Source organism: Algoriphagus ornithinivorans (assembly GCF_900115305.1).
In the GTDB taxonomy this organism is placed as follows: Bacteria; Bacteroidota; Bacteroidia; order Cytophagales; family Cyclobacteriaceae; genus Algoriphagus; species Algoriphagus ornithinivorans.
Genome location: NZ_FOVW01000007.1, coordinates 1 through 57,671 on the forward strand (window position 1 = coordinate 1; position 57,671 = coordinate 57,671).

A 57,671-nucleotide genomic window follows, 5' to 3' on the forward strand; every position below is an offset into this window, starting at 1 on the left:
AAGGAAAGAAAAACTACTCGGGGGCATCGAGCCCCCAAGTAGTTTGCCCAAGAGAAGAACCTCTGGCTCATATATGCCCGATGGAATTTATAAATGAATGTTGAACCAAACGGTCAACGTTATTTAGGGATGTACACTTTCCAGCTTTCTCACTTCAGATTTCAGACTTCTCAAAATATCTTCCAGACTTTCTTTGTAAAAGATTAATGAAAACCAAATCGCTTCTCCGAAGCTCTTGTTTACTCCCTATTTTAATCTATTCTACAACCAAAACGCCTCTCTGAGGCTGTTTGCAACCCATCCTGTAAATAGCACCAGAGGTGTGATTTGGTAAATACTTTAAAAAATTCTTTGCTTCTTTTCTTCTTTGCGGGAGAATATATCGCTGCGACACTGCGAGCTTTTTTTTACAAAACCTGCTAAAAGACTTTGAGATTGCTTCGTCGTCGCACCTCCTCCTCGCAAAGACGGTACGATTTCAGCTTTCTCAATTTTGCTTTCATACTTTATGAGGCTGCTTCCTTCCTCGCAGTGACGACACTATTGAACCCACAAGCATCCCAAACTGCAAACTGCCTACTGACTACTGCCTACTTTCAGCCTTTCCAGCTTTCACACTTCAGATTTCAGACTTTCCAGCTTTTTCACTTAAGCCTTCATACTTCCTCCCCTGCTCCAAACCATCTTCCATTTCCAGCCTTTCTCTTCCAATAAAATAGGATGATAAGCTAAGGCTGCTTTGGCCGTGGGTGAATTATAAAAGCGTTGATCATCAGTTAAAATAGCAACCTGATCACCAGAAGGGTCAGCTCGAAGCAAATCCATAACCGCCGAAGGTATATGACTGGAATAAGTTGAATCGCTTTCCATCAACTTCTTTTTCAAACTCCAATCAATTTCAAATTTTTCAGCTTCAACTTCCGGAGCAGGAACGGCTCTCTGCTTGCTTTGCTTCTGAACCCAAATCAAATAGGATCTTAAAAGGGATAAACCAGGATTTTGCAATTGACCGGAACGAAAGTCTTCTGGATCTATAGAAGATATCAGGTGTAATTGCTTTCTGGCTCTACTGATAGCCACATTGAGACGGTTTTCCGCTCCCGATTTACTCAATAAGCCAAAATTCGTTACTAATTTCCCTTCCCGATTGGGAGCATAACCCAAAGATAAGATCACCTGATCAAACTCATCCCCCTGTACATTTTCTATATTTCGAACTTTGATTCCTGCCTGCCCAAGCCCTTCTTTCCAAAGCCTCTCCCGAATCAACTCCATTTGAAAATAGTTGCCTGTCACTATTCCAATACTATCTTCTGAAGAATCTTTTTGAATTTGCCTAACTCTAGTCAAAACTGCATCAGCCTCCACTTGATTGACCTGATTTTCCCAAATCCCCTCTACCTTTTCCCAGGAAAAAGAAGTTTTTCCGGCTTGAATGGTTGCATAGTCCGGAAGGGTTTCCAATTGACCTTCATAAAAATGGGTATTGGAAAAATGAATCAAGGCAGGGTCAGCAGACCGATAGTGTCCCTTTAGCCTAGCACTTTGGAAGAAATTCCCAGCTAACTCCAACAATGACTCTGCCTCAAACTCTAAACCATCCTCCTCACTTTCCCATTTGACCTGATAGAAATCTGAAGGCCGCAACTGTTTATTATCACCTGCAATAACCACCTGCTTTCCGCGAAGCATGGCCGGTAAACCCAATTCAACAGGACATTGGGAAGCTTCATCGAAGATCACCAAATCAAATTGGTTCCTTAGAGGGAAAAGAGCAGATACAGTCTCCGGACTGGCTAACCAGCAGGGCAAAAGTTTAAATACCTCTTCACCCAATTCCTGAACCAATTTTCGAATAGCCCAACGCTGCCTTTTTTTACTAACCTGATGCAAAAGCTCTCTATAAGTCACCCTGTTTCCAAGTCGGTTGTATTCCAAATGCTGACTCATTTGCTCCCGTAATCTCAAAAGAGCCATATATTGAGACAAGCTTCTTTTTTCCAAAATAGACTTTCGAAGCTCCTCCAGCTCTGACTCCATTTTCAGGGAACCTGCCTCTGCCAATACAGGAAATCTCCTTTCCAACTCTGCAATCCAGGCCAAAAACCAGCCATTCCAAAAAACCTGAACTTTGTTAGCAATACTTTCTTTGGAAAACTCTTGCCAAAGTTCTAATCCTAAACTTTGATTATCCCATCCTAGTAAAAAGCGATCAAAAGCCACTAATTCGGTATAAACCACATTCCAGTTCAATTCATTTTCCGGTATACAAGAAGAAAGCCCTTGTTCTAAAAGTGATTGAATCTGAGATTCGCTCAACCACGTTTTCCAAAAAGTCCAAGAAGCACATCCCTTCTCTAATACCTCCATCCATATTTCTAATTGTCTGAAAAGATCATTCGTTGGGTTCAAAAGAGAATGCCAATCACCCAATTCCTGCCAAGCGTTTATCCAATCTAAGGCAAGATTTAAGCGATGAATATCGAGTTCAGCATCTTCCGAAAAAGGAATAGCCAAGCTTTGAGGTATAGCTTGTTTTTCTTCCTGAAGTTGGATTCTGATTTGAAGTTCCTCTTGAATATCCCGAAGAATGCTAGGACCTAATTTCAGCTCATTGCCCTTCAAGAGTCCAAATACCAAAGGGTACTTTGATTGGTTCAAATTGACCCAAAGCTTTCCGAAAAATGATTGGGATTTAGAAAGCAAAACTTCTAATTCTACTTGATATGCCTGGGGATCAGCTTTCAATTCAAATTTCAATTGAGCCAATTGTTTTTTCTCTTCAATCAAGAAAAGTTGTTGTTTTCTAAGCTTTTTAACTTGCTCTTTCTCTAAAATCAGATGAGAATCCAATTTTTCAGAACTCAACTGCTGCAAGGAATTATAGGCTCTGTGAAACTTCTGGAGTTGATTTTGAATTTGAAGCTCGGTGCTCACTTCTTTTTTCGCTAAACCAGAAGAATCTAACTCAAAAAGCTGTTTTCTAAAGCCCTCCACTTCCCAAATTGCCTGAGAAATACGGGGAAAATCAGCAGCTTGAACTTGGGCAAATGACTTTCTTTCATTCCAAAAACTAGGCTCAAACCTTTCCTGGTAGCGCGCATAGATTTTAAAATCTTGTTCAAAAGTCTTTGCCTGTTCCTGATTGAGTTTTAAAAGGCTGCTAGATTTTAGGGCAGGTTTCTCCAAATCCGCATGGAGGTACATCGCCTTAATTGGCATACCTGCAATACTATTATCAAAAAGAGCCTGACGAAAATCCTCCAATTTATCAGAAAGTCTGGCTATGCTTCTTGAGTTTCTAGAGATTTCTCGTTCCAAATGAATGGCATCTATTCCTCTATTTTGCTCTTGATAGGCTTCGATGGATTCGATCTGCTTTTTAATTTTTTCAAAAAGTAGATTTCGATCCCCCTGAAAATCATGTACCAAAGCCAAAAATTGGCCAAACCCAACTTTTGCCATACGCTCAAAAACCACATCCAGAGCAGCTCTCTTTTGAGACACTACCAAAACCTTCTTTCCCCGAGCAATAAAATCTGATACCAGATTGGAAATTAACTGGGATTTGCCAGTTCCGGGAGGACCCTCTACTACCATACTTTTACCCTGTCGAACTTTCAGGAACACATTTTCCTGTGATGCATCCAAAGGAAAAATAGGAAACATCGCATCTTCTCTGGGAAAGGGGCGGTTTTCTGGTGCTTCAAAATGGGCTGAGAACAAATCTTCAAGACTCATATCCTGGCCTTCAGCATTAAGCTCCTCATAATCAGAAAAAAGGAAGCTCCCTTTTTGGGCAAAAGGACCCAACACAGCATAGGGTTTTAAAGTAAGCTTTCCTTCCTGATACTGATTCTGATCCACTTGAATCTGAGAATTAGGAAAAGTCTGAATCCGATCTTCAAACAAATTGGATTGAACTTGAATAGAGAAATTACTTTGTACTATCTGATTGAGAGCAGTTCTAAATTCAGTAGGATCAGCAGGTAAATTTTCCAATTGCTCATCAGAAAAATTATCCGGTAATCGCTGTTTGGTGGCATGCCTCCAGGCCAACAAAAAGGCCGGATTCCATCTCCAAGGTTCCGAGGAATTCAATTTCCATTGAGAATCAATCCGCTCTAACCCGACTGGCTTGAGTATCAATGGAGCTCTCATTAATTGTCCATTGATCAACTTCCCCTCCACAAATAGCCAAGCCAGATAAAGACTTTGCTCTCCGGTTTCTTCCTGAATTAATTGATCTCTAAAAGCCAAGCGGGAAAGACTTTTTGAAAGCTGATTGGAGCTGGCTGATCTCGGATCCAATTCTGGAATTAAAGAAACCTGCCTTTTGCCTTGTATTAGCTTTCGAATCAGTTCAAATGCTGGCGCTCCGGTCAAAAAATCAAAATCCTGCAAATCAATCATCCCAAATCCACTCAATCTTGGCATATACAGGGATCTGTTTTTAGTCGACAAATCCGTGAGCCGATTGAGATAAGTTTGAAAGATGGATTCGGGCATTTATTTAAAAGGCGAGTCTTTTTCTTTGGCCATTTGATTATACACAATTCCATCCAGAATTCCCGGCATCCATTTATTCAGAAACACGGCCAATTTTCCCTGAAAAGTTAAAACCATATCCCTCTTTCTTTTCAATGTTGCCTTCAAAATATGTTGTGCCACTTCCTCTGAAGTCATCATTTTGGCTTCGTCACGGGGGGATTCTCCTTGAGAGGAACCATCAGCTGTCAAGGCAGTATTTCGGATATTGGAGGCTGTAAAGCCTGGAGCGACAACGAGAACATGTACTCCTTTTTTCATCACCTCTGTACGGAGGGATTCAAAAAATCCATTCATCGCATATTTACTCGCAGTGTAGGCTGTTCGGGCAGGAGTGCCTCGGTAACCATTGATGGAAGAAATCCCGATGATCGAGCCTTTGGATTTTAAGATTGAAGGAAGGCAATATTTGGTAGCATAGACAGTCCCATAAAAGTTGGTATCCATCACTTTTCTAAAAACCTCCATATCCAAGTCTTCAAACAAAGCTCTCATGGAAATCCCCGCATTATTGATCAAGATATCAATCCGTCCAAAATGTTTGATTGTTTGTTCGGCCATGTGACGGTTATCCTCCTCCTTAGCAGCATCTGCCAAAATCGAATAAACCTGAATACCAGATTCCTTTAATTTTTGCTCAGTATTTTTCAGTTTCTCAGGATTACGGCCAGTGATAGCAATTTTCGCCCCTTGCTTTCCAAAAATTTCGGCACATGCTTCACCGATTCCTGAGGTAGCTCCAGTAATGAGAACGACTTGATCTTTGAATTTCATGAATACGGTTTAATGGGTTAAAGATAGGGAATGAGAAGCCTTTTGAAAATCAGAATATAAAATCATTCAATCTGATTACCTCAATCTTGCCACTTACCATAGTTTCTTAACTTAACCTACTGGAAGACCGATGACTGAAGACCGAAGCTTCCGTTACCTTGCCTGATTTTGGTTGTCGCAATTCTGTCTACTTACTGGTAAGAAAGCGGAAATTCATATCATTCAATAATCAAAAGCAGATGTCTTTGATCTGTCGTTAAACAAATCAATCTTTTACTCTATAATTATTCTCTGAAAAACCTTCTCATCTTCCACATCCTCGGGTGTGACAGAAATATATGGACCATCTTTTAAAATAATGAAATCAAAGCCTCCAAATTTGGGAATTGAATCCAAACCAAACTCACCAATTCGGTTTAAATTTTTATCATAAACAATCATGTATTTTTTATTGGCTTTTCCAGCTCCTTTACGATTGACTATTCTATTTAGCGACTCATCGTCATATTTTTTATAAACAACCCTCCAATAAAGCATTCGAAAAGGGTCATAATTAAAAGAAAAATAATAATCAGTACCATATTGATACTGAATCATTCTATCTGACTGAATATCCTTGAAGTCTATGAAAACCGGTGGATCAAGCTGATCACTCCTCATCAGAAAATATGGCTCCATTTCCTCAGTCTTCAGGTTTAACTTGTAGATAGAATCTGCCAAAGGAAAGCTGACAAGCATGAAATCGGGGTCATCTGAGTGGGATATACTAGGAAGTATATGATCGGGATTACCCCAAAAATCACCGGTTTGATATAATTCAGGATACCCTAGCAAAGTCGTGTAATCACCCGATTTCAAATCCAATTTGATTAAAAGGTTATTTCTTTTGTATTGGCTTTTAAATGGATCTTGATCAGGAATGCACGGGATGTATAAATACCTCCCACGTTTAAAAATCCTAGATTTAGATGTTACCCAGGGAAGAACTGAATCTTCCCCTGGCATATTACTATCATTTTCTTTTAGTCTATATCTTTTCAAAACTTCACCTGAAGAGTCAGCCAAGCTTACCTGATAGCGATACCTATCAATCAAAAATATAGAATCGTAATCATGAAAATAAAAGTCAGTCACTCCACCAACTTCATTGGGCCCTCTTCCATCAAATTTTAATACTAAATCCATCTCAGGGTCATCCAATGAATTGACAAATAAGTAATTGGGGTCAGAATCAAAGTAATTCAAATGAATAAACAGAACCTCTCCATCTTCCCGAAAACTTAGCTGAGAGAGAATCGAAAATTCAGTGGATAAATTATTGATCGGAATTACCTTCTGACTATAAGAGTCAAGCTTAATGAGATTTACTTTTTTATATTTTTCGGAACAAGAAAAAATCAAAAGTGAGATGCAAAAAACAAACAATGACTTCATTCTACTATTTTTTAATAATAGGCCTAAATATATAATATTTTCGTTTACAGTTCCGTTTCTCACAGCCATCTTTTTTCCCTAATTTTGCGGCCATGTCGAGAAAAATGAAAAATAAGGTCATCACCAACCTATTGATCGAGCGGATTGCTTCCGAAGGGAAGTGCGTAGGGCATCATGAAGGAAAAGTGGTTTTTGTCAATCAGGTTGCTCCCGGAGATGTAGTGGATGTTCGAATTACCAGAGGAAAAAGCTCCTTCATGGAGGGTGAAGCAATTCACTTTCACGAGTATTCCAAGGACCGAATCGAGCCATTTTGCTCGCACTTTGGCACCTGCGGAGGTTGCAAATGGCAACATATCAATTACGATCTTCAGAAAAACTACAAAAGACAGCAGGTAGTTGACCAATTTCAACGAATCGCCAAAGTCCCTATTCCTGAAGTACTTCCGATCTTAGGATCAGAAAAAACCAGGTACTACAGAAATAAGTTGGACTTTACTTTTTCCAACAAAAAATGGCTAACCCTAGAGCAGATCAGATCGGGAGAGGATTTTGACCGAAATGCCTTGGGCTTTCATATCCCCAAAATGTTTGATAAAATCATCGATATCGAACATTGCTACCTTCAGGGAAACATTTCCAATGATGTCAGAAATGAGTTAAGAGCTTTCGCTTTGGCCAACAAACTCAGCTTCTATGATATTCGTGAGCAAGTGGGCCTATTGAGAAATCTCATCATCCGTACCACCTCTACTGATCAATCCATGGTCATTGTGCAGTTTGGTGAAAATGATCCTGCCGGAATCGAGTTGGTGATGGAGTTTTTGAAGAATAAATTCCCGGAAATCACGTCTTTGCTTTATGTGATTAACACCAAAGGCAATGAAACTTTCCATGATCTGGATTTAGTAACCTATGCTGGTTTGCCGTATATCGAAGAGGAAATGGAAGGCTTAAATTTCCGAATCGGACCTAAGTCTTTTTATCAAACCAACTCAGAACAAGCTTACGAATTGTATAAAGTCGCACGGGAGTTTGCCCAATTAAAAGGTGATGAAGTGGTGTTTGATCTTTATACGGGTACTGGCACAATCGCCAATTTTGTTGCTAAGCAAGCCAAGCAGGTAATCGGCGTTGAGTATGTAGCTGCGGCAATTGAGGATGCCAAGTTGAACTCAAAGATTAATGAGATAGAAAACACTCTTTTTTATGCCGGTGACATGAAGGATGTATTAAACGAAGAGTTTATCCAAAACCACGCTGCACCGGATGTCATTATTACCGATCCACCAAGAGCAGGCATGCATGAGGATGTAGTGAATATGCTTTTGAGATTAGAGGCTCCAAAAGTTGTCTATGTATCCTGCAATCCTGCCACTCAAGCCAGGGATATTGCTATGATGGGAGAAAAATACCAAGTGGAACGAATTCAACCTGTTGATATGTTCCCTCAAACCTATCACGTAGAAAATGTCGTACTCTTAACGCTCAAATCATGATATCTGATTTCAACGATCCAGAATTAAGCGGGAAATATCTAGGAACAATTACCTCGGATTTTGTCAAAATCTCTGATTTACTAAAAGAAGCCTCCTACCAGGTAAGGTCCAGAGGCTTTTCGGACTTCCCGATTTTTCCAATTTCTAAAGAGATGCAACCCATCGGTAAAATATTCTTGGGGAAAGCGGAGAAAAATCTAGACTGGAATTACTTCATCACCTATGTAGATGAATTTGTCCAACGAAAACTGATCGCTGAGGATGCTCTGGAAGAATTTAAAAAGGCCTACAAAGATCCAGATGAGTTTTGTTGCCTATTTGTCATTGATGGAGCCTTTACCAGCTTCGTCTATGTGCCTTATCCGGAAGAGTAGGTAGACAATTCAATTCTAATCCTCCAAGCCTATCAAAATGCTTGGAGGGTTTTATTTTATTATAAAATTTCCCGCAGATTATCGCAGATTAAATTTTCCTAATTCTAAAAATGCTTCCAGCCTTGAGCCTTTAGCTGAACTGCGGTTCCACTTTTGGTAACCAAGAACTTCCCTTCTTCAGGTTTGGAAATATGTCCGATGAAATGGATATCCGGATGCTTTTCCAACTTTTTGAAATCCTTCTGATCTATTGTGAAAAGCAACTCATAATCCTCTCCTCCATTCAGTACGCAAGTAATTGGATCCAGATTTAGTTCAACAGCTGTATCGAAGGTTTGCTTATCGATTGGCAGTTTATCCTCATAGATGGTGGCTCCCACATTCGAAGCTTTGCAAATATGAAATATCTCTGAGGCCAAACCATCCGAAATATCCATCATAGATGTAGGTACCACATCCAATTCCCTCAACTCATGAATAATATCCATTCGTGCATCAGGCTTCAACTGTCGGCCTGTCACAATCGTGTATTTTTCCAAATCCGGTTTCATATCTGGGTTGGCCAAGTATACTTGTTTTTCCCTCTCCAGAATCTGAAGCCCAACCAATGCTGCACCCAGATCTCCAGTCGCGCAAAGGATATCATTTACTTTTGCACCGTTTCTATAGCTAATTTGCTCCTTTTTAGACTCTCCTATAGCTGTCACAGATATAACCAAGCCACTTCTTGAAGCAGTAGTATCTCCACCTATCAAATCCACCCCATAATGCTCACATGCTGCATGTATTCCAGAATACAGTGCATCCACAGCCTCCACAGAGAATCGATTGGAAAGAGCGATGGATACTGTGACTTGCTTGGGGATTGCATTCATCGCCGCCACATCAGAAATATTCACTGCTATAGCTTTGAACCCTACATGAGGTAGTGGAGCATAAGCTAGGTCAAAGTGAACACCCTCCAAAAGCAAATCAGTAGTGATTACTTTGACATGATCTCCAGCTTCAATCACTGCAGCATCATCTCCGATTCCTTTGAGTGAAGATGAGTTTTTGATGGCTACTTTTTCATTCAAATGATCAATGAGTCCAAACTCACCAATTTCGCTTATTTCTGTTCTCTTTTCTGACATTTCTTGGTATGTGATTCGTTGTTGAGTTATTAGTTATTGGGTTATCGGTTAATGAGATATTAGGTATTGAGTTATTGGTTATTAGAATTTAGGGCCATGTTTAAAGCTCCAAATTGATACAACAGCCAGGAAAACCTCGGGCTGGCAATACTACCTACTGCTTCTGCCTACTGCCTACTTTTCAGCTTTCTCACTTCAGACTTCTGACTTTCTTTTTCAGCTTTCTCACTTCAGCTTTCTGATTTTCCTAATAGCCTTCGACTCCCTGTCTGACGACCAGGCAGGCGCTCAGGCTGACATTACTGCCTACTGCTACTGCCTACCGCCTACTTTTCAGCTTTCTCACTTCAGACTTCTGACTTTCTTTTTCAGCTTTCAGACTTTCTTTTTCAGCTTTCTCACTTCAGCTTTCAGACTTTCCACTACTGCCTACTTTTTTTCTTGGCACAATTCCACCAACACCCCATTCGTGCTTCTGGGATGCAAAAATACAACTAATTTATTGTCGGCTCCCTCTTTGGGCGTTTCATTCAATATTTCGAACCCTTCTCCTTTTAATCTAGCTACTTCTGCATGGATATCTTCTACATCAAAAGCAATATGATGGACTCCAGGAGATTTTTTTTCCAAATATTTGGCGATGGCACTTTCTGGCCGGGTCGCCTGTAACAATTCCACTTTGGTTTCTCCCACTTGGAAAAAGGAAGTTTCTACGGCCTCTCCCTCCACTACTTCTGTTTTAAAATGCTTTTTACCTAGGAGTTTTTCAAAAAGTAAATTGGATTCCTGAAGATCTGCAACAGCAATTCCTATATGTTCGATTTTCCTCATTTATAGTTTTATTTCGTTCAAATGTCTAGTCTAATGAATCTATCTAAAAGCTGAATTATTGTCAAATCCGTCTTCGGTCTTCGAGCTTCCCGCCCGCAATCAAAGCGAAAATGAACAATAGTACGATTCCTGCTATTTAGATTTTGTATATTTGTATTTGAATCTTTTCAGCATGCAGCATGTTCTGCATCTGAGTTAATTTGAAGACGTAAAGTTATAAATATATGATCATCGTTTCTGACAAGGCCAAAGAGCGTATTTTGGAGTTGAAAAAAGAAGAAGGCCGAACTGAAAATGAAAACATCCGAGTTTCCGTCAAAGGCGGAGGCTGTTCAGGTCTTATGTATGATTTAGGCTTTGATGCAAAAACCGTGGATACAGACCATGTATTTGAGGATAAAGGCATCAAAATAATCGTAGATCGCAAAAGTTTATTGTACCTAGCTGGTACTACATTGGAATTTACAGATGGACTGAATGGAAAAGGATTTCAATTCATCAATCCCAATGCAAGCAGAACTTGTGGCTGCGGAGAAAGTTTCTCTGTCTGATTCTCCACTTCTGGAATTTATCGACCAATAAAAACATGTTAGGCAACCTCATCAGGTTGCCTTTCTTTTTGGGCTTAAACCTAGCCCATTTTAGACTTCATTCCTTACCTTTGCCCTCGTTAAAAAAAGAACCCAAATAATGGAAGATCAAATTAAAAAAATCCAACTGAATGACTTGCACATTGCCTTAGGAGGCAAAATGGTGCCTTTTGCTGGTTACAATATGCCTGTAAGATACAGTTCTGATAACGAAGAACACCTTTGTGTCAGAAATGGAGTTGGGGTATTTGACGTTTCCCATATGGGTGAATTTATGGTCGAAGGACCAGAAGCTTTGAATTTGATCCAAAAAGTCACTTCAAACGATGCTTCAAAATTAGTAGATGGGCAGGCTCAATATTCTTGCTTCCCGAACGAAACCGGAGGAATTGTAGATGATTTGATCGTGTACAAGTTTGCTGAAGAAAAATATATGCTTGTAGTCAATGCATCCAATATTGATAAAGATTGGGCCTGGGTGAATAAGCACAATACCATGCGAGCTCGATTGACTAATATTTCTGATCAAATCTCACTTTTTGCTGTTCAAGGCCCTAAAGCAATCGAAGCAGTTCAGTCTTTGACCCCCGTGAATCTTTCAGAGGTAAAATTTTACCATTTTACCGTAGGTGAATTTGCAGGAGTTCAAGATGTGATTATCTCTGGCACAGGATACACTGGAGCTGGTGGATTTGAAATTTATGTGAAAAACGAGGATGCTGAAAAAGTCTGGAATGCCATTTTTGAGGCGGGAAAAGATTTTGACATCAAGCCGATCGGTTTGGGCGCAAGAGATACCCTGAGAATGGAAATGGGCTATTGCCTGTATGGAAACGACATCAATGATGAGACTTCCCCTCTCGAAGCGGGATTGGGTTGGATCACCAAGTTCACAAAAGATTTCATCAACTCAGAAGCGCTAAAAGCTCAGAAAGAAGCTGGTGTAGACAAAAAGCTAGTAGGGTTTATCATGCAGGAAAGAGGAATTCCAAGAGGACATTATCCTATTGTAGATGAAGCCGGAATCACTATCGGTGAAGTAACCTCCGGAACTCAGTCTCCATCAATGGGTGTGGGAATTGGTTTAGGCTATGTGAAAACAGAATTCAGCAAACCTGGAACAGAAATCTTCATACAGGTTAGAAATAAAAATCTGAAAGCTCAGGTTGAAAAACTACCCTTGCTGAAAGGATGAGAAACATTGAAGTCTGCTTCAGCCCAGAATTAATTCATTTGCATGATTTGCAAGGGAAAATCGTGGTGGTAGTCGATATTTTTCGGGCTACCTCCACGATGATCGCTGCTTTGGCAAATGGAATTGATGAAATCATGACTTTCGCTGATTTAGAAGCCTGCCGAGAAATGAGAGGCAAAGGTTATTTGATTGCAGCTGAAAGAAATGGGTTGAAAATTGATGGTTTTGATTTAGGGAACTCCCCGGTAGCTTTTTTGAAGGATGATTATTCCGGGCAAAAGTTGGCAATGACTACGACCAACGGAACTTTGGCCATATCAAAATCCAGTCAGGCTGATGAGATATTGATCGGAGCTTTTCCCAACCTATCTGCTACGGTAGCTTATATTCAGCAGCAGGAAAAGGATGTTTTGGTTCATTGTGCGGGATGGAAAGGCAGATTTAATCTGGAAGATTCTTTATATGCGGGAGCATTAGTCAAATCCTTGGAAAGCACTCATGCTGCTGAAGAAGATGGTGCATTAGCGATGAAATCACTTTTTGAAAAGGAAGGACATCAACTTTCAGCTTATTTAAGCAAGGCATCTCATGCCAAAAGACTTCAAAATCAAGGAATAGAAGCAGATATTGATTTTTGTCTAACCTTGGATCTGTATGATTTGGTGGCGAAGGTAGAGAATGAGAAGGTGAAACCAATTTCCTTTTAAAACTTCAAGTTCTTTTATTTCAGATAAGTAAAGGCTATTTTCAAAAATTGACGTAGCATCCTCTTTACAATTCTAGAAAATGAAAACCTTCAACTACAAAAAGAGAAATTTTTTTTCAGGCCCTCACCTATTGGGATTGATTTTGCTATTGGTGGGAATTTTTGTTTTGGTCAGCCCGACTTTTTTAGAAAGTGGAAGTTCCTTGGAAAAAGTCATCACAGTGGGAGTGGTAACTCTTACCATTGGACTCATCATTTTTTCATCCTACAGTGGAGTCTTGCTTGATTTTTCAAAAAACAGGTATAAAAACTACTTTTCCATTGTGGGCTTTCGATTTGGAGAATGGAGCCTATTGCCTCAAATATCCAAGATTGAAGTACTTCCCTACAGCTTTAAAAGTCAAAATGTGCCCAATGGAATTAGTCCTACGCTTTCCGGAACAGTAAATTCTTTTAAGGTAATTTTATATTCTAAATCCTCTCAGAGTGTATTTTCTTTTGATTATTCTAATTTGAATAAGGCTATCAAAAAAGCGAATCAAATTGCAAATGATTCTAACTCTGACTTAATTATTCCGTCAATTCAATGAATTGGTTTTTTTGAGAGAGGAATGGAGACTATATCTTTGGAATAAGTGTCTTTTCCCCAAACAAAGATTTTCCCAATCATCCCCTTTCCTTCAGAACTTTCCAAAATTGCTGGTATTTTCAGGATTCCATTTAAACCAGCAAATGATGAAGAACCTATTGGCCTTTGCACTGATCATTTTACTTTTTTCCTGTCAGCAAGAGAAAAAACTTCCAAGGATTGCTATAGCAGGTTTAGCTATAGAGTCCAGTACGTTTTCACCAGCCAGATCCACTGCAGAATCATTCAAGGCCCGAATGGACGATGACATTTTCAATTACTACCCTTTTTTAGCTGATAGTTCTACCAATCGAAGCAGAGCCGAATGGTTTCCAACCTTAAGAGGACATGCGATTCCAGGCGGTATGGTTACCCGCGAGGCTTATGATTCTTTGGTGAGTTTGACTTTGGACATGCTGAGAGAAAATCTACCCTACGACGGCTTGTTTTTTGATATTCATGGTGCCATGAGTGTAGAAGGGATAGATGATCCGGAAGGGGATTTTATTCTGAAAGTTAGAGAGGTGGTTGGGTACGAGACACTCATCTCCACTTCCATGGATTTACATGGCAATGTCTCCATGCGATTAGCAGAAAACTCAGATTTGATTACCTGCTACAGAATGGCTCCTCATGAGGATGCCTTGGAGTCCAAGCAAAGGGCTGTAGAAAATATGTTGGATCGATTGGAGTCAGGTAAGGGGAAACCGAAATACAAAGCCTGGATTCCGGTTCCGATTTTATTGCCCGGAGAAAAAACCAGCACTCGCATAGACCCCGGCAAATCATTGTACGCGAAGGTGGACCCCATCACACAAGAAGAAGGAGTCATTGACGCAGCAATCTGGATTGGTTATGCTTGGGCAGACGAACCAAGAAATCATGCCGTGGTAATGGTAACAGGAGATGATAAAAACCAAGTGAAAGAAAGTGCCGAATTCCTCGCTAATAGTTTTTGGGCAGTAAGAAATGAATTTGAGTTTGTAGCTCCGGTTGCTTATTTGGATGAAAGTTTAGAAATGGCACTAAAAAGCGAAAAGAAGCCATTTGTCATTTCGGACATGGGAGATAATCCTACAGCTGGAGGAGCGGGAGATGTAACTTGGACCTTGAATGAGATACTGAAAAGACCTGAGTTCAAAAGTGAATCCGGACCCGAACTTATCTATGCTTCTATTCCAGGACCTGACTTGGTCGCCAAAGCCAAAGAAGCTGGAATTGGAAATCAAGTGGAAGGTTATGCAGGTGCGATGGTTGATGACAGGTTTGCTCCACCACTATTATTGAAAGGAAAAGTTTTAGCCATCAAAGAGGGAGACTCTGATGCCAAGACAGAAGTTGTTGTTCAGATCGGGTCAATCAAAGTGATTGTAACTGAAAAACGGAAACCCTATCACCATGTCAAAGACTTTACTGATTTGAATCTGGATCCTAAAAACACGGATATTTTGGTTGTGAAAATAGGATACTTGGTACCGGAACTCTATGACTTAAGAGGAGACTGGATTATGGCCTTGACCCCGGGAGGGGTGGATCAAGATCTGGAAAGATTAGGCTATCAGCGAATCAATCGACCTATGTTCCCCTTAGACAAGGATATGGCCGATCCTGATTTATCTGTTAGATGGGTGAAGAAATCTGGGAAGTAAAACTGAAATATTTAGGATTAAATATACTTGGAGCTAAGATCTACCTTGTTCTTTTGTTCAGGATTCAGCGTTCATTTTCCCGCCTCTATGCTATTTCAAAAGGAAAGGTATTTCTTTCACCTCTTTAAAAAGGGCTTTGTAATTCATTTCAGACTTCTGATTTTAGCCTTTCATACTTCTATTTTCAGATTTCTGATTTTAGCTTTCAGATTTCTAACTTTAGATTTCAGCCTTCAAAAAGCTTCTCCAAAAGTAAAATAAAACTGAAAAGGTTCTCCGGGGGAATGAGCTAAATCAAGTCGTAGGTTTAGTCTTTTTCGTTTGTTAAGCTGAAACCTCCCCCCTGCCCCATAGGTGAATTTACTCTGATTCAACACAAAGGGATTTTCTTGTGAAAATGCATTTCCCAGACCACTGAAGGCCGTTATCCCCCATCTAGGGGCGAATTTATATCGATACTCAGCCTGCAAAACCACAACTTGTTTTTCTCTATACTTCCCTTCAAAAAGACCTCGCATCAACCTATTCCCTCCCAGCATTGGCAAGGCAAAGAATGGAACATCTCCAAAAGTCATTTCTGTGAGGCCTTGGGTGGCAATGATTTGATTCTTTCCTATGGGTATTATTTTTCTATAATCTGCAAAGATTCTCGCGTAAGGGAACTCACCGCCCAAAGCTTTTCCATACCCTTGGATACTTGCTTCAAAATAAGCGCCATCCACAGGATAGAGCTGATTATCCCGAGAGTCATAAAGCACCACAGGGCCCAAACCTGAATTTCTTCCACCCTCGTTACCCAATATCCCACCATCTACCAATTGGCCTGACTCTTCTTTTTGATAAATATCCATTGCATCAAATCGCAAACCTCCACCTAAATACCAGTTGGAGCCCAGAGCCCAAGCATAATTTATTCTTACACGAGGAAACTTTGCCGAATATATCTCCTCGTTTTCCTGGCTGACATTCATCCCCTGACCAAAGTAGAAATACACATAATCATACCAGCCTATTTCTCCGTAGATCAAGTTCTTATTTCCTGGAGTGAAGATTCTTCCGCTTAGATAGCTTAAAAATTGTTTCCTCAAAGAATAAGCAATTCCGGCAGCTAATTGACTTTCGTAGGTACTTATTGAGTCTCCCAAATTGAAATTACTCACGGCTCCGGCACCAAAAACCCAGCGAGTCTCAGGGGTATAATAGACCAATGGCAAAACTGACAAGGTCCAATCTTTTGACTTCTCCTGAACTGAGGTTTGAGAAAATGCTTTCTGGGTGAAAACAAAAAATATAAGAAAAAGGAGAAAGGTCTTTTGAGAACTATTCATAATTGAATCTACGAGGATATTTACACCTTCCGATGAAACAGTTTAGGAAAAGCTATTATTGAAGCTTTTTATTGTCTTTGTGCCTCGCGTTATCTCTGATATTTTTCTTTTCAAAATTTCTTTTCAAAGCTTCTGTCAAATCTACCCCTGTCTGATTTGCTAGACAGATCAAAACCCAAAGCACATCCGCCATTTCATCTCCCAAGTCCTTGCCCTTATCAGATTCTTTGAAAGACTGTTCCCCATAAGTTCGTGACATGATCCTAGCCAGCTCTCCCACTTCTTCCATGAGGATAGTCATATTGGTCAACTCGTTGAAGTAACGAACTCCCACCGTTTTTATCCAATGATCGACCAATTCTTGAGCTTCTGCTATAGTTATTTCTTTTTTATTTGAGTCCATTAATATTCTTTCATTTTATTCTCATCTAAGTAACTAAGAAAAAACGGAAGGGATTGGCTACTTTTCAGAAAAAATCATCGAATGAAAGCATTGGTCTACGAGCAGTTTCAAAGCTTACCCAAAATCCAAAAAGTAACCGATCCTTCACCTGAAGACAATGGTGTAGTTATCCGGGTCAAAGCTACAGGACTATGCAGATCGGATTGGCATGGCTGGATGGGTCATGATTCAGATATTGTTTTGCCACATGTTCCCGGACATGAATTTGCCGGAAAAATAGTAGGAGTAGGTAAAGATGTCAAAAAATGGAAAATCGGTGATCGCGTGACAGTTCCATTTGTTTGTGCCTGTGGCATATGCCCAACCTGCGCATCCGGAAATCAACAAATCTGCGATGAGCAATTTCAGCCTGGATTTACTCATTGGGGATCTTTTGCTGAGTATGTGAGAATTGACCGAGCAGAAACCAATTTGATCAGCTTGCCTGAATCCATGAGTTATGAAACTGCTGCAAGTCTAGGCTGTAGATTTGCAACCTCTTTTCGCGCAATAGTAGATCAGGGAAAAGTTGCAGGAGGGCAATGGGTAGCTGTATTTGGATGTGGAGGAGTAGGATTATCTGCTATTATGATCGCCAAAGCCTTGGGAGCTCAGGTAATTGCTATCGATATTTCTGAAAAGCAACTAGATCTCGCAAAAATATTAGGAGCTGATGCTATTTTAAATCCCAAATCCATTAGCTCAACTTCAGAGGCTATTTATGAATTATCAAAAGGTGGTGTACATGTATCATTGGATGCCTTGGGAAATAGCAAAACGGCCTATGATTCAGTAGCCAGTTTGAGGAAAAGAGGCAAACATATTCAGGTAGGACTTTTGTTGGATCAGGAAAAAGATACTGCTTTGCCTATGAACCTGGTGATTGCAAAAGAGCTGGAAATTCTGGGAAGCCATGGAATGCAGGCATGGAGATATACAGAGATGATGGATATGATAGAAAATGGAAAACTGAATCCACATGCACTCATAGGAAAAACCATCAGCTTGGAAGATGCTGTAACTGCTTTGCCGGAAATGAATAAATTTGAAAACCAAGGCATTACCATCATCAATCAATTCTAAAATGGGACCAAAAGCGGAAAATATTGCAGAGTATTTCAGCTGGTTTTCTCCTGAAATCCAGAACCAATTAGGCCAGATAAGAAAGGCAATAAAAGAGGTGCTACCTGAAGCTACTGAAGTTATAAGCTATCATATGCCAGCCTTCAAAACCACCGAAGTGCTGGTTTATTATGCAGCCATGAAAAACCATATTGGTTTCTATCCAACCAACTCTGCAGTATCTGAATTTAAGGAAGCTTTAAAGCCCTTCAAGACCAGCAAGGGAGCCATTCAAATACCCTATAATGAAAAATTGCCATTAAAATTGATTCAGGATATGGCGATTTTTAGAAAGGAAGAAGCAAAAGCCCGGGCAGAGCAAAAGCTTAAGATAAAGCAAAAACTCGGTTAATGATTTCTGGAACATCTTCATCGTAATGGCTCACGTAGATTAAGGACAAAGAAGAAATTTCACAGACTTTTTGAATAGTGTTTTTAAATAATTCCCGCTGAAGCTTATCCATTCCCTGAGATGCTTCATCTAAGATTAACAGCTTTGGCTTTTTGATCAATGCCCTAGCTAACAAAGTCCAGCGTTGATGTTCGAGGGAAAGTCTTTGAATGGGGATTTGCTGAACTTTCTCCAGTTCAAATAATTTAAGCCAGCTATCTGCCAGACTTTCTTGCTCGGCTGTAGTTTTTTTGAATAAACCCATCGTATCAAAAAGTCCTGAAAGAATAACTTTTCTACAAGTTTGATTAGCAGGAAAAAATCTTGATAATTCAGGAGCCACAAAACCAGTTGGTTTTTTTACATCCCAAATACTTTCTCCTGTTCCTCTTTTTCTTCCAAAAAGATAAATATTTTGAGAATAAGCCTGAGGATTCTCACCAATCAACAATGAGATCAAAGTTGATTTCCCTGATCCATTTGGTCCCTTAAGTTGCCAGTATTCACCAGAGTTTACTTCCCATGAAACTGAATCCAAAATCAAATTTCCCTGATAGGAAATATTCACAGCATCCAATTTGATCAGAGTTTCTGAAGGCATTGATTCTTTAGAAAGAAGTTTTCCCAACAAAGCCCAATCCCATGATTTAGCCTGACTAGCATGACTAGTAAGATGGAAATCGCGGCTACTCCAGCGCTGAATAATGCCTTCATCTGTCAATTTTGCCACGTTGGTAATTCCATCAGGTATATCTTCAGCATTAGCAGTAAGCAATACATGTGTCCCAGCTTGAATAATTTCTTTCAGAATTTCTCCAAAAGAACTCCTGGTTTTCACATCAAGTCCTGTCAAGGGATGATCCATCAAAAATATCTTCGGCTGTCTCATTAAGCCAGCAGCGATGGCTAATCGACGGGTTTCTCCATTTGAAAGCTTCAATAAAGACTCATCCTTAAGGCTTTCCAAATTCATTAATTTCATCACATTTTCCAGAGCCCAAGGACCTGGAATCTTGGAATCTATTTCACTGAGGAATTGAAATACGGTAGCTGTTTCTTCGGATTCACTAGAGTTGAATCGCTGTTGGAAATAGAAGTTTTGCTGATTGAATTTATTTCTAAATTCATATTTCTGAGAAACATAAGCCATCAAATCCCTGAAGCCATGGACTTCCTTTTTTTTTGATTTTTCTTCAGAGTACACTTTAGCAAAATCTCTAATGATCAGCCCCTGGGATAAAATAGTGTTTCCTCGGATGGTTTCTAAAAAGGCTGTTTGGAGCCAGCCAGAATCACTGACAATTGCCCATTGCTCTCCTTTTCTCCATTCAAAATTCAAATCATGGAAAGCATGATTTCCTTTAAAAAGCACCTTAGCATTTTGGATTTCCAATAAGTTTTGAGGCATTTTGAAAGATAAAAAAAATGTCGGGAATCCTCATCTAGCTCCTTACTTTGAATAACTTCTATTCAGTAAGTCAGGCAGTAACGGATGGCGAAAAAAATTAAGCTCTAAACCCGGTTTTTCGAGTCAATGACAATTGTAACAGGCCCATCATTGATCAGGGAAACCTTCATATCTGCACCAAATTCTCCTGTTCCAATCTCTTTCCCTAACTCTTGTTTCAAAGCACTTATCATTTGCTCATAAAGAGGTATGGCTACATCAGGTTTGGCAGCCTTGATATAGGAAGGCCTATTTCCTTTTTTGGTACTGGCATGCAAGGTGAATTGGGAAATCAACAAAATCTCACCGTCGACATCTAGCAGGCTTTTATTCATTACCTCGTTTTCATCAGGAAAAATGCGAAGGTTGACTATTTTCTTACTTAGCCACTCGATATCATCCTTTTGGTCTGCATCTTCTATTCCGAGTAATACCATCAGACCTAACCCAATTTGAGATTTGACTTTTCCTTCGATTTTTACAGAAGACTCAGAAACTCTTTGAATTACTGCTATCATTTACTTAAATCCTGCATTTCTCCAGAAGGAATGATTTCTACTCCTTTTCTGGAATCATCTAAAGCTACTTTGACCATACTTTTAGCCACCTGATAGTCATAAATAGGCCTCATATTTTTGAAGAGCTTTAACCAAACCAAGGGTTTCATTAAAATAGTCGCAACTTTTTCCCCAAACCTAAATTCATTCCTGTTACCCAAAAGCAAGGATGGCCTGAATATCCCCAAATGTTCAAAGTCAAGTGCTTTCAAATCTTCCTCGGTTTTCCCTTTGACCTCATTATAAAAGACTGAAGATTGTGGATCGGCACCCAAGGCTGAAACATAATAAAAACCATTTGCTCCCAAGCGTTTAGCCCACTTTGCAAAAGCCAAAACCAAATCGTGATCTATTTCAAAAAATTTCTCTTTAGAACCTGCCTGTTTAATGGTAGTGCCTAAGCTTGAAAAGGCCTGAATCGTACATTTCTTTTCTTTAATAGCTTGAGTAAGGGACACATATTCACCTCCCAGCGATTGAGAATTAATTTGATCTTCCCAGTCCCAATTTTGGATTTGGGACATATTTCCAGCCAATTGCACAAGGTTGGCATGTTTAAGCGCCAATTTCCTCCTTCCTACACTGATAATATAATCGTATGTATTTTGTTTTAGAAGTTGGTGCAGTAACTGCATGCCAACCAATCCGGATGTACCGGAAATTAGGGCTATGTTCATAGGATAAATGCTTCTTTGATGAGGTCCATCAATTCTTTTTCTAAAGATTGATTTTTATCCCGAGCATACCAAAGATGAGTTCCTTCTGTAAATTCTTTTGAACTTAGCCCTTGAGGATCCAATTTATAGGCCCTTTGCCTGTCGAGTAAAAATTGAGGTTTCGGTCCCCAAGTAAAATATTCCTTTTTCAAGCCCGGACTTAAGGCGATCAGCTTAGGAATTGATCTTGCTCCATTGGTTAAGTATTGTTCCATTAGTTCAGGATTTTCGTCCCTCAATACCAATCGCAATTGAATTTTCGGATTGACCTCCGCAAGCTTATTCATGTATGGAATGGTTTGGGCGGCATCTCCGCACCAAGCTTCTGTAATCACCAACCAAATTTGAGGAGGAATACCTAAGATCAGTTCCTCCATCTCTGGCGACACCTTCGCTGTTTTATCCCATCTATGCATGCGTTGAGCAGCCATTCGGGTATATTCCAAATATGCTTCTGATTGGTTTGGACCTGTAGTTTTGTTTTCCAGCACCAATTGTTTCACCATTTCCCTATACTCAAAATAGGTTTGGGCTTGGGTAATGAGGTCTGGAGTAATTGTTCTTGTCAGTTGGTCAAGCATCTTTTAAAAGTTTCAGAAGAAACAGCTTTGCCTATATCTGAGTTCGCTCCCAATCCAAAAATTGCTCGATTTCATCTTTTACTTTGGCATAAACAGCTAAAATCACTGAAAGGTCATCAGCAAAACCGAATATCCCCAGAAAATCAGGAATCAGATCAAAGGGTGATAAAAAATAAACCAGTGCCAAAAGCAAAAGACCCAAAGTTGTTCCTGAAAGCTTATGAGTCCCTGCAAAATGAGCTTTAATCATTCTAATAAATACAGAAACAGGTTCGATAAGCTTCTGAATTCGTGGATTGTTTTTCAGATTCGCAAGTTTATTGCCTACACCGCTGATTAGTTCTCGGATTTTGCTCTCCTTACCTGATAGAGCTTCTACCTTTTCCCCAAAAAGAGCTTTGGCTTTATTCAGAATTTTCCCTGCTTTTGATTTATTTTTTGCCATGGCTTTAGAAGTAAAGTTGAATTTCAGCCTTTACCTTTTTTAAAGCATAAGCGATTGCATCGTTTTTTCGTTCCAGAGATTGGGCAAAGATAGCCTTAGCTAAGTCCATTCCCGAGGCTTCTTGATCCAATGTCTGTCGAGCCAAATTAATAATTGTAGTCACTTCCTCCACGGCACGTTTAACAGCTTCCCATGTCTCTTCGGAGAAATATACTTGCTGAGAAAAATTATGATTGAACTCTTCTCTTACTTCATGTAGCAATTGCCCCTGCAACTCCGCTGCTGTCATCCCCCCGGGACTGGACCTTCTCACCAAATTATTGGGAGTGATCCTTTCCAGGAGAAGGCAAAGTCTTTCTGCAGCCTGAAGACGAACAGGAATAATGGTTTGGGTGTTTTTGGTCTTCAACTCCACCAGCATCTTTTCACGCTCTTTCGAAATAAAAGAAACAACTACTAGGTACATGCCATATAGCACCGCAGCAGCTGGCAACAAAATCTTCAATAAATCAAATAGGTATTCCATAGTGGGATTAAATAAAGTCGAATATCTACAATTTATTCCGGCCTAGAAACGGAAGTCTGTGTAAATTTGGTTTCAAATCGAACCAATTTCCTGCCAAAATCATTCGAATTGCATGCTAGTTCCAATTTCTATCACAGAAAAAGCTGAAGCTGAGATCAAAAACATCATGGCTCACAAAAATATACCTGAAGAATATCACTTACGGGTTGGTGTCAGAGGTGGTGGTTGTGGGGGTATGTCCTATGCTTTGGGTTTTGACAAGGCTAAACCTGAGGATCAAAAATTTGAAATTGCAGGAATCCCGGTTCTAATAGAGAAAAGGCACTACATGTTTTTGATGGGGATGCAGATTGATTTTTTTGAAGGAGATGAGGCAAGAGGCTTTACTTTCATCAATCCAGATATTCCTAAAAGGCATGATGTTGAGGACAATTCTTAAGGATAAAGGCTGAAAGCTAAAAATTGGAGAACATCGGGTTTTTACCTCGCTTCAGTGTTCATCATTCAATTTCTGACACAGGTGAATTTTTGGAGATTAATTTCTATTACAATAATTTCCTATTTTGAATCAAATTCTATTCAAAATGAAGTCAATCATTCTATCTCTCGCCTTTTTTCTCCTTTCTACTCAGTCATTTTCCCAAGAAGTAAAAACTCTTAGCCCCGATGAAAATCCGGGAAAAGGAAAAGTATCCGAACTGGATTGGCTGTCTGGTTATTGGTTGGGAACAGGTTTGGGAGGAGAATGTGAGGAAGTTTGGCTTCCCCAAAAAGATGGGCAGATGATGGGTACTTTTAGATTTTGGAATGATGGAAAATTACAGTTTACTGAGTTTTTTCAGTTAGTAGAATTTGGTGATTCCTTTACCTTAAAGCTAAAGCATTATGGAGCTGACCTGAATCCTTGGGAAGAAAATGAAGAATGGACAGAGTTTAGGCTTATAGAAGTAGGAGAAAACAAAGTCTGGTTGGATGGGCTCACCATGGAGCGAGTTGGAGATCAAATGAACGTCTGGGTTTTGATGAGATCTAAAAATGGAGATCATGTTGAGAAGTTTGAATATCAAAAAGGCAATTTTTAAAGTCAGAAATTTAAAAGCTGAAAGCTGAAAAGCCTGTAGATTCAAGAGGCTTGATTGATTATCTCGCTCCTTTGGAGCTGTCCTATCCATTTACTTCCATCCACATTCACTAAGAAATCACGCTCCTTCGGAGCTGTTTTATTTTGATTAATCCAATCGGTTTAAGAACAAAACCAGGTCCGAAGGACCGAGATTCTTTAGGTAAAACCACTAAACCTACCCACCTGTAATAGCCCTGAAGGGGCGGAATAATGAAAAAAATGAGCGTTTATATTAAATATTAAGCAGAGGCCAAGAAAACCAATATTTCAAAGCCCTACTTTAAAACGACAATATTTATTAATTCTAAATTGGCCTAGCCAGAAAATCTCGCTCCTTTGGAGCTTTCACAAAGAGATTTCAACTTTGAAAAACACTAAGTAATCATGCTCCTTCGGAGCTATTTTATTTAGGTTAATCCAATCGGTTTAAGAACAAAACCAGGTCCGAAGGACCGGGATTCTTTAGTAAAAGCCACAAAACCTACCCACCCGTAATAGCCCTGAAGGGGCGGGATAAAAATAAAATTCGGGGATGAATTTAAGATGATCCAAAAAATGAAATAGTAAAACAATCTCATATAAATATGTATGATCATTAAATACAATTTGAAATCTCGAATATTATATCTCGCTCCTTTGGAGCTTTAACAAAGAGACTTCAACTTTTAAAATTACTAAGAAATTACGCTCCTTCGGAGCTATTTAATTTATAGCCATCCTATGGGCATAGAAAAATAATTGAGGTCCAAAGGACCGAGATTCCTTAGGAAAAACCACTAAACCTACCCACCCGTAATAGCCCTGAAGGGGCGGGATAATCAAAATAGTGGTCGGATTGATATTGATTGTACCCAAAAAATCAAAATTAATAGACCTCTTTTGACAATAAATAATTATTTTAACTATATAACACTTTTAACTTTTTCAGATAATGGCAGGAACGTTTACCAAACAGATTATCCATGCAATCTTTTCTACAAAAGATCGCCAAAAGTTAATTCTACCTAAATATGAGCTAGAATTATATTCCTATATAGCTGGGATTTTAAAACAACAAAATTGCACTCCAATCTCAGTAGGAGGCTACCTCGACCATGTTCACGTTTTATTTCATCTTTCTAGTACTCTTTCTTTGAGTGCAGTAATGGAACATCTAAAAACCCACTCCTCAAAGTTTGCGAAAGGCATGGGACCAGAAATGAAAAATTTCTATTGGCAATTCGGATTTGGGGCTTTTTCTGTCAACCCAAAGGAAACTCAAAAAGTAGTAGAATACATAAGAAATCAAAAGGAACATCATAAGACGAGAACATTTCAAGAAGAATTTATCCGATTTTTAAATTCCTATGAGATTGAATTTGATGAAAAGTACATCTGGAGATAATCACATGATTTTAAAGTGATCAATTACGGTAATCTTGTCACATTTTTTTGGACTATTTAATCTTACCATTTCAAATTGATATAGAAAATTATCACGCTCCTTTGGAGCTGGATTATCTAGATTTCTCTTTTGAAAATTACTAAGTAATCACGCTCCTTCGGAGCTGTTTTATTTTGATTAATCCAATCGGTTTAAGAACAAAACCAGGTCCGAAGGACCGAGATTCCTTAGGAAAAACCACTAAACCTACCCACCCGTAATAGCCCTGAAGGGGCGGGATAATGAAAAAATTCAGGGATGAATTTAAGATGATCCAAAAAATGAAATAGTAAAACAATCTCATATAAATATGTATGATCATTAAATACAATTTGAAATCTCGAATATTATATCCCGCTCCTTTGGAGCTTTAACAAAGAGACTTCAACTTTTAAAATTACTAAGAAATCACGCTCCTTCGGAGCTATTTCATTTATAGCCATCCTATAGGCATAGAAAAATAATTCAGGTCCGAAGGACCGAGATTCTTTAGGTAAAACATAATTTCCCAAACCTCACGAAATAGCCCTGAAGGGGCGGGATAAAAAAAATGGGCGTTTATATTTAAAAAAGCCCCAGGAAACCAATAATTCAAAGCCCTACTTTAAAACGACAATATTTATTAATTCTAAATTGGCCTAGCCAGAAAATCTCGCTCCTTTGGAGCTGTCCCATCGATTTACTTCCATCCTCATTCACTAAAAAGTCACGCTCCTTCGGAGCTATTTAATTTATAGCCATCCTATGGGCATAGAAAAATAATTGAGGTCCGAAGGACCGAGATTCTTTAGGGAAAAAATCATCACTCCAAAGCTTACGAAATAGCCCTGAAGGGGCGGGACAAAAAAATCACAAATCCTCAAAACCGGGCTTGACCAAATCCCAAAACTCATCTAAGGCGATAATTCTGGGTTTGAGAAAAGAAATGATAGCCGGCCAATCCTTCTCCTCCATCACATTCACTCCTTTTTTTACCATCTCAATTTTTGAAATGACCTGCCCCACTTCGTTTTCAACATGGAGCTTCCAATCCCACTTTTCTTGGATACATGATTCTAGAATTTTTCGGAGTTGGGTAAACTGCTCAAATATTAACTCTTGAAACTCCTCGTCAGCATGGGTTATTTCTATTCCCACAGAGGCAAATCCCCTTTCTGCCTTCATCCGAAAATAAATATCCTTAATCCCCGTCTTATAATTTGGCCAATTGACTCTTCGTCCCTGTGCATTGGGAACAGGCTTCATATATTGCCCAAAGGCTATCCAAAAATCCTTACGGATTCGGGAAGTCTCGGCTTTGGAATACATAATTAATCTTGGTAATCTTCAGGATATTGAATTTGTACGGCAGAATATTTTACCAATCCGCCTAATGCTGGACCATGTTTTTTAAGGGTCAGTCGAATTTGTGTTGTACTGGGATAAGCACGTAATATATCCGTCACAATCATATGCCCCAGATGCTCCAAAAGCTTCACTTTCACATCCATTCTAGCCTTAATGATCTGATACAATTTTGAATAATCTACCGTGGCATTCAAATCATCTTCCAGCATGGCTTTTTTGAAATTAGTCTCTAATTCCAAATCCAAGGTAAAGCGGTTTCCTAAAATAGATTCTTCAGGATAGGCTCCGTGATAGGCATGAAATTCAATACCTTCGAGTGCAACTTTTCCCATTATTCAAATTGATCAAAAAATGAACCCGATTGTTTTTTTGGATCTTCCGGCTCATTTTCTTCCCTTACTTCTTGAGCCTTGATTTCTTCTTTGACAGGTTCTTCTTCTTGAATTTCTTCCTCCTGATCTACCACTTCTTCCACTTCCTCTTCAATCTCTTCATTTTCTACTTCAACTTCCTCATCAGCCTCCACTACATCCGGAGCACTATCATGCATTTCCAAATCGATAGCTTCCTCTACAGTTTCCATTTCTTCCAATGGATCTTCTTCTATAGATTCGGGCACATATTCATCCTGTGGCTGTTGTTGCACAGGAGCTTGCGCGGCAAGATTGGCTAAATTTCCAAAAGTAAATGTATGTGACCTGCTGAGTTCATCAATGGCACGTTGGTGCGCTTTTGCATCGATTCTGGAATAATGAGCTTCAGCCAAATCCAATTGATTCAGGGTGTCTTGCGAAATTCGCTTTAAGCTTTTTACCAAAGCCTCCCTTTGCTCAGCCAAGCCTTCGTAGGACCTTACTAATCCCTGCATGCTTTCACGAAGCTCAATGATTGTTTCTTTTGCTTTTGCTTCTGCAGCTCCAATAATGGTAGCAGCATCTTCCTCTGCCTTTTTCTTTGCCTCCTCCATCATTTGGTTGACATGGGCTGTGGCGTTTTTCGCAGTATGGTTTGCTTCGGCAATAATCTGATCGGCGGCTTCATTGGCCTCTTCAATGATACTCGCCCCGGTATCCTCCGCAGTTTTCAATGTTCTAAAAAGTGAATCCTCCACATCCTTCAGTCTTTTGGCCTCTGCCTCCACCTGTTGCAGTTTAGATTTCAATTCCAGGTTTTCCTGATTGAGCTGTTCTACGACCTGACTGACCTCATCCAAAAATGCGGTAACTTCTTTTTTTTCAAAACCCCTGAAGGAAGTTTCAAATGATTGCGAACGAATAGCTGCGGGAGTGATTTTCATGTATGTTGTGGTTCTATATTCCAAATTGAAATGCTTCTGTCATCAGAAACGGAAATGACTTCTTGAGTATAACTACTCCAAACTACCTTATTGATACTGGTGCCATGACCTGCGTTTCGAGCCTTGTCTATGACTTTGAGCAGTTTTCTTTCTTCAGTATCCCAAACTTTGATGGACTTGTCCATGGAGCAGGTAACCAGCATGGATCCATCTTCTTTAAATGAAAGATAATTGATTGCATACATATGCGCTACAATATCTTCAGATAATGCATAAGGATCTACACTCCAAAATTTCAAATGTGCATCCCTAGCACCACTTACCAGAATTTTTTCATCCGGAGAGTATCGCAAGGCAAACACCGAGTTGGCATGCCCTGTTAAATTAGCAATGGGCTGATATTCATTAGCCAAATCCAAAATCTTGATGCTATGATCAGACAATCCAATCGCCAAATGTCTTTTTCCTAGGGCAATATCCATTACCCTAATACTTTTCGAGGATAGCTTAATATGCTTTTTAATGCTTTTTGAAGGGATATCAACAACGATTAAAACTCCATCTCCTGTTCCTACAAAAACCTCATCTCCTAAAACCTGAATATCAAAGATTGCCTGATCTGTCAATCGGATCGACCAAAGCTCTTTATTCTCTTGGAGATCAATCAAATGAATTCCTTCAAAATTATGCCCAATGACCAAATAGTTTCGCTGCTTGTCTACTGCCAATGAATAGACAGAGTTAGGGAGCTTAGCAATTAATTTTCCGTCCTTTGGATTATCTAAATCCCACTCCACTACCATTCCATCTCCGGCACCTGTATAAAAAAAGCGAGGATCCGAGCCTTCAGCCAATGCGTATATACAATCATTATGGCCAGTTAGCGTGTGCGATTTAATTACTTGAATTTTTGACATATATTGCCTTATGCTTAGATTAGCCCTACAGGCCTATGCAAACAAAAATAGAAAAAATTGATAGTTCCTCTGCCTTAGCCATCAAGATAATTGATGACTACTCTGAGGAAGAACTGGACTTCCTCAGTTTTAGGGAAAAACTTGCCTTGGCAAACATCTCTCATCCTGAGAAAAAAAGGGAGTGGTCTACAGCGAGAGTAGCGATCAAAGATGCTTTGGATTCTCTTTCTGTCCCCTATCCCGGATTTTTTAAAGATGAACACGGGAAATCCCAATCCATGAATGGCACCGGGTATGTGTCTCTTAGTCATACTCAAGGCTATGCCGGGGCTATTTTCCATAGAGAATACCCCGTGGGAATGGATATGGATTTTGTGAGAGAGAAAATCTTAAAAATCGGGAAAAGATTTTTAGACCCAGATGAACTGGATTTTCTGGAGAATGATCCAGTTCATTTCACGCTTGCTTGGTCTGCTAAAGAATCAATCTTCAAGTGCCAGGGAAAAAAAGGAGTTTCTTTCAGAGACAATATTCTACTTGAGCCTTTTGAAAAAGGAAGTACTGTGATTAAAGGGAAAATAAGAGGAACAGATTACGCGGATCATCATTATCAGGTGCAGGCACAGGTACTTGGAGACGTGATTCTCACCTACACCATTTGGTAATATGAAATGCCCGTGAGGAAAAATCTCACACAGTGGGATAATTATTTTGGGCATTCCTCCCGATAGTTATCGGGATGACCTCTAAAAATAAATTATAAACAGATGAAAAAAATAATAGCTGTTTCAATTCTTTGCTGCTTATTCCATTTCAATAGCTTTTCCCAAACTTTTCAATCCATAGAAAGGATAGATGCAGTAACCGGAAAAAGTACAGATTTAAAAAGCTTGATCAGTGGCAAAGCGATGGTGTTAATTTTTCACAGCCTGGGATGCCCTTATTCCAAAATGTATGAAAAACGATTAATTGCAATGAGGAATAGCTACTCTAATAAAGGAATCCGATTCGTTCTCATCAATCCTGAATCAGAAATTGATCCTGAAAGTCAAAAAGTTTTGAAATCATATATAGATGATTCGGGGCTCAATATGAATTATCTGATTGATGAGGAACAGGTTTTGGTTAAACAATTGAATATTACTAAAATTCCCGAAGCATTAATAATTCTGAATACTGAGTCAGGGTTAAACGTGGTTTACAGAGGAGCCATCGATAACAATCCCCAAGCTGAATCAGCCGTTTCGGAAAGAATTTTGGAAAGAGCAATCAATCAAGTGCTGAGAAATGAAGAACCAAGTCCTGCCACAGTCAGAGCAACGGGTTGTAACATGAAGAGCTTCTAGGGCTCTAGAATTGCCAACATTTCCTTGATTTCATCCACTTTTTCAGCTTCCCCAAGTTTATCGAAAGAATTCCCCAGATTCCTTAAGCTTCTCATAATGATCTGAAGATTATCGGTGGGCTCAAAGTATTCTTCTTTTGGCTCAATTTTCAGATGATTTAGGTAATTGTGGATGTCTTTTCTGCTAAAAACCAAACCTTTATTAAAGGCATTGACATAAAAAGTCAACTCATCTGTTTTGTAAGTCAGTACAAATAAATTTGGCAGATTGACTCCATAGATCGGGAGTCCCAGTTTTTTAGCCACCAACATGTAAATAGCACATAAGGAAATGGGATTTCCCTTTTTGGTGTCCAAAACAGTGGATAGCATACTATTTCCGGGAGAGTGGAAATTTTTTGTATTGGCTCCGAATCTCAGAGTATTGAAAAGCACATTATTGATGATCCGAATTTGATCATAGGGTTCCAAATCATTTCTAAAAGCAGTCCATACATCAAAATAGATCTGATGCATTTCCGCATTTAGTTTTTCAAATTCCAGGTCGGGATATTGATAGGTATTGATAATCCAAAGTCCTGTCAACAAGTCCTGATCCTCGGAATTTTTCCATTCCTCCAGTCTTCTTTTCACCAAAGAAAACTGGAGGTCATGGACTAGAATTTCAATCTCTTTTTGGATCTCCGGATTAAAACTGTTTTCCCACTTTTTTTCCAAGTAGGGAATGATTTCCGTTCCCAAGGATATAATGCGTTCCCTTACATGATTTTTGACTTCAAGGTCTGTGTCGTCAAGCAAGGAAACTAAGGCGTTTAATTCAGAGTCTGACAATTCACTCATAAATGAAAATAATCAATTAATCTTTAGGTTTGAATAACACCCACATTAAATCTTTCCAAAATAGGATTGTGATTAGCTGCTTTAATTCCCATGGATATCACCTTTCTCGTCTCTCGGGGATCTATCACCCCATCAACCCACAATCTGGCAGCAGCATAATACGGACTCAACTCCTCATTATACTTATTGGTGATTTCGTCCAGTAGTTCCTTCTCCTCTTCCGGAGTGATCTCTTGTTTACCTGCTTTTTTCAAAGAAGAAACTTTAATCTGAAGCAAGGTTTTGGCTGCAGAAGCACCTGACATTACAGCCATTTGTGCAGTAGGCCAAGAATAAATCAGTCTTGGATCATAGGCTTTTCCACACATGGCATAATTGCCCGCTCCGTAAGAATTCCCAAGAACAATGGTGAATTTTGGAACAACTGAGTTGGCCATTGCATTCACCATTTTTGCGCCGTCTTTAATGATTCCTCCATGCTCAGCTTTACTACCTACCATAAATCCACTGACATCCTGAAGAAAGACCAAAGGAATTTTGCGTTGGTTGCAGTTCATGATGAAGCGGGCCGCTTTATCTGCAGAATCTGAATAGATCACACCGCCCATCTGCATTTCACCTTTTGCAGTTTTTACAATCTTTCTTTGATTGGCTACTATTCCAACAGCCCAGCCATCGATTCGCGCTGTTCCACAAATCAGGGTTTTCCCATAATCTTTCTTGTACTCATCAAACTCCCCGGCATCCACAAGGCCTGAAATCACTTCAAGCATATCGTAGGGCTTTACCCTGTCCAATGGGAATTTTTTCAACATCTCTTCTCCCGAAAAACCGGGATCTTTGGGTTCTGATCTATCAAAACCTGCATTTTCAGATGCCCCAAGCTTGTCAAAAATATTCTTGATAGCATCCAGACAATCCTGGTCAGAGTCATATTTGTTATCAGTCACCCCTGATATTTCACAATGGGTGGTCGCCCCTCCAAGAGTTTCATTATCTACAGACTCGCCGATTGCTGCTTTCACCAAGTAAGAGCCGGCCAAGAATATGGAACCTGTCTTATCTACAATCATAGCTTCATCTGACATGATGGGTAAATATGCTCCACCAGCTACGCAACTTCCCATGATAGCTGCCACTTGAACGATACCTAGGGAAGACATTTTCGCATTGTTTCTAAACTGCCTACCGAAGTGCTCCTTGTCTGGAAAAATTTCATTTTGCATAGGCAAAAACACGCCTGCACTGTCTACCAGATATATGATAGGTAGGCGATTTTCCATGGCCACTTCCTGTGCTCTCAAATTTTTCTTGGCAGTCATAGGAAACCAGGCTCCTGCTTTAACTGTGGCATCATTGGCGACGATCACGCACATTCTACCACGGACATATCCGATTCCTGTGACAACACCTGCTGAGGGACAGCCACCTTCTTCCTCGTACATCCCATCTGCTGCAAAAGCCCCTATTTCTAAAAAATCCGATTGCTCATCGATCAGGTAATCGATTCTTTCTCTGGCGGTTAATTTGCCTTTTTCATGCTCCTTGGCAATTCTTTTGGGTCCTCCTCCCTGTTTTACAAGTTTGTATTTTTCCTGCAATTCAGTGAGGAGTTGGCCGAAATCTTTTGGTTCAGTTTTACTTGGGGAATTCATTCTTTATTTGGGTTTACTAAATTCAAACTCCAATCTACAAAAGGAAGTTTGGAAAAATCAGAATTCCGGTGGGAGAAATCCGAAAAGATAGTTTCTTGCTGCTCGAGTCCGCGATATTATCGGGAGCAATCTCGAGCTCTTATCAAAGAATTTGTATTCCGATTAAATTAAATGTTTTCAAAAGCTAGAAATGGTCTAGCGATTATTGAACTTTTGGAAACCTTGTTCCATACCTACGGCATGGAAAGGAGTCTCAGAGCCGCTTTGCTACCGAGCTGAAATCCCTACGGGATTTAGAATTCCCACAATGTTTCTCGGATATCTTGCTGGCATTAAGCTATCATTTCCAAGCGAAGCGATTGCGCCAGCGCTGGGAGATAATCCAACTTCCTTACCTCGGGTTGCACCCGAGCTTGCGCGCCTCTGGTGTGGCTATTGAAGAGTTTAAGCCCTTCAGGCTTTTGAATCCTAAATCGTCCTAAATTGAATTTATATTTCCAAAGGGTAAATTGACCCGTATTTCGCCGAAGGCGTATTTCTTTTATTTCTAAAGTATTTCTCTTCCCGTCTTGCTGGCATTGAGTCATCGTTTCCAAATGGAGATTAAGGGCCAGCGCTGGATAAAGGTGATGGCTTATTTGGAACCCCGAGTTGCACTCGGGCCTGCGCGACTCTGGCGTGGCTAATAAATTACGCTCCTTTGGAGCTTTTGATTAGAGTCTGACTAGAGATTTATCTCGCCGGAGGCATATCTTAAAAATTATCTTTTAGGTATCTTTTAATTATTTCGCCGCAGGCGTAATTCTAAGCTCCTCGGATCCACGACAGGAGTCGGGAGTAATTCCGAGGTCTTATCGTAGGATTTGTAATCCGAAAAATCCTTTAGGAGTTTGCCATAAAATGGGGCATGAACATAATTATTATCGACTCGCGAACTCAAAAAAATCCCTTGGAGGGTTGATAAAGGATTTTGGTTTCATCTTGCTGGCATTGAGTCATCGTTTCCAAATGGAGATTAAGGGCCAGCGCTGGATAAAGGTGATGGCTTATTTGGAACCCCGAGTTGCACTCGGGCCTGCGCGACTCTGGCGTGTCTAATAAATTACGCTCCTTTGGAGCTTTTGATTAGAGTCTGACTAGAGATTTATCTCGCCGGAGGCATATCTTAAAAATTATCTTTTAGGTATCTTTTAATTATTTCGCCGCAGGCGTATTTCATTTTATTTCCACTGTATTTCCAAATCTATCTTGCCGAAAGAGTATTTCTACCGCATTTCAATTATTCAATTCCCTTCTATCTGGGTCTTGTAATCTCTGATGGACCTGAAAATAGCTGAGGCCATATATTCCTGACCTTCTTTACTCATTAAAAAAGCCTCTTCTGCAGAGTTAGATAAAAAACCTAATTCAACCAACACAGAAGGCATGGAGGGCGTCCAAAGCACATAGAATGGTCCCTGCTTTACTCCCCGGCTTTTTCTTCCTACACGGTCCTTAAACTGTGTCTCAATTTGATCTGCCAAAGTCACGGAGTTTTCAAAAAATGCGCGAGACATCAGGTTAAACATAATGTATGATTCAGGAGAAGAAGGATCGAATCCCTCGTATCTTTCTTTATAATCTTCCTCCAATAACATCACAGAGTTTTCCCGCTTAACAATATCAAAGTTATTATCAAAGTGCTTCATTCCCATTATCCATGTCTCTGTTCCAAATGCCGACTTATTTGCGGCGGAATTGGAATGGATGGAAACAAAAAGATCAGCCTTATTAATATTAGCGATTTGAGGACGCTTTTCTAAAGTTGGGAAACTATCATCATCCCGAGTGTAAATAACTTCTACATCAGGTAGATTTTCCTTGATATATTTTCCAACAAGTAAAGTGACTGCAAGATTAATATCCTTCTCTCTGGCTCTAGAACCTATATTTCCGGGATCTTTTCCGCCATGACCTGCATCTAATACGATTTTTTTCATCCTAAATGCCGGCATCATCGTTTCATTGGGAATAAACCCGCCAAACACAAAAGGAATCAATAAAATAAGACTAAGAATAATTTTTTTGTTTTTGGACCGTACCATGAGGGCAATAAAATTAACTTTACGCGAAATTTCACTTAAATTCATCAAAGCGCAAGCAGCAGTGCAGGGAAACAGACTCCTTTTTTTCAGTATTCTTCTTTTTATCCTTCTACCCCAACTGGCCGAAGCTCAGAGATCTGGCCGTGCCCAGGAGAGAAAGCTGACCGCACCTGATACTTTGCAGGTTCCTCCGGTCATTCAAAATGATACTCTCGCTATTCCCAGCGATACACTTGCACTTCAGGATTCGGCAAAAATTGTGCCTTCCAGTCCAATACTTTCAGAAATTACTTATTTCGCTGAAGACAGTATTGTTACTGACTTCGAAACCAACAAGGTATATCTCTACAATAAGGCCTGGTTTGAATATGGAAAGATGAGGTTGGATGCGGATCGCATCGTGATCGATTGGAAAAATTCAGAACTCTATGCTACAGGGGTTACGGACAGTACAGGTACAATCTTAGGAAATCCCTTCTTTAAGGATGGAGACGCAGTCTATGAAATCCGGAAGGAAATGCGGTACAACTTCAAAACTCAAAAAGCCATCATCAAAGATGTGGTCACAGAGCAACAGGATGGGATTTTGCGGGGAGAAACCATTAAAAAGACCGCAGATGGGAGTATTTATCTAGACCACGGGTATTATACCACCTGTAAATTAACAGAGCCGCATTGGCATATATCTTCCAATAAACTGAAGTCCATAGAAGGAAAGCAGGTTGTATCAGGACCTTTTAATTTATACTTCAATGGAATTCCAACTCCATTAGGCCTTCCTTTCGGACTTATCCCTAATACTCCAGAAGAAAAAGCTTCGGGTATCATCTTCCCCAGTTATGGACGCGAGCAGGTTAGAGGTCTTTTCTTAAGAGATTTTGGCTACTATTTCGCGATTAACGATTACATCCACGCACGTCTGACAGGGGACATCTATTCCAAGGGGGGATGGGGAGCAAAAGCACAGTCTGTGTATAAAAAGCGATATAGATACAGCGGGGGTTTCAATGTGGATTTTCAAAAATTCAAATCCCCAGAGACAGAATTGAACCCAGTAGACTATAATACCTTCCGGGTAACCTGGAACCACACACCGGAATCAAGAGGAACGGGAAGATTTTCAGCATCCGTCAATGCAGGAAGCACCAGCTATTTTAATACAGTGGTCAACCCTAATAATTTCCAGAATAACATTACTTCAGACCTTCAATCCAGCGTCACTTATACCAAGCAATTTTCAGGAACGCCTTTTTCTATGTCGGCTTCAGCTCAGCATTCTCAGTCGGTTACTACAGGAGAGGTAAGGTTGAGACTTCCGAACTTCAATGTGAGTATGAATAGACAAAGTCCGTTCAAAAACATCAATTTTGAACCTCTCAAAACATTGAATATCGCCTGGAATTTCGATTTCCAAAATTCCATTACAAACAGAATTCAGTCCCCTACGCCTATTGATCCAGAATTAGGAGGAACCACTGCTCCATCCTTGATTGATTTTACTCCTGCTAATTTTGCACTGTTGCTAAAAAATGCCAATAATGGAGCTCAGCATAGAATTCCGATCAGTAGTAACTTTACACTTTTCAAGTATTTTACAGGAACCGGCTCAGTGAATATCAATGAAGTCTGGTACTTTCAAAAATTGAAATTTTTCTACAATCCTGTTTCAGAACGTGTAGATCAAGTAGTAGAAAATGGATTCAATCGAATCACCACATATACGAGTTCATTCTCCATGACTACCAACGTATACGGATTTTTTAATTTCAAAAAGGGAAAAATTCAGACGATCCGTCAGCATATTCAGCCTTCTTTTGGCTTTAGCTACACTCCTGATTTCACCAATGAGTCTTTTGGTTATTTTCAGAATGTTCAAACCAATGCCGAAGGAGCCACAAGATTATATAACAGGCATCAAGGGTTTATTTATGGAGGAGCACCTCAAGGTGAATCAAGGTCCCTGACCATGAGTTTAAGGTCAGTGATAGAAGCAAAAATCAAAAACAATCAAGATAGCACCAGTGAAGAAAGTACCAAGAAGATACCGCTGATAGAGAACTTGGATTTGAACACCTCCTATAATTTTGCTGCGGACTCTTTTCAACTTCAGCCTGTAAGGATCTCTGCTAGAACCAGCTTTTTTGACCGGAAACTCTCTGTCAACGTCAGCACCACGCTGGACCCTTATGCAACTACGACTTTTACCAATAATAGCGGAGCTACCTTAGAGAGAAGAATTAATTCTTTTGCCTGGAATAATGGACAAGGGCTTGGAACACTTCGAAATGCCTCTCTAAACCTAAATGCATCAATTAATCCCAGCAATGCTCAAAACCCGGGCGAACTCAGAGATGAATTGACCAACCAGTTTATGCAGCAAGGCGGTGTGATGAATGAATTTGTAGAAAGCCAAATCAATCAAATTGTCACCGACCCGAGCCAATATATTGACTGGAATATCCCTTGGAATCTGACTTTTGGATACAATTTAAATTACAATAAACAGTCCACAGGGACGACAAATATTACTCAGGCATTACAGTTATCAGGGGATGTTTCTCTTTCTGAAAAGTGGAAAATCAACTTCAATACCGGTATTGACCTTCAGACTCAGGCCATAACCCAATCTATGATTGGTATAGCCCGTGATCTTCATTGCTGGCAGATGAATGTCAACTGGGTTCCATTTGGGAGATTTACCTCTTACAATATTGATATCCGCGTAAAATCAAGCATTCTTCAGGACTTAAAGGTTTCCCGAAGAAGATCCTTCTTTGATCGATAATTCCAGAGCCATCATTAACTTACTTTCTTTCAACAGCTAATGAAGTGAACCGTTCATCAATCCTTTCACTTCAAAGCCAAAAGATGTAAGTTTATAGAAAAGCCTGATTTGGAATTTTATGAATTTTTGTTAGATTGAACTAAATAAATCTTTTTATTACATGTTCAATTTCAAAAAGTCTTTACCCTTAATATCTATTTTTTCGATTTAAATGAGTGTGATCGCGTCGGAAGCCAAAGCTCAAAAATCACCCGGTATTCCCATGCCGAGTGGACCAGTCGATCTATCTGAAACCTCCAATGTGGTTATTTTCATCATCATTCCAGCCATCATTTTGATTGCTTTTTTGATCTTTAGAAAAAGGATCAAGAAAATAAAGGAGGAAAAGAGAGAGAAATTAAAGGATGAAAATGAGAAGAATAGTAGTTCTAAAAAGGAATGAATTAAGGCCCTTCAAAGGAGCTCAACCATTTATTGCTTTACCAATTTAATTACCTGTGTTTGGTTTCCTTTTGTCAATTTCAGAAAATATGCGCCATCCTTTAAATTTGAGGAAAAGGCTTCCAATCGCTTATTCAATTCAGAAAGATTGGATGACTCCCAATTTCCTAAAAGATCAGATCCATTATAAAGGCTAATTTGAATTTTTTCATAATCCATTGGCTTCAGATTTTTATTCCCAAGGCGAAATGTTTTTGAAAACGGATTAGGGTATGCCAGCCAGACTTCTTCTATTTCAAGATCAGCTGGTTTTAAAACAGAAATCACCTTACTGCTTTCAGGTTCTTCAGCCTTTCTGTGAATTCTATAATAAATCAATGGGGACAGATTGGTGGCGCCTAAATCCTCATAAGAGTACCATTGAGAAATTTGAGATAGACCTTTGGAGGGAATAGTTGCAATTACCTCCCATTCCAAATTACTATTTAATGAACGTTCCAATTCATATTGTTCCTCTCCTGTTTCTGATAAGGTTTCCCATTTGACCTCAACGGATTCCTTTTTGACAGTTGCAGTAATTTCTCCAATATAAATCGGAAGAAGTCTGAAGCAAAAATCACCTGTCAAACTTTCCCAATGTGCAGGATCTGTATTCCTACTCATCGTAGCAGTACAAGATCCCACGGGAGTAGTTATGGATGCGACAGTTGTACCACATTTACTAAGGACCGTACTTCCTGACTTTGTGAAATTATTATACTCAAAATTAGACCCGGGGAAAAACCTAAATAGACTTGAACCGCTGAAGTTCACGTTCTCAATAGATGTATTCCCGTAATTATCAAACAATCCGGTGCCTGCCAGATTTAGTTCTGGCAGATTGAGAGTGGCTCCGGCCTCTACTATAACATAGGCATCACCTTCAACAGTGATCCCAGTACAAATATTAGCTGTAGCAGCAGAACTCCCCCTTACAATCAATTGATTTTTGGCTGGCAATCTATTATCCTGAAAACCCGGGTTACCCGCAGACAAATAGATTTGATTGGCCTCAAATAAACCTTCAATCAGAAAGTAATTTGTATTTGAGTTTGGAAAAGCAGCATAATGACTGACTCTTAAACTTGCATTGGGATGTACATGAAATAAAACACCATCATAGGTATTGGTAGCAGGATTGATAATACTTGCCGTTTCTGATGATACATATGGAGTCAAAATGAAGGAAGATTGCTTTCGATAATAAATAGCCCCTGAGACTGTAAAAAGAGCATCGCCCGTACCATTGCTGTTATTGATTGTGACACTACTTTGTTCCATCAAGTGAAGGTCCCTATCTACGGTCAAAAAAGCGCCATTAGCGATGTTGAATTCATAAACAGGAGAATAAAATCCAAAATCAAAGCCAGGGTTTAAAACCAGTGATTGGGAAATATTGACAGTTACTTTACAGTTATTTCTGTAAGTATTAAAGTTTGGAAAAGAAGCTGAAGGCATCAAAGGAGGATACAAGCTTGGGGAGTTCAGACTACATCCAGCTACATTGACCTTATCCCAGCAAAGGCCATTAGTCCATGTACCATCACATCCCGGTTTAGTTGGGTTATAGGTATAGGTTTGTCCACTCCCCTCTCTCCCAAGAAGCATACATATGATAAAAATACTAAAGCATAAGTACCGCATTTTATCAATAGTTTATAAAAAACATACAACTAAAAAACAGGCTTCAAAGGCAAATTCCTGTATATTAAAATTATACTTAACCTTCTGTTTTTCAGTTATTTATGATTCAATTTAAAAATATATTTTTTAAAACAAGAGTTATAGGAAAAATTATATTAAACAGCTTATAATTCAATTTATGATGCGAAAAATTGTATTTGAACTTCTGTCTAAAATTCTATTTCTGATGCTTATTGATAAATTGAGTATGAAAATGATCTTGGTAAGGTATTGATTTAGAGAAATAAAGTAGAAATAAATGGATATATGCCTGTGGTGAAATATTTATCCCGTAGGGATTTAAGCTTGGTAGAAAAAGGATATTGGGACTCTTATCCATGCCGTGGGTATGGAAGATAGTAGAAATACGATAGAAATATATTGAAATACGCCTGCGGCGAAATAGTTAAAAGATACCAAAAAGATAATTTTTTAAGATATGCCTTCGGCAAAATAAACCTCCGGTCGGAGTCGTAGCAAAAGCTCCGCTGGAGCGATAAATATTTTAGCCAGGGGTTTTAACCCCTGGGCTTTAATGAACGCACTTTCCCAGCGCTGGCCCAAGATCTCCATTTGGAAACGATAACTCAATGCCAGCAAGAAAGGATGAGGCTTTATTATTTCGGATTGAAAATCCTACGATATGACCTCGGAATTACTCCCGACTCCTGTCGTGGATCCGAGGAACTTAGAAATATATGGAAATACGCCTTCGGCGAAATATTTATCCCGTAGGGATTTAAGCTAGGTAGAAAAAGGATATAAGGACTCCTATCCATGCCGTAGGTATGGAAGATAGTAGAAATACGGTAGAAATATATTGAAATACGCCTGTGGCGAAATAGGGAAAAGATACCAAAAAGATAATTTTTTAAGATATGCCTTCGGGGAGATAAGGGTCAATTCCCCCTTTAGAAATGTAAATTCAGTTTAGTACGACTTCCTATATCAAAGGGGGCAAGAGCCTGTCCCGTCGAATGACGGGAGGGATTTTAGATGAAAAACAATAGAAATACGCCTGCGGCGAAATATTTATCCCGTAGGGATTTAAGCTTGGTAGAAAAAGGTTTTAAGGTATCCTCACCATGCCGGAGGTATGGAAGAAAGTGGAAATACGATAGAAATATATTGAAATACGGCTTCGGCATCAAAAGGAGTAATAGTGTAATTGATTAATTGAGTAATCGAGCCCATAGCTTTTAGATATTATTGATGATTTTATTGGTTCAATCGTTCATGGTTCAATGTTCACTCAGCTCCGTTTTGACCCATGAACCAAAAGCCTGAAAGGCTTGAACCCTTCAATAGCCACGCCAGAGTCGCGCAGGCCCGAGTGCAACTCGGGGTACCAAATATGCCATTACCCATCCTCAGCGCTGGCGCAATCGCTTCGTTTAGAAACGATAACTCAATGCCAGCAAGACGATCCGGAAACCATATAATAAACCTCCAAGGGTTTTCTTAATTTACCCCCCCTAACTTCAACCCTTCCCTAACCTTCTCTGAAACTCCCTGGCTTTTTCCAGGTCTTCGACTGTGTCAATCGCTATAGCCTGTTGGTTAGTTTCAACCATCCGAATCTTGATCCCTCTTTCCAATAATCGCAATTGCTCCAGCATCTCTAACTCCTCCAACTTCCCTTTGTCCCAAGTAGGAAAACTTTCCAAAATCTCTCTTCTGTACCCATAAATTCCTACATGCTTCAAATACGAAATACCCTCTTTTTTATCCCTATTATAAGGAATTGGGGATCTGGAAAAATATAAAGCATCCGAATGCTCATTCAAAACTACCTTAACAAAATTGGGATTGACTGCCTCTTCCTCGGAAATTTTAAAATATAATGAAGCAACTTCTACCGAGGAATCCCCAAAGGCTTTTTTAAGCTCCTCTAGGGACTCTTTGTCTTGAAAGGGCTCATCACCCTGTACATTGATAATAATCTCAGCATCCACTTGGGATAAGGCCTCAGCTATTCTGTCCGAACCGCTTTCATGGGCTTTTCGACTGAAAAACACCTTTCCTCCCAAATTCTCAATCTGTTTCTGGATCAACTCATGGTCTGTCACTACCCAAACTTCATCAAACACACCTGTTTCCAAAGTGGAAAGGTAAGTTCTCTGAATCACCGTCCTGCCTCCCAAATCCTGAATCAATTTTTCAGGCAAACGGGTTGAGGCAAAACGGGCAGGAATTAAGGCTGCGGTTTTCATTTTATTTTAAATAATAGGTAAATCTGAGAACATATTTCTCCTCAGGCAAGTAGGATTCTTATTTTTGGCTAATAAAGAACAAATAGAAAACTTAATTTTAAAAATCGTTTCAAAGAAAAATAGACCTCTATCCATTTGAACTCTCTATTCAAAGACTTCCTAATTTCCAATAATTCTTGGCGCTGGTTTGGACTCCTATTGGTCTTCCTTTTTTATTTTCTTCCTTGGAGATTTCAGGTAAATGACGATTTAATAATGATGTGGCTTGTTTCCGGTTCCTATACTGGAGAACCAGAAACATATACTGTCTTTATTCACCCACTCTTGACATGGTTCTTTGCATTTTTCTACCAACTCATCCCCTTCGTTTCCTGGTATAGCATTTTCATATTTTCACTATTAGGGATTTCTTATGCAATAGGAACTATTTCAATTGATTCCTACTTGAAAAACACTTCAAAAAAAGCCCTATATAAATCTATTCTCCTAATCATCACCCTTCATTTTTGTATTTTCCCACAATTCACCCTAGTAGCCGGCTGGGCAGCATTTCACGCTTTCTTTATACTTTCATTTTCTTTCAAAGAATTCAACAGAAATACATTTCTGGGTTTACTCCTTTTACTTTTCGGCGCACTATTCAGGTTAGAAGCAACCATATTAATTTTCTTGGGATTCTTAGCCTTTAGTTTTTATCTACATGAAGGACATAAAAATTGGAAACTGATTGGCTGTGTCATTCTAATATTTGTATTGATGTATGGAAGTCAAAAAATTTGGGAACAACAATCTATTCACCAAGAGTATCTGAAATTCAATCAAGCTAGGCATGAGGTAATTGATCATCCAGTCTTTTATCAAATGTATGTCAATAAAGAATTCCCTAAAGATTCTAAGTGGTTCTATTTTTCATTCTGGCTAATAGAAGAATCAACAGTAAGTATTGAGGAGCTTTATGAATATAAAGAAGATTTAAATGCACAATACCTTGAAGGCATTCAAATAAAAAATTCATTTTTCAGGTTATATGACGTTCTATCCAAAGAGTTATTTAAAAGCTTTTTTATAAGTCTATTGCTAATTCTTTACTTTTTAAAATTTCGAAGAGAATCAAAACCAAAGATTATTTTAGCTGCTTGGCTCATTTTCTTTCTAGTATTCAATCATTTTTTTCACATCCGAGGTAGAGTGGTTTTTCTGTTTTTTATTCCACTGATTTTTCCATTGATACAGAATAGAAAGGAATATCTCAGCACAAACTTGATTAGAATCACTTCCGCAATAATTTGGATTTTATTTATAGCTCATTTTGGTAACTTTTTGAGAGAGGCAAAAAAAAGGAGGAATTACATCCTCCAGTATGAATCGTTAGTTTCAGATTTACCCGCTCAGCCTATAAAACTCGAAGGCATTCCACTCGAATACTTTTCAAAATACTTTCACCCCACAAGCAATATCCCATTTCTCTTAGACGGTTGGATGGCTAATAGTATCTTCCAAAAAAAAGCATATAAAAAATGGAATTTCAATTCGTTAAAGGAAATAAATCATTATTATCTAATAGGGCTAAAAAATGAACCCACTTTTAATTTTGCCGATTACCTAAGCTCTGAAAATGGGGAATACAAATTGATCAATGAAAGGGAAACTGAGGATTTAATCCTTTTTGAGTATAAAAAGCAAATTATACCCTAAACCTCTCCAAAAGTTTACTGAGCCAACGTGAAGGCTTTTTCACTTCTTCTTGATCGTAATAGGTTCCGGTATACTCATTTTTTCTCATGTAGGAATAGTTATAGCCATACCCATAATTATATCCTCCGAAATCATAAACATCAAGACCAGCTTTCATTCCATTGAACACTGCATAGATATTATCCACCTGATCATTGGCATATAAATCATTGATCATCAACAGGTACTTCTTATTGGTGTAGTCCTGTCTGACTATGTAAAGATTTACATCTGAAAATCGCAACAAATCCATAGTCTCTGAAACCAATCCAATAGGAGGTGTATCCATGACCACAACATCAAAATCTGATTCCAGGGAGTTCAGAAACTCTGTCATTTTCTCCTTTAATAAAAGTTCCGCTGGGTTAGGGGGAATAGGTCCAGATGGTACTACATATAGATTTTCATACTTGGTCTGAACGATAATCTCATCCTTTTCCGCTTTGTCAACAAGATAATTAGACAAACCAGTTTGATTATGAACACCTAAATATTCAGAGATTTTTGGTCTTCTTAAATCCAATCCAATCAAAAGGGTCTTTTTCCCACTCAGGGCAATGGCTGATGCCAAATTGATACTCACAAAGGTTTTTCCCTCCCCTGATACGGAGGAAGTGACCAAAATCCTTTTACACTTTCGTTCGCTGGCTATGTAAAACAGGGCCGAACGCAACGACCTAAATGATTCAGAAACCATGGACTTAGGATGCTCTTGAACCAATAAGTTCGTGTCTTTGGTACTATATCCTATAGTCCCTAGTAAAGGGATTCTCAATACATTCTTAAGCTGGATTTGATCTACAATCTTATTGTTTAGATAATGATAGAGCAACAAAAATCCTAAAGGAATAAAGAGTCCCAATCCAAAGGCAAGACCATAGTTTTGACTCTTTTTAGGGAAAATCAAATTCCCCCTTCTTGCATAATCCAAAATCGAATTGTCTGAAATATTTGAAGCTTTTGCGATACCTGCTTCAGCTCTTTTTTCAAGCAAATAATTGTAAAGATTCTCCCTTAGCTTAAACTCCCGGTTCAAAGCCATAAAATCTGATTCAGCCTGAGGAAGTTTTGAAAATTCTATATCCTCCTTCCCCAACGTAGCTACTAGACGGGCCTTTTTTTCTTTGGTATTTTCAACCAGGTTTTTAATGTTTTCAAAAATATTCTCCCTGATCTTGGTGATTTGCTCATCTAACTCCTGCACATTGGGATGATTTTCATTAACAGAGGCTAGAAGTTTTCTCCTATTCAAAGAAATGGTAATCAGGTTATTGATCAGTGAATTCAATATTCCATCCTGAATCCCAATCAAGGAAGGAGCTAAAATATCCGAATAATCCTTACCTTTTTCAATCAGGTAATTTTGCAGAGCCATGTAATACTGCAATTCAAAATCAACTGACTGAATCTGTACTTCCAAATTTTGAATATTTCCCAAAACACCCCCAAACTCCGAATTGATATCCAAAAGTTTATTCCTCACCTTGAAATTGAGAATTTTCTGCTCTACCTTTTTTAATGAGTCTTCTACCACATATAGCTGCTCATCCAAAAAGTTGAGCGTATTTTCGGTCATCTGATTCTTAGCTTTTAGGCTGTATTCCATGTAAGCCTCCATCAGGGAATTCACAAAATCCCTCCCTTTTTCCACCACTTTGGTATTCATGGAAACCTGTAGCACGGTACCATAGCTATTGATAGGCCTAACTTTGATTGCCCTCGCATAATCATCGATGATATTCATTTGGCTATGAATCAAGAATGATAGCTTCTCTCCCTCCTTCAGATTTTTTCTTTTTTTGACAGTGAAGCTACTGTATTCAGTTTTGATGGGCTCACCAAATGTAAAAACCTTATTCAATATCCCCTGATCAACAGGTCCATCTGCTTTGGCATTTAGAAAATCAAAGAAGCCAGACTCTTCTTTGGTTAATACAAACTCTTCCTCGTTAAGCATGGTAAAGGTGATTTCCCCGCTTTCCATCTGAGGATAATCCGGATCTACCTCTACGAAAATGGGAGATTGATCATATAGCTCCACTTCTTTAATATTGGTGGAGGCATAATAAGTCACATTAAAATGAAGATCTTTTAATGCCTCTTCTACAAGATTTTTTGAAGTCAACAAAAGAATGTCGTTCTCAAGATTATAAGTCCCGGAAAAAATATTAGACCTATCCAAAATCCGCATTTCGGGACTTGAATTTTGCTTAATCAAAATACTGCCCTGCACTTCATATTCCTCTACAGAATAGCGATGAAACAAAAAAGTAGCGATAAGCCCCAGAAAAATACATGTCACATAGAGTGGCCAATACCTGAAATATTTAATCAGGTAGTACTTGATATCAATCGGCTTGATTTCCTCCTGAAACTTTGAAATATCTACTTTCCCGTCAATCATAAACGCTCTCCGCTCACTAAAGCTATTATCAAAAATAATGAAGATGCTACAGAAATAATCAAACCCAAAGAAGAGGTTAGATTATCAGCATTCCCAAACTGCCTAATTTTCATCGGCTCTAAATACAATATATCATTGGGCTGGATAAAATAAAATTCCGAAGCCAACAATCGTCTATCATGCAAATTGATCTGGTGGATTTTAGTCCCTTTATCATATTGCCTGATAATAAAGAGCTTATTTTTTTTCGCCAGAATACTTGACTCCCCTGACACAGCCAAAGCATCAAAAATCGTAGCTCGGTTTTTTAATATGACCTGAGTGCCTGTATTACTAAATTCTCCTAAAGCTGTAAAACGAATCCCACCTATTCTCAGCTTGACAAAAACCTCCTCCTTAAAAAACTGATTAATTGCCTCTTGCACTTTTTTCTGTGCTGCATCCTCAGAAAGACCGCCTATATTGATCTTGCCTAATTGGGGGAGTTCAACAAATCCATTTTGATCGAGAGAATATCCAGTAAAATAAAACAAATCTCCGCCGCCACCTCCGCCGCCGCCTCTCATGGCCCTGGCACCCTGATATTCAAATGCTTTCACTAATTCTTCATTACTGGCGGCAAAGTCAATACTAACCACATCAAAGGGTTGAAGTAAATATTGATAGTTGACCTCTGCATAGGGAATAAACTCATCCAACCCTATCGCTTCATTACCAGGTAAGTTCTGCAGATAGGTAATTCTTTTATTGCTGATGCAAGAGGAAAAAAGAAACAGCAAAAGCCAAAGAAAATTCAAAAACCGCATGTACTGATTGTTAATTGGTTACTTTATAATTGGCGAGATCACCAGTCTGTATTAGTTCAGAATTTAACGCTAATTCTTGCATATTCATACTGAAAAGTCCCTTCTCATTTTTCAATTCGTAAATAAATTTCAACAATTCTTCGAGTATTCTGAGATTTTCAGAGGGTAAAAATCCAAAATTATGCGGGTGCCACCATAAATGATAAATTTCTTTCCTATCGCAAGCCTCCACCAACTCTGATTTAATCCGATTAATTCGGGTAGCATTGAAAACAGAGCCTTTTCTATAGGGCCTTAACAAACGTGAGGCAGGTATTTCAACCAATCCATTTCGATAGATAACTTGTGAATAACTGGTTTTCTTACCTAGCTTAATCAGGGTATCTCCTGTCCTGAAAACTTTTTTTACCAAAGTTTCCTTTGCCGTATTTTTCCAAAACCAATCTTCAGGATTAGTTCTAACGAATCTTATCCCCGCATTTTTAGCCTCCAGCAACACTTTATCATCGTACTGATTTCTGGGAAAAACTAGGGAAACCGGCTCTATTCCATACTTATCTAAACTGATTTTCCTGCAAGCTTTCAAATCCTCTGAAAAAGCACTCAGGCTAGCCCCTTTTTCTCCAGTGTAAAAATGAGAAAAAGTATGAGTTCCCAACTCCTGTCCATCCAGATCAATAATCTGCTTGATGAGTTCGGGAGCAAAAAGCCCATCGAGATTAGGTTTTGCCTTAGCCCATTCATAAGCAGATTTGACTTTATTTTCGAATTGGGGCTGAATACTCGGAGAGTAGGCCTCCCACTCTTCCCAATTTTTAGCCATCAACATCCCAACCATAGCCCAGGTCGCATGGACTTCATATTTCTGAAATAGACTGAGAATTTCAGGAATGACCTTTAAAGTATTTTGATAGTAATATTGATAATCCGAAAGGGAATATTTATCAAAGCGCCCCCAGTGCAACTCGAAGTCTAAGGAAATTACAAGTATTGGACTTTGCAAGATATATTAACGCATTCGCCGTTTAAGCCGACCTATGAAAGGCCAAATTAACCATACTAAACTGATATACAAAAAGGGAAGCCAGACAGATTTCATCCTGTAAATCAGACCGAAATTATTCAGAGTAAATGAAAATACGAGGCTCATCCCTATAAAGATTGCCAAATATGGGGCCACAGTTCTTAATTTCTGGTTTTGACCTTGAGAAAATGCAAATCCAGCACACAACGTTAAAAAAAGAATCAATGAATTTTCGAGAGAAAAAAGGAAAGAATAAAAATTCCAAGACTCCCAAATAAATGGTCTAAACCAAATCGTAATCACCTTTTCAAAAAAGTTATATTCCAACATGGGTATTTGTGAATTGGCTCCGAAACTCTCCAAAAATTCAAATTGCGACCTGCTGAATTCTGTTAATTCAGATATGGAAATGGAATCTAAATGGGAATATTGAAGCATCCAGCTCAAAGGATAAATACAACTAAGAAGTAAAAAAACAAGTATACTCAGCTTTCTCAGCCAAGTCCAGTCTAACTGAGTCCAAACTATCCATCCCAAAGGAAAAATAAAAAGCAACCCAACTAATGGCTTAACCAAAAGCAATAGAATCCAAAACAACCCTAATTCCACCCATCTCTTAGGGAGGTTCAAACTATACCACCAAAGTCCTGCTGAGCCCAATACTACAAAGGTTTCTTTTCCAACTCCAGCAGTCCAAAAATGAATTCCCGGAAACCAAAGGATCAAAAACGGGAGCCAATTTGTCCAGTGACCTTTCTTCTCAATAGGAAAATAATAGGCGATAATCTTCAGGAAGTAAAAAAAAGCCCAAAAGGACAAAAATCCATAGAGTACATTTCCGGAAAAAAAACTCAAGCCCAGTACCTTGGAGGGAAGGTAATTTATCCATTGAATAAAAAAAGTGCTAAACCCAAAATGGCCCATCCAAGAATTGGCATATTGAGAAGTATCAGCTGCTATTGCCCAATAGCGAATGGCATCACCTCCTTCATCTTGAATGTATTGAAAAAAAAATATCGTAAAGAATAAGTGGTAAATCCAAAGACCCAGGCTTTGCCAAGCTATCCGTTTATCTTTCCACAGCTTCTCTCGGTAGAAAAAAATAAATGCCAGAAACAAAATATGAGTTATTCCCAATACAAAAATTTCTTCCCAGCCAATCATATCTCCAATGCTTTAAGATAGGATTTTAATGATTCTTCCAATGAATAATGACTTACTCCAAAAGCCCTGATTTCCGAGGAATTCAACTTTTCTAATTCATCCAACCACTTAAAAAAAGCACTTTCAAGACCCTTTTGAAATAAAAAACAAAATTGTACTGCGCTCATTTCTTCTTCTAAATCCCCAATTTCTGGATTAGCCAAAACTGGCAAACCACACAACAGGTATTCTCCCAATTTAATAGGCGCTAATCCTTTCAGGGATGGGGCGGGAGTTCGTAAAGCTATTCCCAAATCTGCGGCACTTAAATATGACGGAATTTCAAAAAAAGCTGCACTTTCTACCATAACTCTTTCTTTCAAGTCTGCTGGAACTTGTCCCAAGGCTTCATTGATTTGTCTAGTAAGGATAAGTAGTTTAACAGCAGTTCTTTTTCTCATCAGTCCGAATACGGTATCAAGATCATAGGCTTTCCCTATTGATCCGGAATGAACCCAGAGCATTTCCTGATTCTGTATTCCCAATTTTTTCCTGATTTCCTCTCTTCTTACAGTATTATGAATAAAAAAATCAGAATCACGACCATTGACAACTTTTACAAACTTTGATTTTGAAAGCTGTCCATGATTCTTAAGATGATAAGCTATTGAGCTATTCGACCTACACAAAATACGGTAGGCATGCTGAATCAAAAAAGATTCAATAGTGAATAGACTTTGGTATTTCCATGATCCTTTCCTTAATCCCGCAAAATCCACCCTTTCTAGAATTGGCAAACCATCCGCATCAAAAACGATTTTTATTGACCTTTTAGTTAGATCTCCATAAAGCATTTTCACTATCCAAGCCGGCATGGTGCTTCGCGGCATAAGAATATCTATCTGTTGCTGATCAATCAGTTCAAGGAGCTTTTTCTTGGATAGCATAAGGCTCCACCAAGCAGAGATAGAGCGAGGAGGAAAAAGGTAGATTTTTTGGTGAAAATAATTAATAGAATAGTTTTTTGCCAGCTCCCGAATTCTATCCACCTCCACTTCCGGAGCCCAGGAAAATTGAAAAACACTGGTTTGGAAGCCATATTGTTGCAATCCTTTTAAAATTGGGAAAAAGAGAGTTTCCAGGTAATTGCTACTGGCTCCATCCCAGGTAATGAATAAAAGGTTACGGGTATTTTTCAAATCAAGAGCGTTTTGACAAAGGTTTTAATCTAGATATTTTTTTGGCTTATGCATACGTTTCGAGACCATAAATTGGTGGTCATTTTTTTTACTCCAAACTTCACTTGAGCATGCTTGCCTTGGCGGGGCTAATATTTTGTCGCTCCTTTGGAGCTTGGGTTGGGTGGATATTTCACCGAAGGCGTATTTCTATATATTTCTAAGTTCCTCGGATCCACGACAGGAGTCGGGAGTAATTCCGAGGTCTTATCGTAGGATTTTCAATCCGAAACTAAGAGGTCGAAACCCTCCAAGGGTTAGTACAAAGAATGGTTAAGATTTTTTTTGATTGATTCATTAAATTAAGAAACCCCTTGGAGGGTTGTTAAATGGTTTCCGTATCGTCTTGCTGGCATTGAGCTATCGTTTCCAAATGGAGATCTTGGGCCAGCGCTGGGGGATGGGTAATGGCGTATTAGGTACCCCGAGTTGCACTCGGGGCAGCGCGACTCTGGCGTGGCTATTGAAGAGTTCAAGCCTTTCAGGCTTTTAAATTCTATGTCGTCATAATCCGAGTTTATTATTCCAAAGAGGGATTTGACTCGTATCTCGCCGAAAGCGTATCTTAATTCAATCTTGAAAATTATCTTTCAGGTATCTTTTAAATACTTCGCAGAAGGCGTATTTCTGTTTTTGCAAGCTGCTCGAGATTTGTAATCTCGAGCTCTTATCGTATGATTTTAAATCCGAAACTAAGAGGTCGAAACCCTTCAAGGGTATACAAAGAATGGTTGAGATATTTTTGATTGATTCATTTATTTAAGAAAACCCTTGGAGGGTTATTATATGGTTTCCGTATCGTCTTGCTGGCATTGAGTTATCGTTTCCAAACGAAGCGATTGCGCCAGCGCTGGGGGGTGGGTAATGGCGTATTTGGTACCCCGAGTTGCACTCGGGCCTGCGCGCCTCTGGCGTGGCTATTGAAGTGTTTAAGCCTTTCAGGCTTTTGGTTCATGGGTCAAAACGGAGCTGAGTGAACATTGAACCATGAACGATTGAACCAATAAAATCATCAATAATATCTAAAAGCTATGGGCTCGATTACTCAATTAATCAATTACAACTCCTTTTGATGCCGAAGGCGTATTTCAATTTATTTCTATCGCATTTCTACTATCTTCCATACCTACGGCATGGAGAGGCATCCTCAAATCCTTTTGCTACCGAGCTTAAATCCCTATGGGATAAATATTTCGCCGAAGGTGTATTTCAATTTATTTCCACTGTATTTCAAAATCTATCTCGCCGAAGGCATATCTTAAAAATTATCTTTCAGGTATCTTTTAAATATTTCGCCGAAGGCATATTTCCATTTATTTCTATGGTATTTCTCTCAAAAAATATTTCGCCAAAGGCATATCTTCAAAAGATCATGATTAAATATCTTATAAAAAACTTCTATCAACGATCCAATTCATACAAATGAATTCTCCATGCACTATGGGTGCCTTCAAAAACTTTGAGAAGCTTAAAGTTCGAGGAGCTTACGGGTAAAGCAGAAAGAATATAATCCGCCTTCAAAACTTCTTTCAAATAAACATAATCATAGTCAGGTTCAATCAAAACATCTTCTTCTCTCCATTTATACATAAAATAATCATCAGGAAATTGTGCATTTTGAAAATAGCATTTGTTGCCCCAATTGTAAAAATGCCTTCGCAAGGAATTATCCTTGGCTAATTCATCCTGAATAACCTCAAATACTTCCATCTTATGCTTCCTATCATACACCTGCAAATAGCCATCCAGGCTAATTAACCCATTGTAAGCTGAAACAGCCGGAGGGATATTGAAATGTAGAAATCGCTTAGATGAAACATCTTCTCCAATAAATTCTTTCAATTCCCCAAACTCCTTCTCTGAATAATACTCTTGATAGGAAAGGACTTTTTGAGATAATAAGGGAAAATAATCATTGATCCAGTACCTCCATTCATACTGATAAACGAATATATTCATCAATAATAAAAGAGGTAGCAACACTCTAAATCCTGCAAAAGCTTTACTTCTCCAAAGAAAAAATAAGGAAGCAAACAGCAGGAAGGGAATCCAATATTCAAATCGAAGTAAATTGAAAGATGCCAAAACCGGAATCCATTTTCCCAAAACAGCCAGTAAGCCGGAAGAACTTAAAATTGCCAACAGAATGGAAAGGCTTAAAAACATCAGAAAAAAACGCAATCCTTTTTGATAGAATGGATTGGATATTTTTGCCCATATCAAAAGGCACACAATTATAAATAGGTATAGGGGACTATAATACACCCCATTTTGATCGCCTGAAAGAAAGAATTCCCAAGGCCATTGATTCACCCAAATCCCAAAATCATAACTGAAGTCTATTCTATGGCTTTCAAAGTTGGGATTTAAAAATAAACCCCGAATCAATTGATATTCTAGCACTAACCAAGTTCCCATCAGAATGAACAAGCCAAATATTGCAAGGCCAAAAATCTTTCTGGTAACTATACATTTCCAAGTGACCCATAGCAAAAGCCCGATCCAAAAATAGAATCCTGCTAAAACCAGTTTAGAGTAAAAAGCATAGGCAATCAACCCAATTAGATATTTCCAGTTTCCTGAACTAGATAAGAAAAGTTGAAAAATGCCGACCAAAGCGGGTAATGCTGCAATGGAAATTCCTCTATGAATGTAAAAAGCCAAGCTTGCCCAAAGCAAGGAAAAGCCAATTTGGACCAAAAAGGGTATTCTTTCATGGGATTGTAGCCTCAACCAAAAGTAAAAAGAGCCAAAGCCAATCCCGAAGATTAATAGCTTATTGATCATATATGCAGGAAGGATTGGAAAAAAGTAATACAACAAAGCCTCCAAATTCAGTCCAGATGGATAGGTAAAACGGGGGCTTTGAATGATCATTCCGGGTACTTCATGATTCCAGTCTTTCCAGATGCTTCCGCTTTCTTTTAGCATTTTCCACCAGGCAAGGTTGGAGTCCATATTGTCCGAAACAGGCAAATAAACTCCTGAACCCAAGAATACATAGGGCATAATCAGAATGAATGCCATTGCTATCAAACTCAAAAAATGAACTAATCGCTTTCTGGAATTCAATATTTGGATGGTTTTGTGATTCATGAAGTAGTAGTCAAAAATACTCCGGGCTAGCCTTGGAGGTGGTGTTTTTTAATTTTTACGTGCTACTCGGAATTTTCTGCTCCTCGGATCTACTTCAGGAGTAGAGAGTAATTCCGAGGTCCTATTGTTGGATTTTAAATCCGAAACTAAGAGGTCGAAACCCTCCAAGGCTTAGTAAAAAGAATGGTTAAGATTTTTTTTGATTGATTCATTAAATTAAGAAACCCCTTGGAGGGTTATTATATGGTTTCCGTATCGTCTTGCTGGCTTTGAGCTATCGTTTCCAAATGAAACGATTGCGCCAGCGTTGGAGGGTGGGTAATGGCGTATTTGGTACCCCGAGTTGCACTCGGGCCTGCGCGCCTCTGGCTTGGCTATTGAAAAGTTCAAGCCTTTCAGGCTTTGAAGAGATTAAATATTTGATCTTAATGCCTTAAATCTGAGAGGATCAATTCCCCCTTTTTAAAAGGGGGCAAGGGGGATTTCTCTGCTTTGACCACTTATCGTAGGATTTTAAATCCGAAACTAAGAGGTCGAAACCCTTCAAGGGTATACAAAGAATGGTTGAGATATTTTTGATTGATTCATTTATTTAAGAAAACCCTTGGAGGGTTATTATATGGTTTCCGTATCGTCTTGCTGGCATTGAGTTATCGTTTCCAAACGAAGCGATTGCGCCAGCGCTGGGGTGGGATCGGTTAACCGTGATCCGTGGGTTAAAACCCACGGCTAAAATATTTATCGCTCCTACGGAGCTTTTGATTCGAGACTGATTGGAGGTCTTTCTCGCCGAAGGCATATCTTGAAAATATCTTGAACAATATCTTTTCAAATATTTCGCCGAAGGCATATTTCAATTTATTTCTATCGTATTTCTCTATTCTTCCATACCTACGGCATGGAGAGGCATCCTCAAATCCTTTTGCTACCGAGCTTAAATCCCTATGGGATTTGGTAAACTTTGCGTTGCTGCGCCTCTGCGAGATATTTTTTCCTCAATAAGTTTAGTCTAAAATCCCCCTTGCCCCCTTTGATATAAGGAAGACGTACTAAACTGAATTTACACTTCCAAAGGGGGAATTGACCCGTATCTCGCCGAAGGCATATCTTGAAAATATCTTAAAAAATATCTTTTAGGTATCTTTTAAATATTTCGCCGAAGGCGTATTTCCATTTATTTCTATGGTATTTCTATGAATAAATATTTCACCAAAGGCGAGTTTCTAAAAAGATATAAAACAAAAAAGCCCGATGATCGGACCCTTATTAATTGTGAATAATTAAAAACAACCTCATTCCTTTTAGGCTTTATTCAAACTCAAAATCGCCTTTTTTATAATCTGAAAGTTTTTTTCAACAATGTATTTCTCTTCCACCAAAGCCCTTCCATTTTTCCCTAAGTCCTGTCTTAATTGTGGATCTAAAATCAACTTTTCCAAGTAGTCTACCCACTCCTGTTCTGTACCCGCCAGATAGCCATTTATTCCATGCTGAACCACATCTTGATTCATCCCAACTGGAGCAGCTACTACAGGAAGGGCGCAGGCCATATATTGAATAAGCTTGTAGGCACATTTTCCTCTTTCCCAATCATCATCCGGAAGTGGCATGATTCCAATATCAAAATCGGAAATCTGATTTCCTTCTTTGTGCTCTTCCCATGGTATTAAGCGGGTAGGAATGCCTAAGTCCGGAAGTATTGTATTCGCTGCATTAATTACCAATAGCTCCAAATCATGCTTGTTTCCTAGCCTACGAAAAACTGGTTCCAAAGCCAAAAGATACTTCAAGGTAGTGGGAGAACCAATCCAACCAATGCTTACTTTTCTGAGATTATGAGTCGTTTTTATGGGATATTTTTCGACGCGGATAACCGTAGGTAATATGATTACCCTTTCTGCACCTGCCTCTTCGGCATAGGATTTCAAATAGGAGTTTCCTGCAAAGACTAAATGGCTATGTCTCATCACCCAGGATATCTTATCTCCCATCCAACTTCTGATCAAGGGATTGGAATGGGAATCATAATTATGGAATACTGCATCATCATAATCTACCACATAGCCTTTTCCCAACTTTTCCAAGACCCACTCCGCATAGGAAGGAAGAAATGGAAACAGTTCCTTTTCTATATAAATCAAATCATAGCGCCAAGCTCCCAGGAGTATCCAAAATCTACGGAAGTAGCAAAAAAGTAAATTGAAAGGATGATGCCTTTTCCCTAAGTAAAATCGCTTTAGATAAGGCTCATTAAAAAAGGAAGAAACCTGGTAATCTAACCCCTCCTGATCCCAAAGAGCCAAATACTGATAGGTCCTTAATCTGCTAGAAGCCCCAAGATGGGGGTATTTGGGCAGAAATAATATCTTTTTGAATTCTGAATTCTGAATGGTGAATTCTGAATTTCCATCAACCATTAGTGAGTCTTCAATTTACGCTTAAAGGATATAATTATTGAATTCAGAATTTTAATGATTTCTCCAATTTCTGATTTTAGAAAGCAATATCCTTCAAATGGCTGGAGTAATTCTTCTCTATCAAATAAGCTCAACCAATAGTCTGTTTCTCTCGCCTCTTTGGAGGCAATTTCTAATTTAGATATAAAGTCTTTTAAAGATTGAGCGACTTGGGCTTCTACTACATTCGCTCCTATGGAGGTTCCCGATTTTACTATCTGTTCCGCAAGCTTATAATGGTGCTTGCTTTGCAAATAGAAATAACTATCAAGAATTTTTATAGAAAACTCAAAAGTCTTCTCAACAATGATATTTTTCATAAAAAAAATTAATTAAACAGTAAGTTTAATTTAAAAATTACTTTTGATTTTAACTAATAAGTCATTCTAAATTCAGAACTCTGAATTCAGAATTTCTAATTATTAACTTTGGCTTCCAGCTTTTCCGCCTTAATCCTTTCTCTCTGTTGATAATAGCGCAGTTTTTCTTTTGCTTTTTGGATTCGTAGCTGTTTGTTATGGGCTATGAGGTAAAAACAAAATAGTAGAAAATAGATCATGGTCATATTTTTCATACGCATGATAATTCCGAGATTACTCAAGGTATTCATAAATGCAAAAGCGACAGGAATAAAAGTAATCATTCCTGCTTTAATAAATAGAGGCATATCCCTAATAGCTTCCGGAGTCCAGTTTCTATAGATAAATAGACTTAGCCAGAGATACAATAAATTCTCAAAAGAACTAAAAAAAGCCACAAAATTGTGGGCATCGAAAAATAAAGGTCGGAACATGTATGTAAATAATTTCAAAGGCCAAGGGTAAGAATTCAAATCAAAGCCTGAACCCACATTACTTGTATTTAATCCGCTACTTCTTGAACCAGATACCTGCTCAAAGGACTCCAAGGAAAGTTCCTCCATTCTTAGTGTTTCCAAGGTACTAGGAAGTAAATAAACTGCTGCCCCAACCGCCAAAGCACTTAGTCCAATTTTGTAGGCAATTTTAACTTCAGACCCTAATAAAATCGCCATTCCAGCCCCCGAGATTAAGGCCTGTCCCATATGGGGTCTTGCGAAATACACAAAAAACAGGGCTATAGTTGCTTGCCACCATCGACTTTTATATTCCTGCATGGCAAATAAAAACCAGGCAATCCCCCAAAAGCAGATGGCATCTTTGCCAACCCCTGCTGTCCAAAAATGTAAATTCAAAAAATAAAAAACAGTCGGAAAAAGTGGAATGCCTAAAACCTCATGATTGGTGGGAAACAACTCTGCAGTCATAACAAATATGTAGCGTATCCCAATAAAGCCTAAGGCCCCAAATAAAATATTTCCAGTAATATAGGAAAGCCCCAATAATTGGCTTGGGATATAACACAACCAAAGTATAAAAGTTGTTCCGTCTCCAAAATAAGAAAACCAAGTTTTCTCACCTCGAATTAATACCTGCTCCATCCCAAATAACCAATAACCCCTGGAGTCGCCCCCATAATTACTGATATACCAAGTAAAAAATAGGCAAAAGAAAAGATGATACACTAATAAATAATGTAATTGTAACTCAAATTTCTTAGGCAATCCAAAGCGCTTTACCATACTAGCATTGGAGTTGACAAGAGCAAGAGTTACGATAACTATTACAATTAGATCAAGCATTG

The 57,671-nt window shown here is 38.9% G+C and carries 48 protein-coding genes; 17 read left to right on the forward strand and 31 right to left on the reverse strand.

All coding sequences use genetic code 11. From position 1 onward, the window contains the following. Positions 1–648: 648 nt before the first annotated feature. The 3 genes from BM073_RS11655 to BM073_RS11665 form a co-directional block, all read right to left on the reverse strand. On the reverse strand, positions 649–4,509 hold the full coding sequence (locus BM073_RS11655) for an AAA domain-containing protein (RefSeq protein WP_091654350.1): 3,861 nt from the start codon (positions 4,507–4,509) through the stop codon (positions 649–651). Beyond that, positions 4,510–5,322, reverse strand: coding sequence for an SDR family oxidoreductase (locus BM073_RS11660; RefSeq protein ID WP_091654351.1), 813 nt, complete (start codon positions 5,320–5,322; stop codon positions 4,510–4,512). It lies immediately after the preceding gene. 273 nt (positions 5,323–5,595) lie between these two features. Continuing rightward, positions 5,596–6,756: a DUF4221 family protein gene (locus BM073_RS11665; protein WP_175557899.1), complete on the reverse strand. Its 1,161-nt coding sequence runs from the start codon at positions 6,754–6,756 to the stop codon at positions 5,596–5,598. A 92-nt stretch (positions 6,757–6,848) separates the two neighbouring features. Here BM073_RS11665 and rlmD point away from each other — a divergent pair, with 92 nt between their 5' ends. Then, complete coding sequence (rlmD, locus tag BM073_RS11670) at positions 6,849–8,255, forward strand: 23S rRNA (uracil(1939)-C(5))-methyltransferase RlmD (RefSeq protein ID WP_091654355.1); 1,407 nt, start codon at positions 6,849–6,851, stop codon at positions 8,253–8,255. Beyond that, positions 8,252–8,629 (forward strand): hypothetical protein, encoded by a 378-nt coding sequence (locus tag BM073_RS11675; protein WP_091654357.1) that lies wholly within the window; start codon positions 8,252–8,254, stop codon positions 8,627–8,629. The genes rlmD and BM073_RS11675 overlap by 4 nt, the downstream gene beginning before the upstream one ends. A gap of 104 nt (positions 8,630–8,733) precedes the next feature. Here BM073_RS11675 and thiL read toward each other — a convergent pair whose 3' ends face one another. Both thiL and mce read right to left on the reverse strand, forming a co-directional pair. Then, a complete protein-coding gene (gene thiL / locus BM073_RS11680; protein ID WP_091654358.1) occupies positions 8,734–9,762 on the reverse strand; it encodes a thiamine-phosphate kinase in 1,029 nt (342 codons plus the stop codon). Between the two features lie 429 nt (positions 9,763–10,191). Then, positions 10,192–10,593, reverse strand: coding sequence for a methylmalonyl-CoA epimerase (gene mce / locus BM073_RS11685; protein ID WP_091654360.1), 402 nt, complete (start codon positions 10,591–10,593; stop codon positions 10,192–10,194). A 224-nt stretch (positions 10,594–10,817) separates the two neighbouring features. Here mce and BM073_RS11690 point away from each other — a divergent pair, with 224 nt between their 5' ends. From BM073_RS11690 to BM073_RS11710, 5 genes are all read left to right on the forward strand, one after another. After that, positions 10,818–11,144 (forward strand): HesB/IscA family protein, encoded by a 327-nt coding sequence (locus tag BM073_RS11690; RefSeq protein ID WP_091654361.1) that lies wholly within the window; start codon positions 10,818–10,820, stop codon positions 11,142–11,144. A 139-nt stretch (positions 11,145–11,283) separates the two neighbouring features. Beyond that, on the forward strand, positions 11,284–12,378 hold the full coding sequence (gene gcvT, locus BM073_RS11695; protein WP_091654363.1) for a glycine cleavage system aminomethyltransferase GcvT: 1,095 nt from the start codon (positions 11,284–11,286) through the stop codon (positions 12,376–12,378). After that, entirely contained in the window at positions 12,375–13,085 is a 711-nt protein-coding gene (locus BM073_RS11700) for a 2-phosphosulfolactate phosphatase (RefSeq protein WP_091654364.1), read from the forward strand. Before gcvT ends, BM073_RS11700 begins: the two co-directional genes overlap by 4 nt. Positions 13,086–13,164: 79 nt before the next feature. Then, entirely contained in the window at positions 13,165–13,674 is a 510-nt protein-coding gene (locus tag BM073_RS11705; protein ID WP_091654366.1) for a hypothetical protein, read from the forward strand. A gap of 142 nt (positions 13,675–13,816) precedes the next feature. Next, positions 13,817–15,361, forward strand: a complete 1,545-nt coding sequence (locus BM073_RS11710) for a M81 family metallopeptidase (RefSeq protein WP_091654742.1) — start codon at positions 13,817–13,819, stop codon at positions 15,359–15,361. Between the two features lie 233 nt (positions 15,362–15,594). Here the strand turns inward: BM073_RS11710 and BM073_RS11715 are convergent, their stop codons facing one another. Together BM073_RS11715 and BM073_RS11720 are read right to left on the reverse strand one after the other, a co-directional pair. Next, positions 15,595–16,689: a BamA/TamA family outer membrane protein gene (locus BM073_RS11715; RefSeq protein ID WP_091654368.1), complete on the reverse strand. Its 1,095-nt coding sequence runs from the start codon at positions 16,687–16,689 to the stop codon at positions 15,595–15,597. 55 nt (positions 16,690–16,744) lie between these two features. Beyond that, the gene (locus BM073_RS11720) at positions 16,745–17,092 is read right to left on the reverse strand and encodes a nucleotide pyrophosphohydrolase (RefSeq protein ID WP_091654370.1); all 348 of its coding nucleotides are present in this window, start codon (positions 17,090–17,092) and stop codon (positions 16,745–16,747) included. A gap of 81 nt (positions 17,093–17,173) precedes the next feature. Between BM073_RS11720 and BM073_RS11725 the strand changes: the two genes are divergently transcribed. Further along, complete coding sequence (locus tag BM073_RS11725) at positions 17,174–18,214, forward strand: zinc-dependent alcohol dehydrogenase family protein (RefSeq protein ID WP_091654372.1); 1,041 nt, start codon at positions 17,174–17,176, stop codon at positions 18,212–18,214. Position 18,215: 1 nt separating this feature from the next. Then, complete coding sequence (locus BM073_RS11730; protein WP_091654374.1) at positions 18,216–18,605, forward strand: iron chaperone; 390 nt, start codon at positions 18,216–18,218, stop codon at positions 18,603–18,605. Here BM073_RS11730 and BM073_RS11735 read toward each other — a convergent pair. The 6 genes from BM073_RS11735 to BM073_RS11760 form a co-directional block, all read right to left on the reverse strand. After that, positions 18,580–20,052 (reverse strand): ATP-binding cassette domain-containing protein, encoded by a 1,473-nt coding sequence (locus BM073_RS11735; protein WP_091654376.1) that lies wholly within the window; start codon positions 20,050–20,052, stop codon positions 18,580–18,582. The genes BM073_RS11730 and BM073_RS11735 overlap by 26 nt on opposite strands. Positions 20,053–20,156: 104 nt before the next feature. After that, positions 20,157–20,609 carry a D-aminoacyl-tRNA deacylase gene (dtd, locus tag BM073_RS11740; RefSeq protein WP_091654378.1) on the reverse strand — a complete coding sequence of 151 codons (453 nt, stop codon included), beginning with the start codon at positions 20,607–20,609 and terminating at the stop codon, positions 20,157–20,159. Beyond that, positions 20,606–21,325 (reverse strand): NAD-dependent epimerase/dehydratase family protein, encoded by a 720-nt coding sequence (locus BM073_RS11745; protein WP_091654379.1) that lies wholly within the window; start codon positions 21,323–21,325, stop codon positions 20,606–20,608. Before BM073_RS11745 ends, dtd begins: the two co-directional genes overlap by 4 nt. Continuing rightward, positions 21,322–21,945: a thioredoxin family protein gene (locus BM073_RS11750; RefSeq protein WP_091654381.1), complete on the reverse strand. Its 624-nt coding sequence runs from the start codon at positions 21,943–21,945 to the stop codon at positions 21,322–21,324. The genes BM073_RS11745 and BM073_RS11750 overlap by 4 nt, the downstream gene beginning before the upstream one ends. 31 nt (positions 21,946–21,976) lie before the next feature. Continuing rightward, a complete protein-coding gene (locus BM073_RS11755) occupies positions 21,977–22,390 on the reverse strand; it encodes a YkvA family protein (protein WP_091654382.1) in 414 nt (137 codons plus the stop codon). Positions 22,391–22,394: 4 nt separating this feature from the next. Then, positions 22,395–22,916 carry a DUF7935 family protein gene (locus BM073_RS11760; RefSeq protein ID WP_091654384.1) on the reverse strand — a complete coding sequence of 174 codons (522 nt, stop codon included), beginning with the start codon at positions 22,914–22,916 and terminating at the stop codon, positions 22,395–22,397. Positions 22,917–23,028: 112 nt separating this feature from the next. On the opposite strand from BM073_RS11760, the gene BM073_RS11765 reads away from it, so the two are divergent. The 3 genes from BM073_RS11765 (at position 23,029) to BM073_RS11775 (ending at position 25,423) form a co-directional block, all read left to right on the forward strand. Beyond that, complete coding sequence (locus BM073_RS11765) at positions 23,029–23,355, forward strand: HesB/IscA family protein (protein ID WP_091654386.1); 327 nt, start codon at positions 23,029–23,031, stop codon at positions 23,353–23,355. Positions 23,356–23,500: 145 nt separating this feature from the next. Then, positions 23,501–23,998, forward strand: a complete 498-nt coding sequence (locus tag BM073_RS11770; protein WP_091654388.1) for a DUF6265 family protein — start codon at positions 23,501–23,503, stop codon at positions 23,996–23,998. A gap of 972 nt (positions 23,999–24,970) precedes the next feature. Further along, entirely contained in the window at positions 24,971–25,423 is a 453-nt protein-coding gene (locus BM073_RS11775; protein WP_091654390.1) for a transposase, read from the forward strand. An 888-nt stretch (positions 25,424–26,311) separates the two neighbouring features. Here the strand turns inward: BM073_RS11775 and BM073_RS11785 are convergent. Genes BM073_RS11785 through BM073_RS11800 form a run of 4 tightly spaced genes read right to left on the reverse strand, consistent with a single transcriptional unit; the run spans position 26,312 to position 29,023 of the window. After that, positions 26,312–26,770, reverse strand: coding sequence for a DUF4268 domain-containing protein (locus tag BM073_RS11785; RefSeq protein ID WP_091654393.1), 459 nt, complete (start codon positions 26,768–26,770; stop codon positions 26,312–26,314). A gap of 2 nt (positions 26,771–26,772) precedes the next feature. Further along, the gene (gene folB / locus BM073_RS11790) at positions 26,773–27,141 is read right to left on the reverse strand and encodes a dihydroneopterin aldolase (protein ID WP_091654395.1); all 369 of its coding nucleotides are present in this window, start codon (positions 27,139–27,141) and stop codon (positions 26,773–26,775) included. Continuing rightward, positions 27,141–28,106 (reverse strand): DivIVA domain-containing protein, encoded by a 966-nt coding sequence (locus BM073_RS11795; protein ID WP_091654396.1) that lies wholly within the window; start codon positions 28,104–28,106, stop codon positions 27,141–27,143. The genes folB and BM073_RS11795 overlap by 1 nt, the downstream gene beginning before the upstream one ends. Continuing rightward, entirely contained in the window at positions 28,103–29,023 is a 921-nt protein-coding gene (locus BM073_RS11800; protein ID WP_091654398.1) for a WD40 repeat domain-containing protein, read from the reverse strand. The genes BM073_RS11795 and BM073_RS11800 overlap by 4 nt, the downstream gene beginning before the upstream one ends. Positions 29,024–29,058: 35 nt before the next feature. Between BM073_RS11800 and BM073_RS11805 the strand changes: the two genes are divergently transcribed. Together BM073_RS11805 and BM073_RS11810 are read left to right on the forward strand one after the other, a co-directional pair. After that, complete coding sequence (locus tag BM073_RS11805; RefSeq protein WP_091654399.1) at positions 29,059–29,688, forward strand: 4'-phosphopantetheinyl transferase family protein; 630 nt, start codon at positions 29,059–29,061, stop codon at positions 29,686–29,688. Positions 29,689–29,790: 102 nt separating this feature from the next. Next, positions 29,791–30,369: a redoxin domain-containing protein gene (locus tag BM073_RS11810; RefSeq protein ID WP_091654401.1), complete on the forward strand. Its 579-nt coding sequence runs from the start codon at positions 29,791–29,793 to the stop codon at positions 30,367–30,369. On the opposite strand, the gene BM073_RS11815 is transcribed toward BM073_RS11810, so the two are convergent. The 3 genes from BM073_RS11815 to BM073_RS11835 all read right to left on the reverse strand — a co-directional run bounded on the left by BM073_RS11815 (position 30,366) and on the right by BM073_RS11835 (position 34,947). After that, complete coding sequence (locus tag BM073_RS11815) at positions 30,366–31,208, reverse strand: transglutaminase-like domain-containing protein (protein ID WP_091654402.1); 843 nt, start codon at positions 31,206–31,208, stop codon at positions 30,366–30,368. The two genes, BM073_RS11810 and BM073_RS11815, sit on opposite strands and share 4 nt — an antisense overlap. Before the next feature lie 23 nt (positions 31,209–31,231). Next, the gene (locus tag BM073_RS11820) at positions 31,232–32,863 is read right to left on the reverse strand and encodes an acyl-CoA carboxylase subunit beta (protein ID WP_091654404.1); all 1,632 of its coding nucleotides are present in this window, start codon (positions 32,861–32,863) and stop codon (positions 31,232–31,234) included. A 1,283-nt stretch (positions 32,864–34,146) separates the two neighbouring features. Continuing rightward, a complete protein-coding gene (locus tag BM073_RS11835; RefSeq protein WP_091654410.1) occupies positions 34,147–34,947 on the reverse strand; it encodes an N-acetylmuramoyl-L-alanine amidase family protein in 801 nt (266 codons plus the stop codon). Between BM073_RS11835 and BM073_RS11840 the strand changes: the two genes are divergently transcribed. Continuing rightward, complete coding sequence (locus BM073_RS11840; protein WP_245756408.1) at positions 34,946–37,732, forward strand: putative LPS assembly protein LptD; 2,787 nt, start codon at positions 34,946–34,948, stop codon at positions 37,730–37,732. The genes BM073_RS11835 and BM073_RS11840 overlap by 2 nt on opposite strands. Positions 37,733–37,943: 211 nt before the next feature. Further along, complete coding sequence (locus tag BM073_RS11845) at positions 37,944–38,174, forward strand: hypothetical protein (protein ID WP_091654411.1); 231 nt, start codon at positions 37,944–37,946, stop codon at positions 38,172–38,174. A gap of 29 nt (positions 38,175–38,203) precedes the next feature. Here the strand turns inward: BM073_RS11845 and BM073_RS11850 are convergent, their stop codons facing one another. Together BM073_RS11850 and kdsB are read right to left on the reverse strand one after the other, a co-directional pair. Then, positions 38,204–39,856, reverse strand: coding sequence for a T9SS type A sorting domain-containing protein (locus BM073_RS11850; RefSeq protein WP_091654413.1), 1,653 nt, complete (start codon positions 39,854–39,856; stop codon positions 38,204–38,206). Positions 39,857–41,376: 1,520 nt separating this feature from the next. Beyond that, entirely contained in the window at positions 41,377–42,108 is a 732-nt protein-coding gene (gene kdsB / locus BM073_RS11855; RefSeq protein WP_091654414.1) for a 3-deoxy-manno-octulosonate cytidylyltransferase, read from the reverse strand. A 135-nt stretch (positions 42,109–42,243) separates the two neighbouring features. On the opposite strand from kdsB, the gene BM073_RS11860 reads away from it, so the two are divergent. Beyond that, on the forward strand, positions 42,244–43,803 hold the full coding sequence (locus BM073_RS11860) for a hypothetical protein (RefSeq protein WP_139217489.1): 1,560 nt from the start codon (positions 42,244–42,246) through the stop codon (positions 43,801–43,803). On the opposite strand, the gene BM073_RS11865 is transcribed toward BM073_RS11860, so the two are convergent. The 9 genes from BM073_RS11865 to BM073_RS11910 all read right to left on the reverse strand — a co-directional run bounded on the left by BM073_RS11865 (position 43,793) and on the right by BM073_RS11910 (position 57,669). Further along, positions 43,793–46,246: a GumC family protein gene (locus tag BM073_RS11865; RefSeq protein ID WP_091654418.1), complete on the reverse strand. Its 2,454-nt coding sequence runs from the start codon at positions 46,244–46,246 to the stop codon at positions 43,793–43,795. The genes BM073_RS11860 and BM073_RS11865 overlap by 11 nt on opposite strands. Further along, a complete protein-coding gene (locus BM073_RS11870) occupies positions 46,243–47,052 on the reverse strand; it encodes a polysaccharide biosynthesis/export family protein (protein ID WP_091654419.1) in 810 nt (269 codons plus the stop codon). The genes BM073_RS11865 and BM073_RS11870 overlap by 4 nt, the downstream gene beginning before the upstream one ends. Positions 47,053–47,062: 10 nt before the next feature. After that, positions 47,063–48,055, reverse strand: a complete 993-nt coding sequence (locus BM073_RS11875; RefSeq protein ID WP_091654421.1) for a polysaccharide deacetylase family protein — start codon at positions 48,053–48,055, stop codon at positions 47,063–47,065. Between the two features lie 6 nt (positions 48,056–48,061). Next, positions 48,062–49,240 carry a hypothetical protein gene (locus BM073_RS11880; RefSeq protein WP_091654423.1) on the reverse strand — a complete coding sequence of 393 codons (1,179 nt, stop codon included), beginning with the start codon at positions 49,238–49,240 and terminating at the stop codon, positions 48,062–48,064. Beyond that, on the reverse strand, positions 49,237–50,418 hold the full coding sequence (locus BM073_RS11885; RefSeq protein ID WP_091654425.1) for a glycosyltransferase family protein: 1,182 nt from the start codon (positions 50,416–50,418) through the stop codon (positions 49,237–49,239). The genes BM073_RS11880 and BM073_RS11885 overlap by 4 nt, the downstream gene beginning before the upstream one ends. Before the next feature lie 1,440 nt (positions 50,419–51,858). Beyond that, on the reverse strand, positions 51,859–53,553 hold the full coding sequence (locus BM073_RS11895) for a DUF6044 family protein (protein ID WP_091654428.1): 1,695 nt from the start codon (positions 53,551–53,553) through the stop codon (positions 51,859–51,861). A 1,301-nt stretch (positions 53,554–54,854) separates the two neighbouring features. Continuing rightward, entirely contained in the window at positions 54,855–55,970 is a 1,116-nt protein-coding gene (locus tag BM073_RS11900; protein ID WP_091654430.1) for a glycosyltransferase family 4 protein, read from the reverse strand. Continuing rightward, positions 55,970–56,329 carry a four helix bundle protein gene (locus BM073_RS11905; protein ID WP_091654431.1) on the reverse strand — a complete coding sequence of 120 codons (360 nt, stop codon included), beginning with the start codon at positions 56,327–56,329 and terminating at the stop codon, positions 55,970–55,972. Before BM073_RS11905 ends, BM073_RS11900 begins: the two co-directional genes overlap by 1 nt. 95 nt (positions 56,330–56,424) lie before the next feature. Next, entirely contained in the window at positions 56,425–57,669 is a 1,245-nt protein-coding gene (locus BM073_RS11910; RefSeq protein WP_245756409.1) for a hypothetical protein, read from the reverse strand. Positions 57,670–57,671: the final 2 nt, after the last annotated feature.

Excerpts from the sequence above, each read along its gene's own strand:
- BM073_RS11655 (WP_091654350.1), bottom strand. The coding sequence starts at position 4,509 with ATGCCCGAATCCATCTTTCAAACTTATCTCAATCGGCTCACGGATTTG.
- BM073_RS11660 (WP_091654351.1), bottom strand. The coding sequence starts at position 5,322 with ATGAAATTCAAAGATCAAGTCGTTCTCATTACTGGAGCTACCTCAGGA.
- BM073_RS11665 (WP_175557899.1), bottom strand. The coding sequence starts at position 6,756 with ATGAAGTCATTGTTTGTTTTTTGCATCTCACTTTTGATTTTTTCTTGT.
- rlmD (WP_091654355.1), top strand. The coding sequence starts at position 6,849 with ATGTCGAGAAAAATGAAAAATAAGGTCATCACCAACCTATTGATCGAG.
- BM073_RS11675 (WP_091654357.1), top strand. The coding sequence starts at position 8,252 with ATGATATCTGATTTCAACGATCCAGAATTAAGCGGGAAATATCTAGGA.
- thiL (WP_091654358.1), bottom strand. The coding sequence starts at position 9,762 with ATGTCAGAAAAGAGAACAGAAATAAGCGAAATTGGTGAGTTTGGACTC.
- mce (WP_091654360.1), bottom strand. The coding sequence starts at position 10,593 with ATGAGGAAAATCGAACATATAGGAATTGCTGTTGCAGATCTTCAGGAA.
- BM073_RS11690 (WP_091654361.1), top strand. The coding sequence starts at position 10,818 with ATGATCATCGTTTCTGACAAGGCCAAAGAGCGTATTTTGGAGTTGAAA.
- gcvT (WP_091654363.1), top strand. The coding sequence starts at position 11,284 with ATGGAAGATCAAATTAAAAAAATCCAACTGAATGACTTGCACATTGCC.
- BM073_RS11700 (WP_091654364.1), top strand. The coding sequence starts at position 12,375 with ATGAGAAACATTGAAGTCTGCTTCAGCCCAGAATTAATTCATTTGCAT.
- BM073_RS11705 (WP_091654366.1), top strand. The coding sequence starts at position 13,165 with ATGAAAACCTTCAACTACAAAAAGAGAAATTTTTTTTCAGGCCCTCAC.
- BM073_RS11710 (WP_091654742.1), top strand. The coding sequence starts at position 13,817 with ATGATGAAGAACCTATTGGCCTTTGCACTGATCATTTTACTTTTTTCC.
- BM073_RS11715 (WP_091654368.1), bottom strand. The coding sequence starts at position 16,689 with ATGAATAGTTCTCAAAAGACCTTTCTCCTTTTTCTTATATTTTTTGTT.
- BM073_RS11720 (WP_091654370.1), bottom strand. The coding sequence starts at position 17,092 with ATGGACTCAAATAAAAAAGAAATAACTATAGCAGAAGCTCAAGAATTG.
- BM073_RS11725 (WP_091654372.1), top strand. The coding sequence starts at position 17,174 with ATGAAAGCATTGGTCTACGAGCAGTTTCAAAGCTTACCCAAAATCCAA.
- BM073_RS11730 (WP_091654374.1), top strand. The coding sequence starts at position 18,216 with ATGGGACCAAAAGCGGAAAATATTGCAGAGTATTTCAGCTGGTTTTCT.
- BM073_RS11735 (WP_091654376.1), bottom strand. The coding sequence starts at position 20,052 with ATGCCTCAAAACTTATTGGAAATCCAAAATGCTAAGGTGCTTTTTAAA.
- dtd (WP_091654378.1), bottom strand. The coding sequence starts at position 20,609 with ATGATAGCAGTAATTCAAAGAGTTTCTGAGTCTTCTGTAAAAATCGAA.
- BM073_RS11745 (WP_091654379.1), bottom strand. The coding sequence starts at position 21,325 with ATGAACATAGCCCTAATTTCCGGTACATCCGGATTGGTTGGCATGCAG.
- BM073_RS11750 (WP_091654381.1), bottom strand. The coding sequence starts at position 21,945 with ATGCTTGACCAACTGACAAGAACAATTACTCCAGACCTCATTACCCAA.
- BM073_RS11755 (WP_091654382.1), bottom strand. The coding sequence starts at position 22,390 with ATGGCAAAAAATAAATCAAAAGCAGGGAAAATTCTGAATAAAGCCAAA.
- BM073_RS11760 (WP_091654384.1), bottom strand. The coding sequence starts at position 22,916 with ATGGAATACCTATTTGATTTATTGAAGATTTTGTTGCCAGCTGCTGCG.
- BM073_RS11765 (WP_091654386.1), top strand. The coding sequence starts at position 23,029 with ATGCTAGTTCCAATTTCTATCACAGAAAAAGCTGAAGCTGAGATCAAA.
- BM073_RS11770 (WP_091654388.1), top strand. The coding sequence starts at position 23,501 with ATGAAGTCAATCATTCTATCTCTCGCCTTTTTTCTCCTTTCTACTCAG.
- BM073_RS11775 (WP_091654390.1), top strand. The coding sequence starts at position 24,971 with ATGGCAGGAACGTTTACCAAACAGATTATCCATGCAATCTTTTCTACA.
- BM073_RS11785 (WP_091654393.1), bottom strand. The coding sequence starts at position 26,770 with ATGTATTCCAAAGCCGAGACTTCCCGAATCCGTAAGGATTTTTGGATA.
- folB (WP_091654395.1), bottom strand. The coding sequence starts at position 27,141 with ATGGGAAAAGTTGCACTCGAAGGTATTGAATTTCATGCCTATCACGGA.
- BM073_RS11795 (WP_091654396.1), bottom strand. The coding sequence starts at position 28,106 with ATGAAAATCACTCCCGCAGCTATTCGTTCGCAATCATTTGAAACTTCC.
- BM073_RS11800 (WP_091654398.1), bottom strand. The coding sequence starts at position 29,023 with ATGTCAAAAATTCAAGTAATTAAATCGCACACGCTAACTGGCCATAAT.
- BM073_RS11805 (WP_091654399.1), top strand. The coding sequence starts at position 29,059 with ATGCAAACAAAAATAGAAAAAATTGATAGTTCCTCTGCCTTAGCCATC.
- BM073_RS11810 (WP_091654401.1), top strand. The coding sequence starts at position 29,791 with ATGAAAAAAATAATAGCTGTTTCAATTCTTTGCTGCTTATTCCATTTC.
- BM073_RS11815 (WP_091654402.1), bottom strand. The coding sequence starts at position 31,208 with ATGAGTGAATTGTCAGACTCTGAATTAAACGCCTTAGTTTCCTTGCTT.
- BM073_RS11820 (WP_091654404.1), bottom strand. The coding sequence starts at position 32,863 with ATGAATTCCCCAAGTAAAACTGAACCAAAAGATTTCGGCCAACTCCTC.
- BM073_RS11840 (WP_245756408.1), top strand. The coding sequence starts at position 34,946 with ATGAGGGCAATAAAATTAACTTTACGCGAAATTTCACTTAAATTCATC.
- BM073_RS11835 (WP_091654410.1), bottom strand. The coding sequence starts at position 34,947 with ATGGTACGGTCCAAAAACAAAAAAATTATTCTTAGTCTTATTTTATTG.
- BM073_RS11845 (WP_091654411.1), top strand. The coding sequence starts at position 37,944 with ATGAGTGTGATCGCGTCGGAAGCCAAAGCTCAAAAATCACCCGGTATT.
- BM073_RS11850 (WP_091654413.1), bottom strand. The coding sequence starts at position 39,856 with ATGCGGTACTTATGCTTTAGTATTTTTATCATATGTATGCTTCTTGGG.
- kdsB (WP_091654414.1), bottom strand. The coding sequence starts at position 42,108 with ATGAAAACCGCAGCCTTAATTCCTGCCCGTTTTGCCTCAACCCGTTTG.
- BM073_RS11865 (WP_091654418.1), bottom strand. The coding sequence starts at position 46,246 with ATGATTGACGGGAAAGTAGATATTTCAAAGTTTCAGGAGGAAATCAAG.
- BM073_RS11870 (WP_091654419.1), bottom strand. The coding sequence starts at position 47,052 with ATGCGGTTTTTGAATTTTCTTTGGCTTTTGCTGTTTCTTTTTTCCTCT.
- BM073_RS11880 (WP_091654423.1), bottom strand. The coding sequence starts at position 49,240 with ATGATTGGCTGGGAAGAAATTTTTGTATTGGGAATAACTCATATTTTG.
- BM073_RS11895 (WP_091654428.1), bottom strand. The coding sequence starts at position 53,553 with ATGAATCACAAAACCATCCAAATATTGAATTCCAGAAAGCGATTAGTT.
- BM073_RS11900 (WP_091654430.1), bottom strand. The coding sequence starts at position 55,970 with ATGGTTGATGGAAATTCAGAATTCACCATTCAGAATTCAGAATTCAAA.
- BM073_RS11905 (WP_091654431.1), bottom strand. The coding sequence starts at position 56,329 with ATGAAAAATATCATTGTTGAGAAGACTTTTGAGTTTTCTATAAAAATT.
- BM073_RS11910 (WP_245756409.1), bottom strand. The coding sequence starts at position 57,669 with ATGCTTGATCTAATTGTAATAGTTATCGTAACTCTTGCTCTTGTCAAC.